The organism is Kitasatospora sp. NPDC002522 (assembly GCF_053595195.1).
On sequence record NZ_JBSFXE010000025.1, the window covers coordinates 1 to 55,983 of the forward strand.

A 55,983-nucleotide genomic window follows, 5' to 3' on the forward strand; every position below is an offset into this window, starting at 1 on the left:
TTCGGCATCGACGCCCGCCTCGTCCTCAACGCCACCGGCCCCTGGGTCGACCACCTGCGCCGCCTGGAGGACGCGGGCGCCGCCCCGTCGATCCGGCTGTCGAAGGGTGCGCACCTGGTGATGCGCCGTCAGGCTCCCTGGCGCGCGGCGCTGACCATCCCGATCGACAAGTACCGGGTCTCGTTCGCCATACCGTGGGAGGACCACGTCCTGCTCGGCACCACCGACGAGGAGTACACCGGCGACCCGCTGGACGTCCGCGCCACCGAGCCCGACATCGACCAGATCCTCGGCGAGGCCGGGCACGCGATCCGCGACGAGCACCTCAGGCGCGAGGACATCACCTACTCCTTCGCGGGCCTGCGGGTGCTGCCCGGCGGACCCGGCGACACCGCCGCCGCCAAGCGCGAGACCGTGGTCACCGAGGGCCGCGGCGGGATGCTCTCCGTCGCGGGCGGCAAGTGGACCACCTACCGGCACATCGGCCGCGTCGTGCTCGACAAGCTCAAGCACGCCCCCGGCGTCGGCCTGGCCGAGGACGTGTCGGCCTTCCCGGCGACCGTCCCGCTGCCGGGCATCGGCGCCCCGAACGCCGTCGCCCACCGCCTGATGATCGACCACGAGCCCGGCTCCCGGATGGACCCGCTGGTCGCCCGCCACCTCGCCTCCCACTACGGCACGCTCTCGTTCGAGATCGCCCGCCTGATCGCGGAGCGGCCCGAACTCGGCGAGCGGGTGCACCCGGACGGGCCGGACGTGTGGGCGCAGGTGGTGTACGCGGCGCAGCAGGAGTGGGCGTACACGGTGGACGACGTGTTGCGGCGGCGGACCACGCTGACGGTGCGTGGGCTGGACACCGCGGAGGTGCGCGAGCGCACGGGCGAGTTGCTGCGGCGCTGAGCGGCGGCGGGAACGCACGGCGACGCCCTCCGGTGAGAAGCGGGAATCCGGAGGGCGTCGCGGTTTGCGGGGTGACGTGCCGTCAGTCGGCTAGACGATCAGGCTGAGCGGCAGGATCAGGGCGATCGCGACCACCGAGATCACGGTCTCCATGGTCGACCAGGACTTCAGGGTCTGGCCGACGCTCATCCCGAAGTACTCCTTCACCAGCCAGAAGCCGGCGTCGTTGACGTGCGAGAAGAACAGCGAGCCGGCGCCGATCGCCAGGACCAGCAGCGCGGAGTGGGTGGAGGACATGTTCGCGGCCAGCGGGGCGACGATGCCCGCGGCGGTGATCGTGGCGACGGTGGCGGAGCCGGTGGCCAGGCGGATCAGGACGGCGATCAGCCAGCCGAGCAGCAGCGCGGAGACGTGCCACTTGCCGGACCACTCGCTGACCGCGTTGCCGACGCCGACGTCGATCAGGGTCTGCTTGAAGCCGCCGCCCGCGCCGACGATGAAGACGATGCCGGCGATCGGGGCGAGCGCGGAGCCGACGGTCTGGGAGATCCGCGCCTTGTCGAAGCCGGCCGCGCGGCCGAGGGTGACCATGCCGAGCAGGGTCGCGGCGAGCAGCGCGATCAGCGGGGAGCCGATGAAGTCGAAGATCCGCTGCGGCAGGGCCTTCGGGTCGTCGACCACCACGTCGGCGAGCGCCTTGCCGAGCATCAGCACGACGGGCAGCAGGATGGTGGCCAGCACCGCGCCGAAGCGCGGGGTCTTCTCGTGCTTGGTGGTCTCCACCGGGGCGGTGTCGGTGGGGATCTCCAGCGGGCCGACCCAGCGCTGGGCGACGCGGGAGAACAGCGGTCCGGCGATGATCAGGGTGGGGACGGCGACCAGCAGGCCGAGCGCCAGGGTGACGCCGAGGTCGGCCTTGAGCGCGTCGACCGCGACCAGCGGGCCGGGGTGCGGGGGGACCAGGCCGTGCAGCACGGAGAGGCCGGCCAGCGCGGGGATGCCGATCCGCATCAGCGGGACGTTGCCGCGGCGGGCAACCAGCAGCACGATCGGGATCAGCAGCACCACGCCGACCTCGAAGAACAGCGGCAGGCCCAGCACGGCCGCGATCAGCGCCATCGCCCACGGGAGCATCTTCGGGCCGGTCCGGGCCAGCACGGTGTCCGCGATGATGTTGGCGCCGCCGGAGTCGGCGAGCAGCTTGCCGAGCATCGCGCCGAGGCCGATCAGCAGGCCGACGCTGGCGACGGTCGCGCCGAAGCCGGTGGAGAAGCTGCTCAGCAGCTTGTCGAACGGGGCGCCGGCGACGGCGGCGAGCAGGCCCGAGCCGAGGGTCAGGGCCAGGAAGGGGTGCAGCTTCAGCTTGGTGATCAGCAGCACGATCGCGCCGATGCTCAGCAGCACCGCGACCAGCAGCTGTGTGTTGCTGGACGTGTGGGGGAGCGCCGGTGCGCCGGCGGCCAGCAGGGTGGGGGTCACGCGAGGTCTCCATTGACGGGCGCCACTGCCGCCCGGGGGAGGGCGGGAGCGGCGGGGTGACGATTAGTGGTGGAGCGCGGCGACGGCCTGGTCGACCAGGGTGTCGGGGTCGGCGCCGACGTCCAGCACGGCGCCGCGTTCGTCCGTCTGCAGCGGTTCGAGCACGGCGTACTGGGAGTCCAGCAGGGACGGCGGCATGAAGTGCCCGGTCCGGTGGGCGATGCGGTCGCCGACCAGGTCGTGGCTGCCGCTCAGGTGCAGGAAGAAGGCGTCGGGGCACTCCGCGCGCAGGATGTCGCGGTAGCTCCGCTTGAGGGCGGAGCAGGTCACCACTCCCCCGGTGCCCGCCCGGTTCCGCTCGCCCAGCCAGCTGCCGAGGGCTTGCAGCCACGGCGTGCGGTCCTGGTCGTCGAGCGGGATGCCGGCGCTCATCTTGGCGATGTTCGCCGCCGGGTGGAAGTCGTCGGCCTCGCCGTACGGGAGGCCGAGGCGATCGGCGAGCAGCTGGGCGACGGTGGTCTTCCCGACTCCGGAGACGCCCATCACCACGATGACGGGCGGCTGGTTCTCGGCGCTGAGAGCCATGGGTGGTGCTCCTGTTCTTGCCTGTTCCGTGCGCAACCTTGGCGCAAAGATATGACTTATTCAAGCGGCCGCAACATAATCGTCATACTTTTACCGCTCCGGCCGGTCAGACTGCCCCGCCGGGTGGGCCCGATAGGCTGGGCCGATGGAGATCCAGGGGCTCGCGGGGCGGTTGTTGGGGGAGCTCGGGCCGGCTATCGCCTCCGGGGAGCTGGCACCGGGCACGGTGCTGCGGGCGGAGGAGCTGGAGGAGCGGCACGGGGTCTCCCGGACGGTGGTCCGGGAGGCGGTGCGGATCCTGGAGTCGATGCGGATGGTCGCGCCGAAGCGGCGGGTGGGGATCACCGTGCAACCGCGCGCCGAGTGGGACGTCTTCGACCCGCTGGTGATCCGGTGGCGGCTGGCGGGGGCGGACCGGTCGGCGCAGCTGCGCTCGCTGGGGTCCCTACGGGTCGCGGTGGAGCCCGCGGCGGCCGCCCTGGCGGCCCGGCACGCGAGCGACGACGACCGGCGGGAGTTGAGCGCGCTGGCGGTGGAGTTGACGGTGACGGCCCGGGCGGCGGACCTCGAACGCTTCCTGGAGCACGACATCGCCTTCCACGCGACGGTGTTGCGGGCCTCCGGCAACGAGATGTTCGCGCACCTGAAGGACACCGTCGGCGCGGTGCTGACCGGCCGCACCGAGCACCGGCTGATGCCGCACCGGCCGCGCGAGTACGCGGTGCAGCTGCACCGCGAGGTCGCGGACGCGATCTGCGCGGGCCGCCCGGAGCTGGCCGAGCAGGCGATGCGGACGATCGTGGTGGGTGCGCTGGAGGAGTTGGACGCCACCCTGCCCCGGTAGCACCGCCCGGCCCCGGAGTTGATCGGCCGTCAGATCGACACGCCCGCTTTGCGCGGGATTCAGCGCAATGGCGGAATAGCCTCGCCCCGATCGGGCACGCTTGGGGAGCGTGCGAAGTACGCACGGGCGACGGGGGGTTGGCGATGGCCGGACGGCGGCGCGGTCGGCTGCCGGACGAGGTGCGGGCCGCAGCGGTGCGGGCCGGCCTGGCGTTCGCGTTCACGGTGGTGACGGTGATCGTGGCGGTACTCGCCTCGTGGTCCCACACCGGCCTGCTGACACCGGCGTTGACCGCCATGGGAGCCGGCGTGTTCGTGACCGCCTGGTGCCTGATCGACGTGGTGGTCTCCCGCCAGGTGGCGGCCTCCCGGCGCCGCGAGCCGAACTCGGCGGGCCCGCTGGACGGCAGCCGCGAGAAGCCGCGGAACGACCGCCCCTCGTCCTACCGCCGCGGTGCGGCGGCCTGACTGCTGTCTAGTTGGGGCTTGCTCCACCTTGGCGGTAGCGGCCCGGGGTGGTGCCGAAGGCGTGCCGGAAGGCCTCGATGAAGGCGCTCGGCGTGTGGAAGCCGCAGGCGGTCGCGGTGGCGGTGACGGAGCGGCCCTCGGCGAGCAGCACCAGGGCGTGCTGGAGCCGCAGTTGGGTGCGCCACTGCGGGAAGCTCAGGCCGAGGTCGCGGCGGAAGAGCCGGCTGAGGGTGCGTTCGGCGGCGCCGACGATGCGGCCGAGGTCGGCGAGCGAGCGGTCGTCCGCGGGGTCGGCGGTGAGCAGCGCGGCGAGGTCGCGCAGCCGGGGGTCGGTGGGCTGCGGGAGGCCGAGCGGGAGTTCGGGGGCGTGCGAGAGCTGGTCGAGCGCGGCCTGTTCGAGGGTGCGGGCGGGCCGTCCGGTGGGGGCGTCGGGGCCGGTGAGGTGGGCGATGATCTCGCGCAACAGCGGGGTGGCGGCGAGCACGGCCGGCGCGGTGAGCCGGAGCGGGTTGGTGGCGGCGGGGTAGATCAGGCAGCGCAACTCGCTGGGCCCGTGGGCCTGGTGGGTGTGCGGGACGCCGGCGGGGAGCCAGACGGCGCGGTGCGGCGGCACCACCCAGTCGCCGTGCGGGGTGCTGACCCGGAGCACGCCGAGCCCAGGGGTGATCAGCTGGTTGACGTCGTGCCAGTGCCAGTCGATGCGTTCGCGGTGCGAGAGCGGGTGCCGGCTGGGTCCGGTCTCCTGCCGCGGGGCGGCGTCCATCGGCGGCTCCCGGAAGCGTGGCGGGTTGGCGACAGGGATTGGCAGAGTATCGGAAGCCCGCACGGGGCGGCTGCCGCCAGGCTGGGCGCATGACGAGCGGGACGGGTACGACGAGTACGACGGGTACGACCGGTACGACTGGTAGGACGAACGCGGCTAACGGGACGGCCGGCGTGTGGCGGCGGATGCGGATGTGGGGCACGGCGCACGCCGTCGACGACCTGTACCAGGGCCTGGTGCCGGCGGTGGTGCCGTACTTCGTCCTGGAGCGCGGGTACGGGTACGTGGCGGCGGGCGGGTTGACGCTGGCGGCGACGCTGGGCAGTGCGGTGCCGCAGCCGCTGGTGGGCCTGGCCGTGGACCGGTGGCGGCTGCCGTGGCTGGCGGCGGCGGGGCTGGCGCTGGCCGGGGTCGGCGTGGGGCTGAGCGGGCTGGCGGACGGCTATCCGCTGGTGTGGGCGCTGGTGCTGCTCTCGGGGCTGGGCGTGGCGGCGTTCCACCCGGCGGCGGGACGCTCGGCGCGGGAGGCGGCGGGCGACAGCGCCGGGGCGATGAGCGTCTTCGCGGCGGGTGGCAGCGCCGGGTTCTTCCTGGCGCCGGTGCTGGCAACTCCGTTGCTGGCGGCGTGGGGCGTGCGGGCGACGGCGGTGTTCGTGCTGCCCGCGCTGGTGATGGCAGCGGTGCTGTTCCGGGCGCGGCACCGGACGCACGCGCAGGTCGGCGGCGGGGCGCGGCGGGCCGGGAAGGACCGCTGGGGGCCGTTCATGGTGCTGACGGGCGTGGAGATCGTCCGCTCGGTGGCGTTCTTCGGGGTGAGCACCTTCATCGAGCTGTACTGGCTGCGCCACCTGCACGCCTCGCACCTGCTGGCGGGCGCGGCGCTGACCAGCTTCCTGCTGGGCGGGGTGGCCGGGACGCTCGGCGGCGGGCGGCTGGCGGACCGGATCGGCATGGTGCGCACCGCGCAGTGGGGCACCGTGTTGGCCGCTCCGGCGCTGCTGTTGCTGCGGCTGACGCCCGGTCAGTGGGCACCGCTGCTGTTCGCGGCGCTGGCGGGGGCGATGCTGAACCTGCCGTTCGCGGTGCTGGTGAAGCTGGGCCAGGACTACCTGCCGAACCGTCCGGGCACCGCGGCCGGGGTGACGCTGGGGCTGGCGGTGAGCGTGGGCGGGCTGCTGGCTCCGCTGTTCGGCCTGGTCGCGCAGGCGCACGGCCCGCAGGGCGTGCTGGCGCTGCTGCCCGCGGTGCCGCTGCCGGGGGTGGCGCTGGGCGCGTTCATGGTCGAGCCGGTGCCGGAGCCGGACGTCGACCCGGTCGCGGCCTGACCGGCACGCGCCTGCGCGCCGCCGCCCGGAGGGACCGGACGGCGGCGCGCAGGTGACGGCGGGTCAGCGGCGCGGTTCGACCGCGAAGCCGTACTGGGCGGGCCACCGGCGCGGGACGTCGAGCTCGCGGGCGGCGTGCAGCGGCCAGTAAGGGTCGCGGAGCAGCTCACGGCCGAGCATGACGGCGTCGGCGCTGCCCTCGGTGATGATCCGCTCGGCCTGGGCGGGCTCGGTGATCAGGCCGACCGCGTTGACCGGCAGGCCGGCCTCGCGGCGGATCTGCTCGGCCAGCGGAACCTGGTAGCCGGGCTCGATGGTGATCTGGGCGTTCGGGACCAGGCCGCCGGAGGAGACGTCGATCAGGTCGATGCCGATGGCCTGCAGCTCCTTGGCCAGCAGCACCGCCTCGTCGACGGTCCAGCTGGGCTCCTCGGGCACCCAGTCGGTGGCCGAGACCCGGAAGAAGACCGGCAGGTCGGCGGGCCAGACGGCGCGCACGGCAGCGGCGACCTCGCGGGCGAAGCGGCTGCGACCGGCGAAGTCGCCGCCGTAGCCGTCGGTGCGGCGGTTGCTGAGCGGCGAGAGGAACTGGTGGATCAGGTAGCCGTGCGCACCGTGCACCTCGACGACCTGGAAGCCGGCCTCGGCTGCGCGGCGGGCCGCGGCGGCGAAGTCCTGCACCAGTTCGGCGATCTGGGCCTCGGTCAGCTCGGCGGGGACGGGGTAGTCGTCCTTGAACGGCACCGCGGAGGCGCTGACCACCGGCCAGCCACCCTCCTCGGCGGTCAGCGGACCGCCGGCCAGCAGCGGCTTGTTGGTGGCGGCCTTGCGCCCGGCGTGGGCGAGCTGGATCGCGGGGACGGAGCCGTGCGCGCTGATCAGCGCGGCGACCCGGGCCAGCTGCTCCTGCTGGCGGTCGTTCCACAGCCCGAGGTCCCACGGGGAGATCCGACCGTCGGGGCGGACGCCGGTGGCCTCGACCATCACCAGTCCGGCGCCGCCCGCGGCCCGGGAGCCCAGGTGGGCGAGGTGGAAGTCGGTGGCCGCGCCGGTGTCCGGGCCCTCGGGGAGCGCGGAGTACATGCACATCGGGCTCATCCACACCCGGTTGGGGATGGTCAGCGAGCGGAGGGTGATGGGCTCGAACAGGACGCTCACGGCAGCCCGTCCTTCCTGCGGTCCAGGGGCGGTTTCCAGTCGTACGATACGCGCCGTACTACGACGGCTGTCAAACTACGAGACCTTTCGTACAATGGCCCGGTGACCGCTGCCCACGAGGAGCCCCCCGGCCGACTGCCGGAGCCCGCCACCGACGAGCTCCGACTGGAGTGCGTGCTGCACGCACTGGCCGACCCGAGCCGGCTGCGGATCGTCGCCGAACTGGCCGATGCCGGCGGCACCGAGCTCAACTGCCTCGCCTTCGAGGTGCCGGTGACCAAGTCGACGCTCACCCACCACTTCCGGGTCCTGCGCGAGGCCGGCCTGATCCGGCAGTGCCGCCGCGGCACCTCCAAGATGAACTCGCTGCGAACCGCCGACCTGGCCACCCGCTTCCCCGGCCTCCTGGACTCCATCGTCACCGCCGCCCGCACCGACGCAGCCCACTAACCGCTCCGGACAGACCCGCGACACCGACCGCAGGCGGGGAACGCCGAAGGCAGGGAACCCGGGCACGGGACTCCGGTCGGGGGGAGCCCGAGCAGGGACGCCAAAGGCAGGGAACTCCGAAGGCGAAAGCCCGAGCCCGGAACGCCGAAGGCGGGGAACCCGAACGCCATAGGCGGAAGCCCGGGCGCCGAACGCCGAAGGCGGGAACCCGAGCACGGAACGCCGAAGGCGGAAGCCCGGGCACGAAACGCCGAAGGCGGAAGCCCGAGCACGGGACCCCGAAGGCGGGGAACCCGAAGGCACGGGACCCCGAAGGCGGGGAACCCGAAGGCACGGGACCCCGAAGGCGGGGAACCCGAAGGCACGGAACGCCGAAGGCACGGAACGCCGAAGGCACGGAACGCCGAAGGCAGGAACCCGAACGCCGAAGGCGGAAGCCCGAGCATGCGCCGAAGGCGGGAACCCGAGCGCGGAGTTCGCCATGCCTGGTCGCGGGGTCGCACGGGGCGGGCCAGGGGCCGGTCTGCGATCTTGTTGACGCGATCATGCCTGGTCACGCGGGCTTCATCCGCGTTGCGCCAGTGTTCATCCTGCGTGGCGATTTGGTCTATACCAATCAGGTAGCCTGGCGGTGACAGGTGTCAATGACTGGCCGTGGGGGGCCTTATGACTGTCAATCACCTTCCGTCACCACCATCCGACCAGGAGCTCTACTGGTACTTCGGACCACAGCGCCGCTGGGTCCCGCTGCTCTCCTCGCTCGCCTTCCTGTTCAGCGCGGGCACCATGTTCACCTTCTCGCTGCGCACGCCCGTCCTCTGGCCGTTCCTCGCCGTTCTCGGCGTCAACCTGGTCGCGCTCGCGCTGACCTGCCTGAACGGGCTGCGCCGTCGTCGCTTCACGCGGGCCGGCCACGAACTGCTGGCCGCCGCCTGGCGGCCCGCCGAACCGCCGTCCGTCGACCTCTACCTGCCGACCTGCGGCGAACCGCTGGACGTCCTCGCCAACGCCTACCGCGCGGTGGCCCGACTGGAGCACCCCGGCCGCCTGGACGTGTGGGTGCTCGACGACGGCGACCGGGCCGAAGTCGCCGAGCTGGCAGCCGAGTTCGGATATCACTACGTGGTCCGGCCGAACCGCGGCGAGTTCAAGAAGGCGGGCAACCTCAACCACGCGCTCACCCTGAGCCGCGCCGAGTACATCGCCATCCTGGACGCCGACTTCGCCCCGCGCGCCGACCTGCTCCGCCACCTGCTGCCGTACTTCGGCGACCCGCGGGTGGGCATCGTGCAGAGCCCGCAGTGCTTCGACACCGACGCCTCGATGGGTTGGGTGCAGCGCGCCGCGGGCGCCGCCCAGGAGTGGTTCTTCCGCTGGGTGCAGCCCTCCCGGGACGCCAGCGACGCGGCGATCTGCTGCGGCTCCAACGCCGTCTACCGGCGCGCCGCGATCGATGCCGCCGGTGGCTTCGCCCGGCTCGACCACAGCGAGGACATGTACACCGGCCTCGCCCTGCACCAGCGCGGCTGGACCACCCGGTACGTGCCGGTGCTGGTCGCCAAGGGCACCTCGCCGGAGTCCACCACCAGTTTCGTCAACCAGCAGTACCGCTGGGCGATGGGCAACCTGCACCTGATCGGCGACCGGCCCACCCGCCGCGCCATGACCTGGCGGATGCGCCGCTGCTTCGACGAGGGCATCGTCGGCTACCTGGCCGCCGCGGTGAACGTGCTCACCGCCCCGCTGCCGCCGCTGGTCATGCTGTTCGGCTTCCCCGGCGAGGTGCGCGCCTGGTACGTGCTGCCGATGCTCTCCCTGCTGTGGCTGTGGCACGTGCTGCTGCCCCGGGTCAGCCGCACCCGCTGGCGCTCCGAAGTGCTGCGCGCCAACGTGCTGATGAGCTTCGCCGCGGGCGCCGCGTTCTGGCACACCCTGCGCGGCCGCAGCGCCGCGTGGGTGCCGACCGGCGCCGCGAAGCCGGGCTCGTCCGGCGGAATGGCCCGGCGGGTGCTGCAGGTCTCGCTGCTCTGGACCACCGGCACGCTCGCCGCGACCGCGCTCGGCCTGGCCGTCGCCACCTCCCGGCACGGTTGGACCACCACCTGGGGGCTGGGCCTCTACCTCGCGGTGCAACTCCACCTCGGGCTGCCGCTGATCCGCGACCTGTACGCCGAACTGCGGCCCCGTGAAGCCGAGTTCGGCGAGTCGGGCAGCCGCCCGGCGATGCGGCCCCGGCGCTGGCCGGAGGCCCTCGCGGTGACCAGCACGCTCGCCCTGATCGCCGTTCTCGCCTCCGGCTGGGCGGCGCCGATGCTGCCCTGGCTGGGCTGAAAGGTCCACGAACCCGTGTCCACCAGCACCGCCCCGCTCACCGTCCTGGCGGCGCCACCCGCGCCCGCCAGGCCCGCGTTCCGACCCGACGTCGAGGGCCTGCGGGCCGTCGCCGTGCTCGCCGTCCTCGGCTTCCACGCCGCCGTCCCCGGGATGGCCGGCGGCTTCGTCGGCGTCGACGTCTTCTTCGTCATCTCCGGCTACCTGATCACCGGCCTGCTGCGCGGCGAGTCCCTCGCCACCGGACGGGTCCGGCTCGCCGAGTTCTACTCCCGCCGGGCCCGCCGGCTGCTGCCCTCGGCCGCCGTCCTGCTCGCCGTCGTCGCCGTCCTCGGCGCCCTGCTCACCGCCCCGCTGCGCCGCGCCGACCTGGAACGCGACGTGCTCGCCTCCGCGCTGTCGCTGGCCAACTGGCGGTTCATCAGCGAACAGACCGACTACCTGGCGGCCGGCCGCGACCCGAGCGCGCTGCTGCACTTCTGGTCGCTCGCCGTCGAGGAGCAGTTCTACCTGCTCTGGGCGCCGCTGCTGGCCCTCGCCGCCCGCTGGGCCTGGCGCCGACGCACCCTGTTCGCGCTGACCACGCTGTTCGCCGCCGCGTCCTTCTGGCTCTCCCTGCACTGGAGCGCCGGCGCCTACCTCTCCTCCCCGACCCGCGCCTGGCAGTTCGCCGCCGGTGCCCTGATCGCCCTGCTGCCGGTGCGCCGCCTGCCGCGGGCGGTACGGGAGTTGTGCGGCCTGGGCGGCATGGCGGCGGTGCTCGCCGGGGTGCTGCTCTTCGACTCCCGGACGCCGTACCCCGGTTGGGCGGCGCTGCTGCCGACCCTCGGCACCGCGGCCGTCCTGCTGGCCGGTGAACGGCACACCGTGGGACGGCTGTTGGCGCTGCGCGCGCCGCGGGCGATCGGACGGCTCTCCTACAACCTCTACCTGTGGCACTGGCCGGTGCTGGTGCTCGCCGAGGCCCGTTGGGGCACCCTCGACTGGCCGGTGAAGGTCGCGCTCACCGCCGCCGCCGCGCTGCCCGCACTGGCCGCCCTGCACTGGCTGGAGCAGCCGCTGCGCAGCAGCCGGGTGCTCGGTGAAATCCCGCGCCGCGGACTGTCGTTGGGGCTCACCGCGGTCATCCTCCCGGTGCTGCTGGCCCTGGTGGTCGGCAGTGGCACCATTCGGGCGCTCGGCCCCGCCACTCCCCCGGACCCGGCCGGCCTGCCGCCCGGCGCGCGCGACGGCCGCAGCCTGCTGCTCGCTCCGCCGCCCGCGAGCGCCCCGACGGTGCCCAACCCGGTGCAGGCCCGGCAGGACTTCCCGCCGGACGGCGCCTGCGAGGTCGCCCCGGAGGCGGTCACCAGCCCGCCGTGCCGCTTCGGCGCCGGCGAGGACCGGATCGTGCTGCTCGGCGACTCGCACGCCGGCCAGTGGTTCTCCCCGCTGCTCGGGGTCGCCGCCCAGCACCGATTGGCACTGGAGGAGCTGGTCAAGCAGGGCTGCCCGCTGCCGCAACTCACCGTCACCAACCCGCAGTTGGGCCGCACCTACCACGAGTGCGACAGCTGGCGGACGGCCGCGCTGGCCCGGCTGAAGGACGGCCCGAAGCCGAAGCTGATCGTCGTCTCCTCGCTCAACCGGTACACCGGCGACCGCGAGGCGCTGCTCCGCGGCTGGCAGCAGACCCTGACCCCGCTGCGGGAGCTGGGCGTCCCGATCGTCTACCTGAAGGACACGCCGATCCCCGGGCGGGACGTGCCCGCCTGCGTCTCCGGCCACCCCGACGCGCCGTCCGCCTGCGAGTTCCCGCGGGCCGACGCCCTGTGGACGGACCCGGTGGCGGACGAGGTCGCCGCCGGCCGGCTCCCCGGGGTGCGGGTGCTGGACGTCAACCCGGTGCTCTGCCCCGGCGCGGGCCGCAGCTGCCCGGCGGTGCTGGAGCACGTCCTGCTGTACCGCGACGACTCGCACCTGACCAACACGGCGGCCGTCGTGCTCGCCCCGCGACTCGACCAACTCCTGGCCGAGGACGGGGTGTTCGGCAGCGGGTGGACGACGCTGCTGCACGACGAGTTCGACGGCCCGGCGGGCTCCCGGCCCGACCCCGCGCTGTGGCAGTACGACCTGGGCACCTGCTACCCGGGCTGCCCCGCCGCGCAGTGGGGCACCGGCGAGGTCGAGACGATGACCGACTCGACCGCCAACGTCCGCCTGGACGGCCGGGGTTCGCTGGAGATCGTGCCGACGCGGGGCCCCGACGGCCGGTGGGCGTCGGGGCGGATCGAGACCCGGCGTGCGGACCTGGCGGCGCCGGCGGGCGGGGTGCTGCGGATCGAGGCCTCGCTCGCGCTCCCGGCCGTGTCCGGGCCCGCGGCCGGCGGCTACTGGCCGGCGTTCTGGGCGCTGGGCGGCAAGCTCCGCGACGGGTACACCGGTTGGCCGGGCGTCGGCGAGCTGGATGTCCTGGAGTCGGTCGGCGGGCACGGCGGCTTCGGCACCCTGCACTGCGGCACCACCCCGGGCGGCCCCTGCCGGGAGCCGAACGGCCTCGGCTCCGGCGAGCAGCCGTGCGCCGACTGCTGGGGCGCGTTCCACACCTACACGGTGGAGGTGGACCGCTCGGTCACCCCCGAGACGGTGCGCTGGCTGGTGGACGGCCGCGAGTACCACGAGGTCACCTCCGCACAGGTGGACCCCGCCGCCTGGGACCAGGCCGTGCACCACGGCATGTTCCTGATCCTCAACCTGGCGGTGGGCGGCAACCTGCCCACCGCGTACGGCAGTCCGCTCAGCCCGGCCACCGAACCGGGCCACCCGCTGCGGGTCGCCTCGGTGACCGTCTCGACCCGGAACTGACGCTCCGTCAGAGACGCCCTCGGGGGCGCTGGGGGAACCTCCCCTGGCGCCCCTATCAGGCTTCTTCGGGCTTGCGGAACATCCGGGTCGCGGTGATCTCGCCGTGGATGGTGGGGCCGTCCGGGTCCTGGGGGGTGGGGAGGCCGGGGCGGAGGTGCTCCTCGACGGAGATGTACTTGAGGCCGGCCCGCAGGTCGGCGTCGTTGCGCAGGCGGATGACCAGCGGGAACTCGGCGAGCGCGGTGGTGTCGAACAGGCCGGTGGTGTAGATGAGTTGGACGCCGAGCGCGTCGGCGACGGCGCGCTGGAGCTCCAGCAGGTAGGTGGCGTTGGCGCGGCCGATCGGGTTGTCGAGGAAGAGCGTGCCGGCGTGCCGGAGCTGGGACTGGCCGCGGTCGTTGGCGCGCAGCGCGGCCATCGTGCAGTAGAGGGCGATGGCGGCGGTGAGCAGCTGCCCGCCGGAGAACACGTCGGACATCTGGCCGACGCTCACCCGCTCCGCCCGCAGCACCGCGTCCGGCTTGAGGATCTCCACCGAGACGCCCTTGGGGCCGATCGCGGCGGCGACGCCGCGCAGCAGCAGTGACATGCCGTCACGGCGCAGGTCGGAGTTCTTCTTGACGGCGGCTCGGGTGGCCTCGTCGATGACCTCGCCGAGGCGTTCGACCAGGACGGCGTGGTCGGGGTCGTCGAAGCGGATCCGCAGGAACTCCTGGCCGGACCACTCGCCGAGGCCCTCGGGGAGCCGGGAGAGCCGCTGGGCGGCGCGCAGCGTGGCGAGGGCCGACTCGACCAGGCCGCGCAGCCGGTCGACGATCGAGCTGCGGTTGCGCTCCAGCTGGGCCAGCTCGTCGGTGAGGACGCGCAGCCGGGGGGCGAACGCGGCGGCCCAGGCGGCGGCGTGGTCGGGCAGGGCGGCGGCGGGCAGTTCGCGGATCTGCTGCCGGGCGGGGGTGCGGACGGCCTCGTAGCGGGCCGCGTTGGCGTGCCGGACCAGGGCGTCGGAGGCGTCCCGGACGGCGAGTTCGGCGCCGGTGAGTTCGGTGGCGGCGCCGCGCATGGCGCGCCGGGTGTCGGCGACGGCGGAGCGGGCCGCGGCCAGGCCGCCGAGGTAGGCGTCGGCGGCCTGGTCGTGCTCCTCGCCGGCGTCGCGGAGCGAGTCGCGCAGCTGCCCGGCGAGTTCCTCGAAGTCGGCGGCGGCGGCCTGCGCCTGCTCCAGCGCCCGCTGGAGTTCGGCGTGCTCGGTGCGGGCGTGGTCGACGCGTTCGCGCCGCTCGGCGAGCAGCGCGGTGGCGGTGCGCAGCAGGGCCTGGGCGTGCTCGGGGTCGGCGGGGAGCAGGTCCTCGGGGAGTTCGGTGTGGGCGTCGCCATTGACGGGGGCGGAGCGCTCGGCGTCACCACGCAGGCGGCCGACCTCCTCGGAGGCGGCGCCGGACCGGGCCTCGATCAGCGTGACGAGTTCCTCGGCGCGGGCGGCGGCGGCCTGCCGGGCGGGGCCGTCGGCGCCGTCGGGGCTGACCAGGAGTTCCTCGGCGCGGGCCTTGACCTTGTTGCTGAGCCGGTCCAACTCGGCTGCGGCGGCGGATTCGTCGCCTTCGGCGCGGGCCTGCTCGGCACGCAGGTCGGCGCCGACGCCGACCTTCTCGTACAGCTGGGCGGCGGCCCGGTAGGCCTCGCGCAGCGCGGGCAGCGAGGAGGCGGGGGCGTCCGCCGGGGTGTCCGCGAGGTCGGCGGCGTCGACGGCGGCGATCTCGGCGCGTTCTCCGCGCAGGGTGCGGCCGGTGCGGCGGGCGTCGTCGGCGGCGCGCTGGGCGGCGCGGCGGTCCTCGTCGCAGGTGCGGGCTCGTTCGGCGCAGACGGCCTGGCGGCGTTCGCACTCGGCCGCGTCGTCGGCGAGTTCGCGCTGCCGGCGGGTCCAGTTGGCGCGCTCGCGCAGCCGGAAGGCGAGGCCGGCCAGGGCGTCGGCGCGGCGGCGGGTGCGCTGGGCGGTCTCCCGGCACTCCTCGTGGCGGGCGGCGGCGGCGGCGTGTTCGGCCTCGGCCTCGGTGTGGTCGGCGCGCAGGGTGGCGAGTTCGGCGGCGGCGACCGCGGCGTGCTCGGCGGCCGCGGCGGCGGCTTCGGCGAGGTCGCCGAGGGTGCCGGGCGGGCTGCTCGCGTGCCAGGAGGCGAGCCGGGCGGCCAGCGCGCGGTCGCCGCCGAGGCGGGCGGCGAGTTCGCGGATGTGCTCCTCGCGGGCGGTGGCGCGGGCGCGCAGCTCGCGGCGCTCGTCGTCCGCGGCGATCTCGTTGTGCATGGCCGGGTTCGGCGGCACCAGGAAGAAGCCCGGCTCGCCCTCGATGGGGGCGATCAGCGCGGCGGAGGTGCCGACCGCCACGGTGGAGCGGGGCAGTAGCGCGGCCGCGGCGAGGGCCTCGCGGGCCCGGTCGAGCGAGGCGGGGTCGGTGACCACGACGCCGTCGACGAGTTCGGGCCGGGCCGCGAGGATGGCGTCGTGGTCGGCGGGGTCGACGGACTGGGCGAGGTAGCGCCAGCCGGGCAGCGCCGGGATGCCGTGCTCGCCGAGGTACTCGACGGTGGCGAGGACGTCCGGACCGGGCGGCAGCAGGCCGCCGTCGCCGAGCGCGGCGAGGATCCGGGAGTCGTCGGCGGCGGCGGTGCGCAGGTCGAACAGGGTGCGCTCGGCGGTCGCCACCGACTGGTCCAGCAGCTCGCGCAGGTCCTCGGCGCTGGCGTCGAGTTGACGGGGCGTCAGGAATCCCTCGGTCTCCTCGCCGCCGTCCTGGTACGGGCTCAGCGCGAGGAGTTCGGCGAGCCGGTCCTCGGCGGCGAGCTGCGCGGCGGTGCGGTGTTCGGCGGCCAGCGCGCGCTCGGCGGCGGCGCGGGCGTCGGTGGCGCGGGCGGCGGCGAGTTCGGCGCGGGCCTCGGCGGCACCGGCCTCGCGGACCCGGACGGCGGTCTGCTCGGCGGCGGTGCGGGCCTGCTCCAGCTCCTCGGTGGCGGCGCGTTCGGCGTCGGCGGCGTGCAGCGCGGCGCGGGCCGGGTCGGGTTCGGCGCCGGAGTCGTCGATCCAGCCGGCCTCGACCGCGGCGGCGGTCTCCTGCTCGACCTCGGCGAGCCGCTGGCGCAGGTGCTCGGCCTCGGAGCGGGCCTTCTGCGCGGCGGTGGCGGCGGCGGTCGCCTCGGCCTGCGCGGCGGCCCCGTCCTCCTGCAACTCCCCTGCGCGCAGCTCCTCCTGGTCGGCGCGGGCCTCGGCGGACGCGGCGGCGGCCTCCAGCGCGCGGGCCAGCGCCCCGGCGGCCTGGGCGCGGGCGGCGAGCGCGGGCGCGGCGTCGAGTTCGGCTTCCCGGATGGCGGCGGCGACCCGGGCCGCGCGGTCGGCGGCGGCCCGGTGCCGCAGCACCGCCTCGGCGGCCTGCCAGGCGGCGAACTGGGCGCGGGCGTCGGTGAGTTCGCGGCGCAGCCGGGCTGCGTCGGCGGTCGCCGCCTCCAGCCCGAGGGTGGCGTGCCGGTAGCTGAGCTCGGAGACGATCAGGGAGTGCCGGGTGCGGTCGGTCTCGGCGGCGGTGACGGCGCCCGCCGCGGCGGCCACCTCGACGGCCAGGTCGTGCGCCCGGTCGCGTTCGACGGTGGAGCGGGCGCTGAGCGACCAGGCGAGCTTGCGGGTGCGGCGTTCGGCGGCGCGGTGGCCCTCGCGGACGGTCTCCCGGGCGGCGGTGGCGTCGACGATCCGCTGCAGCAGGTCGACCGAGCCGGCGGTGAAGTCCCGTTCGGCGGTGAGTTCGGCGCGCCGGCCGAGCTTGGCGGCGAAGCCGTGCACCAGGTCGGCGAGACCGTCGGTGTCCCGGGTGTCGGTGACGGCGCGCAGCAGCAGGTCGGTGAAGTCGGCGTCGTTGCGGACCGCGAACAGGCCCGCCGCCTCGCCCTCGTCCGCGTTCATCTCCCGCTGGTAGCGGAAGAGTTCGGGGTCGAGGCCGAGAGCGCCGAGGTGCTCGTTCCAGCGGTCGTGGATCTCCTCGAAGGTGACGTCGAGGTACGGGTACGCCTTGGCGGCCTCGGTGAGCGAGTCGCGGAAGCCCTTCATGGTGCGGCGCCGGCCGCGGGCCTGCTGGTCACCGGCCAGGCTGATCCGTTCGGCGACCGGCAGCGAGTCCAGGGTGAGGCCGGGGCCGGGCCGGAAGGAGTACCAGAGCTCGGCGAACTTCCGCGGGTCGGACGAGACCTGGCGGCCGCGCCACTCGCTGACCTTGCCGACCACGATCAGCTCGCCGGTGACGGTGTGCTGCCACTCCAGGGCGACGTGCCCGCAGTCGTCGGCGAGCAGGAACTTGCGCAGCACGCCGGACGAGGCGCCGCCCAGGGTGTTGCGGTGGCCGGGCAGCATCACCGAGAAGATCAGCTTCAGCAGCACCGACTTGCCGCCGCCGTTCTCCAGGAACAGCACGCCGGCCGGCGCGGGCCGCCGCTGCGGGCCCTCCGGCTCCTCGCCGAACAGCCCGATCTGCTGGGGCTGCGGCTGCGCCACCGGCTCGCCGACCCCGCGCAGGTCGAGCACCGTGTCGGCGTAGCGGGCGCCCGCCGGCCCGATCGAGTACAGGCGGACCCGGTTCAGCTCGTACATGTGCGGCGGTTCTCCTGGAGCGGTCTCAGCTGGGGTGACAGGGGGGTCAGAGCGCGTGGAACGGGAGGCCGGCGTCGGCCACCAGCTCCTCGCTCTCGTCGGGCGGCAGCAGCGAGGCGCTGCCGTCGCTGACCGGGACGACGCCCAGGTCCAGCAGCTCCGCCATCGCGGCGCCGCCCGCCAGGTCGCGGACCTGCAACTGGTAACGGGCGGTGGTGCGGTAGGTGCCGCCGGCGTCGTCGGAGGTCTTCTGCAGGAACCCGGACTCCACCAGGAAGGACACCGCCTTGGAGACTATGCCGGTGGTGGAGCCGGCCAGCCGGCGCGCGTCCTTGGTCGCGCCGGTCGCCGAGCGGCGCGACCACACCCGCCAGGCGGCCTCCAGCCCGGGCGCGTCGCTGGCCGGGTCGGTGTTGCTGCCCTGCTCCTCGGCCCGCTCCTCCAGCCGCCGGCAGGCCTGCCGGACGAACGCGTCGACGCCGTTGACGGTGACCCGGCCGAGGTAGCCGTCGTCGGCGAGGTCCTCCGGGCGGGGGAAGGCCAGCGCGGCCACCGCGAGGTGGGCCAGGCCGTGCAGGAAGCGGTCCGCGGACTCGGAGGCGGCGCGCCGCGAGTAGTCGCCCATCCGGACGGCGAACAGCGAGTCCTCGGCGGCCGCGACGGCCATGCCGGCCCGCGGCGACACCTCCAGCACCACCAGGCCCATGCCGGTGGCCACCGCGTCCGCGAGCCGCCCGAACGACGGGTCCTCCCGGTAGCGGCGGACCAGCTCCGCGTACTCCGCGTCCCGGGCCGGCAGCAGCTTCGCCTGCAGCCCGAAGGAGACCAGCCGGGCGGCCTCGGCGACGTCCGCCGGGCTGAGCGCCGCCGACGCGGCGGGCGACTCGGTCTCCTGCGGCGCCCACGCCTCGCTGCTGGTGGTCATGACGGGGCTCCTTCGGTGCGGGTGGTACGAGGGGTGCCTGCGGCACGGGAGGTACGGGCGGCTCGGACACCGGACGTGGGGGTACGGAGGCGGCCGGGCGGGTGAGGGGTCGTCGCGGTGCGACGGGGTGACGGGGCGTCAGGGCGGGTGCGCCGAAGGCGGTGGGGCGACGGGGCCTCAGGGCAGGTGCGCCGGCGGTGGCGGGCTGACGTGGCCTCAGGGCAGGTGCGCCGGCGGTGGCGGGCTGACGTGACATCAGGGCGGGTGCGCCGGAGGCGGTGGCGGTGGCGGGTCACACCGCGTCCTTGCGGTCGGCGGCCATGCCGGCGGCGTCCAGCTGGGCGCTGCCGACGATCAGGTCGGCGCCGCCGAAGCCCGGGTCGTCGAGGCGGGTGCCGTCGTCGACCGCGAAGAGCAGGCGCTGCTCGCCCTGGCGGTAGGCGGTGCCGACCGGGGGGCTGGCCGCGTGGACGGCCAGCAGGGCGACCAGGTAGGCGAGTTCCTCGCCGTCCTCGCCCTGGTCGGCGCCCCGCTTGCGGGCGTCGGCGAGCAGGCCGGAGAGCCGGCGGGGGGCGTCGGCGGGCAGGTCGAGCAGGTCGAGGGCGCTCTCCAGCTGGGCCTCGGAGAAGCGGCTGTCGTCAGGGGTGGCGACCAGGTCGGGCTCGGGCAGTTCGGCGCCCAGGTGCTCGCGCTCCACCGGCGGCGTGAGCAGCAGGTCGACCAGGTCGGCGACCCGGACGGACACCGGGGTGCGCAGTCCGGTGCCGCGGGCGAAGAACGCGTCGGTGGGCCGGGTCGCGTCGGCGAGCGGCAGGGTGAGGACCGGGGCGAGGAGTTGACCGTAGAGGTCGATGCCGGTGCGCGCGGTGGGTGCGGAAAACGCTTGCCGGTCCTGCTCGGCGCGGAACAGCGGACCGGCCTCCAGCAGCCTGGTCTGCAGCTGCGTGTGCCGGCGGATGCAGTCCTTGACGATGTCGACCAGTTCGGCGGCGCGCCGCTTGTGCTCGGCGTCCACGCTCTCGTCGCGGGCCTTGCGGATGTTGGTGAGGATCGCGTTCTCGTGCCGGTAGCGGTCGGCGATGTGGTCGAGCGCCTCGTCGATCAGGTCCGGGACGGTCTCCATCCAGTCCACCGCGCGGACGTTGCGGCGGGTCGCCTCCAGCGCGCGGCGCAGCGTCTCGGCGTACTGGACGGTGCGGTACCGGGCCTGCTCGGCGGCGAGTTGGGCGTCGGCGAGGCGGCCGCGGCGGATCAGCACCTCGAGCTTGACCTCCGCCGCGATCTGCGCCGAGGTGACGTCGGTGTCGAGGGCGCCGACCAGGACGTTGACCGCCTCGTCGGTGGTGCGCAGGTAGACCCCGCCGTCCTGGCCGGGGACCTCCTCGATCAGCTTGAAGTCGTAGTCGCGGCGGGTGTACTCGCCGTCCGGCCCGAAGGTGCCGTAGACGGCGCGGAAGCCGCGGTCCACGCTGCCGACGTTGATCAGCGACTCCAGCACCCAGCGGGCCACCCGCTCGTGCTCCGCGCCCGTCCGCCGCGGGTTCTGGGCGGCGATCCGGGGCAGCAGCCGGCCCAGCACTATGTCGCGGTCGGCCCCCGTGTCGAAGTCCATGTTGAGCGTGACCAGGTCGATCGCGGCCAGACCGATCTCCGCCATCGTGTACGAGGCGTACTCACCGGCCAGGTTGACCTTCCGGCTGTCCAGGTCGTGCAGCGGAGCGGTGCAGGCCAGCGCCTTGAGCCGACGGGCTAGTCCCTCGTCGGCGGCCGGGCCGGGGGCGGGCCGGGTGGGCTGGTCTGCGATGGCGGTCACGGTGGACAAGATTAGAGGTTTCCGCGGACAGGTCCGAAACGCCCCCTTTCGGGGGAGCTGTCCAGCGCTATTGAACGTGTTCAAATTCAGGTCTAGAGTCCTTGCGTGACACCGAGTGCCATTCCGGCACCGGCATCGAGGGGGGAGTTCCACCTTGTCCCGCACTGCCGCCGTCCTGACCGGTCCCACGGACGCCGCCGCCACCGCGCCCGTCACCGAGACCGCCCTGACCCGCCGCCGCATCCGCCGCTGGCTCTGGCTCTTCATCGCCTGCCTGGTACTGGCCGGACTGACCGCCTTCCCGCTCCGGACCGAGACCGGCCTGCTCCGCTCCCTCACCCACCACCTCGGCCTGGCCGAGGCGCTCCCCGCCCTCGGCTCCTGGGTCGACCGGGTCCAGGCCGGCGTCGCCGACGGCTACGGCCGCCACCCCTTCCTCGCCTACGGCACCGACTGGCTGGCCTTCGCCCACCTGGTGATCGCGCTCGCGTTCTGGGGCCCGCTCAAGGACCCGGTCCGCAACGTCTGGGTGATCCGCTGGGCGATGATCGCCTGCGGCGCGGTCATCCCGCTCGCCCTGGTCTGCGGACCGCTCCGCGGCATCCCGCTCTTCTGGCAATTCATCGACATGTCGTTCGGCGTCCTGGGTGTCATCCCGCTCCTGGTGGTCCACCGCCTGATCCGCCGCCTCGAATGGCAGCAGGCCCTCACCGCCCACCACGACTTCGCCCGGGTCGTCCCCTCCTCCTGACCACCGGGGCACGGGGCCGGACCGTCCCGGGAAGCCGGTCACGCCACGTCGACGGCGGTCAGGCGCAGGTCGCCCTCCCAGGCGTCGCATCGGACGGTGCCGGTGGCGAAGGTGAGTTCGAGAGCGATGCGGCCGGTCCACGGGTCGTGTTCCGCCCGGGCGGCCAGGACGGGTCGGCCCAGGTGCGGGGTGAACGGGGTCTCGACGGGTGCGGGCCGGACGTCCAGACGGCCCCACTCACCCAGGTCCACGTCCTGGTGGGGCTGCTCGTCCCTGACGATCAGACACCAGTCACTGCCGGTCGCGACGAAGGTGCACCCACCGCGGTCGTCGCGCAGCCAGACCACCACGGGGTCGGCCGCGCGCTCGCCCTCGTAGCTGTACCAGGACGCCACCACGCCCGTCAGTCGACGGCCGACCAGCACGGCGGGGTCCAGGCCCGGGCCGTGCAGCGGACAGGAGTGCGGGGCAGCGGGGTTCACGGGACGGACGGTAGCCCGGCGGCCGGTCGGTCCACCAACGAACGGGCCCCGCACCGGCCGACGGAGGCGGCTACCACTGCATCCGGACGTCCTCCGCCCACCCCAGCAGGCCGTCGACGGCGACGGTCGCGCCGTCGTCGGGGCGGATGGTGCCGCGGTAGTGGCCGAAGCACTGGTCGGTGCGGTTGGCGATCAGGCCGGCTTCGGTGCGGGTGTGGCGGTGGTGGAAGGGGGTGAAGGTGAGGTCGACCTGGTCGGAGTCGGGGGTGCGGATCCGCCAGGGGGAGAGAGGGGCGGCCAGGTCGTACTGCCAGGTGAGTTCGGTGCCGAGCTTGCTGAGGCGGCCGTCGACGCAGAGGGCGTTCTCGGTGGCCCCGGTGCCGACGGTCCACCGGCCGCCGAACTGGAGGCCGACCGTGCGGCCGTCGGTGCGGCCGGAGGCGGCGCCCCAGTTCCAGGAGACCGCGCGGGGCCAGCGGCCGCGGCCGTGGTCGAGGACGCCCCACGCGTCGGCGTCGAAGGCGTACCTGCGGTCGCCGAGGCGGACGGTGCCGGTGGCGGGGCGCGCGGTGTGCTTGGAGGTGTACTGGAAGCGGCGCTCGTCCCAGGGCACGACCACGCTCAGCGTCTCGTGGCCGGCGGGGAGCGCGACCAGCAGGTCGACCTCCAGCGGACGCCGGTCGGCGGTCAGCGCACGGGCCCGCAGCCGTGTGCCGCCGGGTTCCTGACGGATCGACACCCGCACCCGACGGCGGCTCGGACGCTCCGGCCCCACGACGAGGTCACCGCCGTACGGGCCCCCGGAGCCGGCGATGCCCTCCGGCAGGGCGGTGGCGCCGAACGGCAGCCCCGGGGCGAGGGCGGTGCGTTCGTGGTCCTCGTGGACGCCGCGCTCGTCCCAGGCCAGGAAGTAGACGGTGTCCAGGGTGAGGAAGTCCAGGTCGCTGACGGTGAGCGCGATCAGGTGGGTGGGCGTGGTGACGCACCAGTACTCCCACCGCTTGGTGCGTCCCCAACCGCGCAGGTTGCCGCGGTGCAGTGGGGTGCGCGACCAGCCGACCGCCGCCGGGTCGAGCCGCCCGTCCGGTCGGCACAGCTCGACGGGTGCGGTGATCTCACGCTCACGGGTCGCCATCCGCGCACCCTACTGCCGTGACCGGCGCACCAGCCATGGTGCGCAGCGGACCGAGCCGCCCGCGCCTGCCGAGGGAACGGACGACTCGTCAGCGCACCGGCGGCTACTTGGCGGCGGCGACCGCGTCCGGGGTGCCGTCCGCGGGGGCGGCCTGGCCGGGGACGACGGCGCGGCGGATGCCGGGGATGGCGAGAGTGACCAGGGCGGCGGCCACGGCCGCGCCGGCGCCGATCAGGAAGGCGGTGCGGAAACCGGTTTCCGACGGCAGCGTGTGGGTGCCGAACCTGGTGGTCATGTGGGCCAGCACGACGCCGATGACCGCGGAGGAGCTGGAGGTGCCGATGGAACGCATCAGCGCGTTCAGGCCGTTGGCGGCGGCGGTCTCGGAGGCCGGCACCGCGCCCATGATCAGGGCGGGCATGGCGGCGTAGGCGAAGGCGATGCCGCCGCTGATCACGCAGGAGAAGACCAGCACGCCCCAGGCGTGGCCCATCAGGGCGAGCGCCGAGAGGTAGCCGGCGGTGATCACCACGGCGCCGACCAGCAGCGAGACCTTGGGGCCACGGGCCGCGGAGAGCTTGGCGGAGAACGGCGACAGCAGCATCATCACCAGGCCGGCGGGGGCCATCCAGAGGCCGGCGGCGACCATCGACTGGCCGAGGCCGTAGCCGGTGGCGGTCGGCATTTGCAGCAGCTGCGGGGAGACCAGGCTCATCGCGTACATCGCGAAGCCGATCACCACGGAGGCCAGGTTGGTCATCAGCACCTGGCGGCGGGCGGTGGTGCGCAGGTCGACCAACGGCTGCTCGGTGCGCAGCTCCCACCAGCCCCAGACCGGCAGCACCACGGCGGCCGCGGCGAACATGCCGAGGGTGGAGCCGGACGCCCAGCCCCAGTCGCCGCCCTTGGAGACGGCGAGCAGCAGCGCGACCAGGCCGATGGTGAGCGCGACGGTGCCGACCAGGTCGAAGCGGCCGCCGGAGCGGACCGGGGACTCCGGGACCAGCAGCACCACGGCGGCGGCGACCACCAGGCCGAGTGCGGCGGAGATCCAGAACAGCGCGTGCCAGCTGGCGTGTTGGGCGATCACGGCGGACAGCGGCAGGCCGAAGGCGCCGCCGATGCCGAGCGAGGAGCTCATTAGCGCCATCGAGGAGCCGAGCTTCTGTGGCGGCAGTTCGTCGCGCATGATGCTGATGCCGAGCGGGATGACGCCGGCGCCGACGCCCTGCAGCGCGCGGCCGATCACCATCGGGGCGAGCGAGTTGCTGAAGCCGCAGACCAGCGAGCCCACGACGAGCAGGGCGAGGCTGATCAGCAGCACCCGGCGCTTGCCGTACATGTCGCCGAGCCGGCCGAGCACCGGGGTGGCGACCGCGCCGGCCAGGAGCGTCGCAGTGATCGCCCAGGAGGCGTTGGCGGCGTCGGTGTGCAGCAGGTTCGGCAGGTCGGGGATCAGCGGGACCACCAGGGTCTGCATCAGCGAGACCACGATTCCCGCCCCGGCGAGCACTCCGACGACGGGGCCGGTGCGTGCCTGACTCATGGGGTCTTCCCATTCTCTAGATATGCATGATGCACATAATGTGTACCATACATATCGACCCCTCGCGGGATATGCTGCCGAAAATCCACGCACCGGACGGAGGAGTATGCGCCCCGACAAGGAACTGGCCCTGATCGAGCGGGAGATGATGCTGCTCAACCGCCACCAGGTGCTCGCCACCGCCCGTACCGCCGCCCCGGACAGCCTGGAGCGCAGCGCCTACACCCTGCTCAGCCGGATCGAGACCGAGGGCCCGCTGACCATCGGCCAACTCGCCGAGGCGTTCGGCCTGGACACCTCCACCGTCAACCGGCAGACCGCCGCGATGCTGCGCGCCGGACTGGTCGACCGGATCCCCGACCCGGACGGCGGGCTGGCCCGCAAGCTGCAGATCACCGAGGAGGGCCTGCGCCGGCTGCACCAGGACCGGGAGTGGTCCATCGAGGGCCTGGCCAGGGTGGTCGCGGACTGGACGCCCGCCGAACTCGCCTCCTTCGCCGAGGTGCTGGAGCGCTTCAACCGCGACATCGAACACCTCCAGGGCCGCCCCTGGCCGCGGGTCTGACCACCCGTCACGCACTGAACCGCCGTCAATTCCCGCCCCCCGCCGCTCCCCCGCAGGCGACTGCGCCGAGCGGGTGGCAGCGGCCGCGACCGGCCGGGTAAAACCTGGCAGCGGGCCGCCCCGCGCCGCACCCGCCGAAACGATCAGGCCCTACGATCACCCCCAGGAGCGGCGCCCAGGCAAGCCGGGCGAGTCGGAAGGCGGACCAGGCGTGGCCGAAGCGGTGATCGATCTCAATGCGGACCTCGGCGAGGGCTTCGGACGCTGGAGCCTGACCGACGACGAGGCACTGCTGTCCGTGGTCACCAGCGCCAACGTCGCCTGCGGCTTCCACGCCGGCGACCCGTCCACCATGCGTCGGGTGTGCTCGCTGGCCGCCGAGCGCGGCGTGCGGATCGGCGCCCAGGTCTCCTACCGCGACCTCGCCGGGTTCGGCCGCCGCGCCATGGACGTCCCGCCGGAGGAACTCGCCGACGAGATCGCCTACCAGATCGGCGCGCTCCAGGTCTTCGCCCGCGCCGCCGGGTCCCGGGTCTCCTACGTCAAGCCGCACGGCGCGCTCTACAACCGTGTGGTGACCGACAACGAGCAGGCCGAGGCGGTGGTCTCCGGGGTGCTGCGGGCCGGCGCGGTCTGCGACGGCCCGCTCCCGCTGCTCGGCCTGCCCGGCTCCCGGCTCCTCGCGGTCGCCGAGGGCGTCGGACTGCCCGTCGTCACCGAGGCGTTCGCCGACCGCGCCTACACCTGGACCGGCACCCTGGTCCCCCGCCGCGAGCCGGACGCCGTCCTGCACGACCCCGAGGCGGTGATCGCCCGCGCGGTCGGCATCGCCCGCGACGCCACCGTGACCGCGATCGGCGGCGAGCGCATCACCGTCCAGGCCCGCTCGCTCTGTGTCCACGGCGACACCCCCGGCGCCGCCCAACTCGCCTGGCGCGTACGCGGGGCACTCGCCTCGGCGGGCGTCCGTGTCGAGGCCTTCACCTGACGGTCGCCCAGCGCCGGGAATTCGTGGCGGAGTTCGTCGGGAAATTCGTGGAGAAAGTTGCTCCGCGCAGCCCCGGAGACGGCGCTTGCGCGGCCCCGACGGGGGCGTGGCGGCTGCCCGGGGCGGGCCCGGGACCGCGGCGGCGGACCCCCTCCGAAGTGGCCCGCCAGAGCGCGCCCAGGGCTTCGCTACACCACCTCTGACCTGGCGTTTTCCTCGATTTCGCCTAGGGCGGGGAGCTCAGCCGGACTCCTGTGGAGGGGACACGCGTGAGCGAGTACGACGCCAGTCGGATCGTGGTGCTGGAGGGCCTGGACGCGGTGCGGAAGCGCCCGGGGATGTACATCGGATCGACCACCGAACGGGGCCTGCACAACCTGGTGGTCGAGGTGGTCGAGCGGGCGGTCGACGCGGTGCTCGACGGGCGGGCCCGGGCGGTCGAGGTGACGCTGCTGCCGGACGGCGGCTTCCAGGTCGACCACGACGGGGACGCCGATGAAGGGACGGACCTGGAAGTCGAGTTGACCGTGCTGCAGGGCGGCTCGAGGGCCGAGCACCGCACCAGGCTCGCCGCTCTCCACGGAGTGGGCCTGGCCGTCGTGAACGCGCTCTCCAGCCGCCTGATCGCAGTGGAGCGGCGGGACGGCCGCTGCCGGCGGCGGGAGTACGTGCGCGGCGTCCCGGTCGGCCCGCACACCGACGAGGGGGCCGCGGACGGCTCCGGCACGAGCCTCACCTGCTGGCCGGACGCCGCCGTCTTCGAAACGGTGGAGGTCTCGTACCCGAGGCTGGTGGAGCGCCTGCGCGAACTGGCCTTCCTCTACCCCGGCCTGGACCTCACCCTGACCGACCGCCGCTCGGCCGAGGCGCGCAACGAGCGGCTGCACTTCCCGGGCGGGGTACGGGACTTCGTCGCCCAGCTGGGTGGCCGCTCCGCAGAGATCGTCGCCGTCGAGCGGGAGGACTCCCGGATGGCGGGCCGCCTGGAGGTCGCGTTCGGCTGGTCCGGGGCACCGGAGGAGCGGATCCGAACCTTCGTCAACGGCCGCCCCACGGACGAGGGTTCACACCTGGAGGGCTTCCGGGACGGGTTGGCCACCGGGCTGGCCACCGTCTCGGACTCGGCCGTTGCCGAGCGGGCGGGCCTCACCGCGGTGGTGTCGGTGAAGCTGGACCGCCCCGAGTTCGAGGGCTGCACGCGCCGCCGTCTCGGTAACGCCGCGGTCCGCGAGTGCGTCGCCGAGGCCGTCGAGGAGCGGCTTCGCGGGTGGCAGGCGGAACGCGTGGACCGTGGCTGACCTGTAGTCAGAGCACGGCCTCCCGCTCCCCCGCCCCGAGGTGGCGCACCGTCACCCGCGCGCAGTGCGGGGCGAGCAGGGCGCGGAGTTCCTCGGCCGCCGCGTCGAGGTGGTGGCCGTCGCGGGTGGCGTGCAGGGTCTCCAGCACGAAGACCACCCGGGTGGAGTGCTCGGTGACCCGGGTGCGGTGGGCGTCGCGATGGTTCCAGTGCCGGGTCAGGACGCCGTCCGCGTCGGCGTAGACGACCTCGCCGGGCTTGGGCCGCTCGACGGCGTCCGGCTCCCCGAGCGGGGTGAACTCCTCGCTCCCGTCGGCGTACCGGATCACCACGTCCCCCTCGACGGCGTCGAGGTCGAAAGCGCCGGCGGGCAGCCCGTGGCGGACGGAGACCGCGTTGTACGAGTCCACGGCGGGGTTGATCCGGGGCAGCGCGCCCTGCTTGGCGAGGCGGCGGCCGAGCGCGTCCACACTCGGGCGGATCCGGCGGGGGTTGGTGCCGAAGCCTCGGTAGGCGGCGTGCCACGCGTCGATCCGCGGGTCGCTCTCGTCGGCGGGCCGCCACGAGCCCTCGGCGAGCTGACGCTCCAACAGGTCGAGCGCGGCGGCGGTCCGCGGCCAGGGTTCGGTGCCACGGATGCCTTCGGCGACGACCAGGGCGATCAGGGTGTTCGGGAAGGCGTCGGCGACGGCGGCGTCGAGGCGGAGGAGGGGCATGGCGGGCGGGGCTCCGTTCAGTGCGGGCTCGGCCGGGCGGGGTCGGCAGGGCGCGGCGGGGGCGGGGTCGGGTCGGCAGGTGGAGGAGGCCGGACGGGTGCGGGAGGCCGGACGGGTGGGGTCAGGCCAGGGCGAGCAGGCTGACCGCGACGGCGGCGGCGCCGAGGCCGGCGAGTTGGCCGCGGTGGATCCGTTCGGCCAGGACGGCGCGGGCCAGCAGCACGGTGCCGGCCGGGTAGAGCGCGGTGATCACGGCGACCACGGTGAGGTCGCCGCTGTGTGCGGCGAGCAGGAAGAGCACGCTGGCGGCGGAGTCCAGCACCCCGGCCGCGACGGACAACGCGTACGCGGGGCGCTCGGGTCCGAGGCGACGGCGCAGCAGCACGGCGGCGACGACGGTGACCGCGGAGGTGACGGTCCGTCCGACGATCAGCGGGGCGATGCCGCTGCCCGTCGGGGCCTGGTGCAGGCAGACCAGTTGCACGGCGATGGCGGCGCCCGCACCGAATGCCAGCAGCAGCGCGGTACGGGTGACCCGGGCCCGGCCGTCGCCGGCGCCGCCCGCGCTCACCAGCACCACCGCGAGCAGCGCCAGCGGCAGGCCCAACAGACCGGCGGCGCCCAGGTGTTCGCCCTGCAGCAGCCCGACGGTGACCGGCAGCACGGCGGAGACCAGGGCGGTCACCGGGGAGAGCACGTTCATCGGCCCGATCGCCAGCGTCCGGTACAGCAGCGCGAACGCCCCCGCCGAGGCCAGCCCGGAAGCCGCACCCCAGCCGACCGCCCCCGCACCGAACGAGGCGCCGAGCAACGGCCAGACGGCGAGCTCCACCGCGAGGCTGGCCGGCGCGGCGACCAGCACCGTACGCAGCACGTGGGCCCGACGGGAGCCTAGACCGCCGAGGAAGTCGGCGCAGCCGTACGCGAGCGAGCTGCCTAGCGCCAGCAGCAGAGCGATCATGAGAGCTTCCCGAGGGTCGAGCGGACGACCGGAACGGTACATCAGGATGTACCGCACAGACCAACAGAATGCTCGACGGATGTGTTCCCGACCCGGATGTGTTCCCGACCCGGATGTGTTCCCGGCACCGGTGGGGGTCAGTGCAGGGGGACGATGTCCGGGGCGCCGAGCCTTGCGGCGTCGGCGGTGGCGTCGTCGGGCTGGCGTTGGGCCTCGAGTTCGGCTTCGACGCGCTTGCGGTAGTGCTCGATCTCGTGGGCGATCTGCTCGTCGTCCCAGCCGAGCGGGGTGGCCATCAGGCGGGCGACGGGGTCGGCGGCGGCGAGGCCGCGGTCCCAGGACTCGATGGAGGCGCGGGTGCGCCGGGTGAGCACGTCGTCGAGGTGGCGGGCGCCCTCGTGGGTGACGGCGTAGACGGCTTCGGCGAGCAGGTAGTCGTCGGAGCCGGGCAGCGGTTCGGCGAGCGCGGGGTCGGCGGCGACCAGGTCGAGCACCTCGCCGATCAGCGAGCCGTAGCGCTGCAGGAAGTGCTCGATCCGGGCGACGTGCAGTCCGGACTCGGCGGCCAGCGACTCGCGGCGGTTCCACAGCGCCCGGTAGCCCTCGGCGCCGAGCAGCGGGATGTCGTGGGTGACGGACGGTCCGGGGCGGTGGCCGTCGCGGACCCGGACCGCCTCGTCGACCGCGTCCTTGGCCATCACCCGGTAGGTGGTGTACTTGCCGCCGGCGATCACCACCAGGCCGGGGACGGGGTGGCCGACGAGGTGCTCCCGGGAGAGCTTGCTGGTGTCGGCGGCGTCCCCGGCGAGCAGCGGGCGCAGGCCGGCGTAGACGCCCTCGACGTCGTCCCGGGAGAGGGGGGTGGCGAGCACCGCGTTGACGTGGTCGAGCAGGTAGTCGATGTCGCGGGAGCTGACCGCCGGGTGGTTCTTGTCCAGGTCCCAGGCGGTGTCGGTGGTGCCGATCAGCCAGTGCCGGCCCCACGGGATGACGAACAGCACCGACTTCTCGGTGCGCAGGATCAGCCCGGAGCGGGCGTTCACCCGGTCCCGCGGCACCAGGATGTGCACGCCCTTGGACGCCCGGACGTGGAACTGGCCGCGGGTGCCGGCCAGCGCCTGGGTGTCGTCGGTCCACACCCCGGTGGCGTTGATCACCTGCTTGGCGTGCACCCGGTACTCGCGGCCGCTCTCCAGGTCCACCACCAGCGCCCCGGTGACCCGCTCGCCCTGCCGCAGGAACCCGGCGACCTTGGCCCGGTTGGCGACCTGCGCCCCGTACGCGGCAGCGGTGCGCACCACGGTGAGGGTGTGCCGGGCGTCGTCCACCTGCGCGTCGTAGTACTTCACCGCGCCGACCAGCGCGTCCCGGCGCAGCGCCGGAACCTCGTGCAGAGCCTGACGGCGGGTCAGGTGGCGGTGGAGCGGCAGGCCGCGGGAGGTGCCGGAGGTGAGGCCCATGGTGTCGTACAGCAGCACGCCCGCGCCCACGTACGGGCGCTCGACGAAGCGGCGGGTCAGCGGGTAGAGGAACGGGACGGGGCGGACCAGGTGCGGAGCGAGCCGTTGGATCAGCAGGCCGCGTTCCTGCAGGGCCTCCCGGACCAGCCGGAAGTCCAGCATCTCCAGGTAGCGCAGGCCGCCGTGGATCAGCTTGCTGGAGCGGCTGGAGGTGCCGCTCGCCCAGTCCCGGCTCTCCACCAGACCCACCGTCAGGCCGCGGGTCACCGCGTCCAGCGCGCAACCCGCGCCGACCACGCCGCCGCCGACCACCAGCACGTCCAGCTCCCGCCCGGAGCCGAGCGCGTCGAGCGCGTCCTGACGGGCCTGCGGGGAGAGGGCGACTGGCTGCACGGCGGCGCTCCGGTGGTGAGGGTGTATCGCGGCGGCTGCTGCCAGTCGATGGCGGCGACGGATGATCGGCAACCGCTGGCGGAGTGTCAACCGCCGTACGGGCGGCCGCAGCCGGCCCCGGAGCCGCCCGGACGGGTGCGGAGACCGTCTGCCGGGTGCGTGCGGAAACCGCTTGCCGCACAGGTACGGAAAACCGCTTGCCCGATGGCTGCGGAAACCGCTTGCCACGCGCATGCGGAAACCGTTTGCCGGACGCGTGCGCGGGGTGTTCTGCTCGATCCATGGACGACTTCTCCCCCGGCCTCCGGCTGTGCACCGAGCGCCTGGTTCTGCGCCGCTTCACCCCCGCCGACCTGCCCGCCGTCACCGCGCTGTGCGGCGATCCGGCGGTGATGCGGTACCTGGAGGACGGCCGTCCCATGCCCGCGGACCAGGTCGCCGCGCAGGTCCTGCCCGCCGTCCTGCGCGAGTACGGGGAGCTGCCGGCCGGGCTGGGTTGTTGGGCGGCCGAGCACGACGGGCGGTTCCTCGGCTGGCTGGCCCTGCGCCCGGCGCACTCGCTCGGCCTGGACACCGGCCCGAACGGTGGGCTGGAACTCGGCTACCGGCTGCTGCCCGCCGCCTGGGGCCACGGCTACGCCACCGAGGGCGCCCGCGCGCTGGTCGCCGCCGCCTTCGACGAGCTGGCCGCCGAGCAGGTGGTCGCCACCACCATGGCGGTGAACACCTCCTCCCGCCGGGTGCTGGAACGCGCCGGGCTGCGCCACGTCGACACCTTCTTCGCCGACTGGCCGGACCCGATCCCCGGCACCGAGCACGGCGACGTGGTGTACCGCCTGACCCGCGCCGAGCGGGCCTAGCAAGGGCGTGTCTCGTCGGACCGCTTCGGACCGGCGGGCGCCTCGCCAGCGCCATGGCGGCCGGGGCCGGGGCCGGGGCAACTGACGAGACGCGTTCGAGGAGCGTGCCCCGGCGCCGACCGCCCGGCACCATCCGAAGCACCCGCCCCGGCCGCCTGCCGTCGGCCCGTCAGGAGTCCAGCAGCGCCAGGACCTTGGCCCAGCCGTCCACCTGGGCGGCCTCGTTGCCCGCGTCGGTACCGCCGAGGGCAAGGACCTGGCGCTGGATGGTGGTCACCGTGGTGGGCGAGGGCAGGTATGGGTAGGTGCCCACCGAGTGGCCGGCGGCCGGGTAGACGACGACCTGCCGGAGGGGTGCGGCGGGGCTGGGCGCGCCGAGCTGCCTGGCCCATCGCTCGGAGGGCCACAGTTGGTCGTCCGCCCCGGCGAGAGCCAGCAGCGGGCCGCCGATCCGGTCGGTCGGGATGGGTCCGGCGGGCACCGGCGCACCGCCCAGGGTCCACGCGACCCCGCCCCCCAGCCCGGGGTTGACCTGCGCGGACGGCGCGTACACCACCACGCGGTGTACCAGGTCCGGCCGGTTCTGGGCGGTCAGCAGGGCGAGTTCGCTGCCTCGCGAGTAGCCGATCACGGCGAGCTTGGACGGGTCGGTGCCCGGCAGGGCGGCGAGCAGGCCGGCCGCAGCGGCCGCGTACTCGACCGGGACGTCCTGCAGCGTCGGGGGCAGGCCGGACAGGCCGAAGTAGGCGAGCGCGAGCGCCGGGTGGCCGTGCGCGGCGAGCAGCTCGGCCGTGGGCCCGAGGCCGATCCCGCCCTCGGAGCCGCCCAGCAGGAGCACCGGGGCCTTCGGCGCGGACCCGGCGGGCGGCAGGTAGAGCCGGCCGATCATCTTGTCGGCCGCCATGGTCAACTGCCGGACGGTGACGCCGTCGCCCACCCAGGACCGGATCACCGTCCGGTCGGCGACCGCCCGGTCGGCCACCCGCACGGTGATCCGGATCCGGCTGGTGTCAGTCGAGCCGACGTGGCCGGGCTGGAACAGGCCGGCGGCCCCGTCGACCTTCATCGACCAGAACAGGCCCATCCCGTCCGCCTGGTGGTACGTCCCCCCGGTGGGCACCGCGCGGTCGAGGTCGACGTCGCCGGCACCGTCCGCACGGAAGTCGGCGGTCGACCTCCAGCGGTTGCCCCCGTAGTCGTCCGCCTCGGCGGTGAGGGTCACCGGCTGGTCGGCTTTCAGCCCGGTCACCCGCAGGTGCACCCGTTGGTCGGCGAGCGCGGTGGTGTTGTCCGCGGTGGCGTTGTCGACGGTGAGCACCACCTGGTGCGCGGTCCCGTCCGAGGTACAGGCCGCCGAGGCCGCGAGCAGCAGTGCCGCCAGGCCCGCCCCCGCGGCACGACGAATCGTTCCGATCATGCTTCCCCCCTGGTCCGCCCGCATTCTGCTCCTCCCCCGGCCGCCGCTCAAGGGCCGCCCGAAGGGTGAACTCCCGTACGGCGCGAAGACCTTCGCACCTGCTGCGAGCCTCCGGGTGACCTGCCGCGAACGCGGGGACACCTTGACCCTTTATCATCTGGCAGACCGGTCGGCGCCCCCGAGGACCCCGGGCCACCCCACGAACGAACAGGAAAGACGCGATGCGCAGCCAGCGAGCCATATCCGCGGCGGGTGCCCGGTGATCAACTGGATCCACGGGGCCGTCCTCGGCCTGGTGCAGGGCCTCACCGAGTTCCTGCCGGTCTCCTCCAGCGCGCACCTGCGGGTGTTCTCCGCCCTGATGGGCTGGGACGACCCGGGCGCGGCGTTCACGGCGGTGACCCAGCTGGGGACCGAGTCCGCGGTGCTGATCTACTTCCGCCGCGACATCGGCGCGATCATCAAGGCGTGGACGCTGTCGCTGTTCCGCAAGGAGTGGCGGGGCGACCCGAACGCCAAGCTCGGCTGGTACGTGATCGTCGGCACCCTGCCGATCGGCATCCTCGGCAAGCTGTTCCAGGACACCATCGAGACCACCCTGCGCGACCTGCGCCTGATCGGCACCACGCTGATCGTCTTCGGTCTGATCCTCGCCGTCGCCGACCGCTCGCGCGCGGTCCGCAACGCCCGCCAGATCAGCTCGCTGACCTTCCCGCACGCCCTGATCTACGGCGCCGCGCAGTCGCTGGCACTGATCCCCGGCGTCTCCCGCTCGGGCGGCACCATCAGCGCCGGCCTGTTCCTCGGCTACAGCCGCGAGGCCGCCGCCCGGTACTCCTTCCTGCTCGCCATCCCGGCCGTCCTGGCCTCCGGCGGCCTGGAGCTCCTCAAGATCGGCGAGGGCCCGGCCCCCGCCTGGGGCCCGACCATCCTGGCCACCCTGATCGCCTTCGTGGTCGGCTACGCCGCGATCGCCTGGTTCCTGAAGTACATCTCGCACAACAGCTTCATGCCGTTCGTGATCTACCGCGTCCTGCTCGGCCTGACCATCATCGGCCTGGTCACCGCGGGCGTCCTCGCCCCGGACGCGGGCGCGGTGCACTAGCGCGACGCGAACGCCTCGGCGAAGGGGACGGGTACCGGCAGCGGCCGGGGCCCGTCCCCTTCGTCGTGGCTGGAGGCAAGGCGGGCTGCGACACACCGGCCGCCGGGATGATTGTCAGCCGATCCGCGGTCCGATTGGATCGGTTGCCATGACACTCGCTTGGAAGCTGGTCATCGACAGCGCGAACGCCCCGGCCATCGCCGAGTTCTGGGCCGCCGCCCTCGGCTACCGGGTCGAGGACCCCACCGCCCTGATCGACTCCCTGCTCGCCGCCGGCCGCCTGCCCGCCGAGTCGGTCACCGAGCACGGCGGCCGCAAGCTGTTCCGCGGCTACTCCGCCGTCCGCCACCCCGACGACCCGTTCGACCCGGCGAGCGACATCGGCAAGGGCCGCCGGATCCTCTTCCAGGACGTCCCCGAGTCCAAGACGGGCAAGAACCGCCTCCACATCGACGTGCACTCCGGCGAGGAGGGCCTCGACGCCCTGGTCGCCCGCCTCGAATCCCTCGGCGCCACCCGCGTCCAGGAACACGACCAGGGCCCGGTCGGCCACTGGTGGGTGATGCGCGACCCCGAGGGCAACGAGTTCTGCGCCGCCTGACGCACCGTCAACCTGGTCCGCCTCCACGGCGCGGGGCCTTGGGGCTACGAGTACCAGACCAGCAGCCCGTGCCGGTACCGCGCGGTGCGGGTGAGGTACGCCAGCAGTTCGCCGTAGTGGGCGCCGACGTAGTCGAGGGCGTACGGGTCGGACCACAGGCCGGTCGGGTAGACCTCGGCGGCGGCCAGGTCGGCGGGGGTGACGTCGGCGGCCAGGTCGGCGAACCGGACGTCGGCCAACTGCCCGGCTGCGGCGGCGACCTGATCGGAAGTCAGAGTCCGGGGCGGGCCGTAGCCCCAGTCCTCGTCCCCGGGCAGCGGGCGGTCGCCGTGCACGATCTCGGACGGGAGACCGCGCAGGGCGAGCAGGTGGGCGAGGGCGGCCCAGGACTTCTCGGTGTCGTGGAAGCGTCGCTCGGACGGCGAACGGCGCGGCTCGTCGACGGCCTGCTCGCGCATGAACTCCCGGGCCCAACCGGGTTCCCGGAGGGCGCGGTCGAGGTCGGCGGCCTTGAGCCGGAAGTAGCTGCCAATCACGCTCACGGGCCCGCATCCTGGCACGGCCCGCCGACGGCGGCCGTCCCCGGCCGCCGTCCGCCTGCGGCGGCTACCGCGCGGGGCGGCGGGAGCGGCGTACGGCCAGCACGATCAGCGCGGCGAGGACGGCGACGCCGGCCAGGGCGCCGAGCACGATCGCGGTGGTGTTGCCGCCGTTGCCGTCATCCGCCTTGGCGGCGGGGGACGGTGACGGCGGGTTGGACGGGGCGGTGACGGACGGCGCGGCCGAGGCGGAGGCCGACCCGGACGCGGACGCCGACGGCGAGGCGGAGGCCGCGGGCGAGGCGGACGCCGGGGCCAGCGGGGTGGCGCCGGCCGCCGCGGGGCGGAGGGCCAGCACCGGGGCCGGGTGCTCGGGCTTGGTGTCGCCCTGCGGGAGTTCGATCCACCGGTCGGTGTGCCCGTCCGAGTAGTCGACCAGGGTCTTGAACGCGACGCTCTGCGCGTTCGGCAGCTGGCGGACCTTGACGCTGTAGTCGGCGCTCGCCCCGGGCGCGAGGGCCGGGCCGGCCACCGCGTAGCCGTCCGCGGTGACCGCGAGCGTCCAGCCGGTGGGCGCCTTGACCAGGGTGACGTCGGAGGGCGCGATGCCCGCGGGCAGCGCGACCTTGACGTCGGTGATCCCCGCGGACGAGGACTCCCCCTCGGCGGAGAAGCTCACCTGGGCGTCCACCGCCAGCGCCTGCGCGGTGGTCGACTCCACCTCGACGTGCGCGGCGGCGGTGCCGGCCGCCCCGAGGGCGAGCCCTACGGCGAGGACCGGCGGGAGGGCACGACGGAGCACACGGGATCGCTGCATGAGCGGAACCCTACCGTTCACGGGCCGTCAGGCGGCCGCGTACGGCGGCATGCACCTCGGCCTCCTCGGCCGGGTCGGCGGCGAGTCGGCGCAGTCGCTCCAGCACCCGGGCGTCGCCCGTGGTGGTGACGTGGGTGGCGGCGAGCTCGCGGGTGGACTCCTCGCAGTCCCACAGGCATTCGACGGCGGGGCCCTGCCCGAAGTACGGGTCGGTGGCGGCCAGCGCGTGGGCCGCTCGGCCCCGCAGCTCGGAGGAGACCGTCTCGCCGTAGACGTGCCGCAGGGCGGAGACGGCGGTGTGGGCGCGCAGCCGGCCCGCGCCGTCGACCAGGCTGGCGAGTCCGGCGCCCTCGACGCCGCGCAGCGAGATCCAGTGGTGCAGGGCGGCGACCACCAGCGGGGAGTCGCAGGGGTCGCCGGCGTCGGCGAGCAGGCGGACCGCGGCCTCGCCGAGGGCGCTGTCGGCGCCGCCGGTGGCGGGGTCGGCCCAGCGGCGGGCGTGCGCGAGGGCCTCCGGACCGCGCATCCGGCCGAGCAGTTCCAGTGCGGCGTCGACGACCCGGTGGTCGACGTCGGTGGCGGCCGTCTCGATCAGTCCGGCGGCGGCCGGGTCGCGTTGCTCGACGAGGTGGCGCAGGGCGGCCGAGCGGGCGCCGACCGGTCCTTCGGCGGCGGCCCGGTGCAGCAGCGGTCCGTCCTCGGGGCGGACCACGGCGGTCAGACAGCGGGCGGCCGCGGCGGCCCGCCGGGCGATGGCGGCCGGTTCCGGGCTCTCGCCCTGGTCGGCCCAGGCGAGCACGTCGGCCGTGGACCAGCCGGGGGTGACGCCGGGGCGGTTCATCTGCCGCTGCCACAGGTCGAAGGGTGACTGCTCACTCGCGGCGGCCACTCTGGGGTGGTGGGCGGCCCACAGCCGCCAGGGCTTCGGCTCGTACGCGGAGCGGATCGCGGCGCGCAGCTCGGCGTCGCCCTCGGCGGTGGCCGGGAAGCGGCCGAGCACGGCGGGGGCGAGCGCGAGCAGGGCGTCGTCGCCGTCGCGCAGGGCGAGCTCGTCGAGGGCCCAGGCCCAGTTGGTTCCGGTGGCGGTGTAGCCGCGCAGCAGGTCGAGGGCGTCCCGGCGGCCGTACCCGGCGAGGTGGCCGAGCACGGAGAGGGCGAGGCCGGTGCGGGCCTCGTCGGGGTCGGTGGCGTCCTCGATCGAGTGGAGGTGGAGCTCGAGGCCGGTGAGGGGGGCCTCCAGCTCCATGTAGAGCCGCGCGTAGTACAAGGAGCGGTTCTCGACCTGCCAGTCGGCGCGGGGGTCGTTGGTCACGCAGGTCTCGACGGCGGCGATCGCCTCGTCGCGGTCTGCGGCCAACGCATGCAGCTGCCCGTCTCCGCGGCCTCTCTGCAGGAGGCCGAGGAGGCTGGCGCTGGGCGCTATCACTGGCTCGAACATGAGGTCAGCATCCGTTGCGGCGGTCGTCGTGGCAACGGGATTTCCGTCGCCGGGGTCGGTTGGCACAGCTCAGGCGCCCGGGCGCCGGAATCACCGAAGGTTACCGCCTGGGGCCACGATCCGCACACAGGGCGACGGAAATGACCGGTCGGCCCCCGCCAGGCCCGGCCCGTCCGTATCGGATCGAACCACTCCGCAACGGCCCGGACCGGCCGGATTTCACGAATCTGACATCGGCCGAAATCGTGCGTGATGTCGGTTACGGCCCGCGGACCCGGGTAGACGGTGCCGGGTGGGGCGTGCCGTGGGAGCGGGGTGCGTCAGACCGGTCCGGGCCGGCCGGGCAGCGAGGAGTGGATCTGCTCACGGAGTTCGGCGACGGCCGGCAGGCCCTGGTAGCGGCCGGAGAGCCGGTACATCTCGCGCAGCCGGTCCCAGGTGCGCTTGGAGGAGGTGTCGTTGATGGAGGCCAGCGCCAGTTTGGCCTGGACCTGCGCCTCGTCGGGTTCGCCGGAGATCCAGTAGATCGAGGCGAGGGTGATCCGGTCGAGCAGGGCCGAGCGCTCCCGGCCGGTCTTCTGCCGCAGCCGGATGGCGAGTTGGGCGTGCCGGGTGGCGAGCGGCACCGCGCCCGGGTCGTGCTCGGCGAGGGTGCGGTAGACCAGCGCCTGCATGCCGTGCAGCTCGGCCTCGTTGAACAGCTGCATCCAGCTCGGGGTGGGCTCCTGGGTGTCCTGGACGAACAGTTCCTCGGCCTCGCCGAGCACCCGGCGGGTGGCCTCGGCCCGGCCGACCGAGGCCTGCGCCCAGGCTTCGACGGTGCGCAGCATGGCCTGGGTGCGGGGCAGGGCGCCGTGTTCGGGGCCGGCGCTGGCGCGGGCGAGCTGCATCAGTTCGAGGGCGTCGTCGGCGCGGCCGAGGTGGAGCATCTGGCGGGCCGCGCGGGAGATCGCCTCGCCGGCCCGGGGACGGTCGTCGGCCTCGCGGGCGGCCTGCGCGGCGATCACGAAGTAGCGCTGGGCGGTGGGTTCCAGGCCGACGTCGTGGGACATCCAGCCGGCCAGCACCGCGAGGTTGGCGGCGACCGTCCACAGTCTGCGTTCCAGGGCGGGCGGGTGGCCGTGGGTGAGGAGCCCGCCGACCTCGTTGAGTTGGCCGACCACGGCCTTGCGCTGCAGGCCGCCGCCGCGGGAGGCGTCCCAGGCGCGGAACACCTCGACCGAGCGTTCGAGCGCGGTCACCTCGTCGTTGCCGACCGGGCCGGCCTCGTACACGTCGATCACCGGGCGGGGGCCGCCCTGGGTGATCACCTGGCGGGGGCCGGGGCGGCCGACGGCTTCGGCGACGGAGCCGCCGGTCAGCCAGTCGTGCAGGTTGTCGGCGATCACGGCGCCGGCGGCGACGGCTGCGGAGCCGCCGACCAGTCCACGTCTGTTCAGCATGAGGTCCATTCCCGTGAACTCGGTGAGGACCGCGGCCGTCCGATCCGGTGCCCAGGGGTCGGTCGGCGGAGTAGCCGTGCTGCTGCCGGACCTGGTGGGCCGGTGTCGTTCGAGACCTAGGTCCTCGGTGGTGACGACACGGCCGAGCCGCTCGGTGAACACGGCGGCCAGCACCCTCGGCACCGGGTCGCGCGGGATCTCGCCCTGCTCGATCCAGCGCCGGACCCGGGAGGTGTCGGTGGACAGCTGCTGCTCGCCCAGTGCCGCACCCCGCCGGTTGACCAACCGGGCCAGCTCGCCCTTCGACCATCCGGTCAGGGCGAAGTGGTCGGCCAGTCTGGTGTTCGGCCCCTTGCTCAACTGAAGCCCCCAGGTTCCTCGGCTGATTCGACACTAATGGCTCTGTCACATGCCAAGCGACCATTCGCCATGGTTCGCCAGGGTCCGCTACGTGGTGTGCCAGTGCCGACCGGGTGTCAGGTAGGAATGCGCCACCCCGACTTCGCGTCGGATCCGTCCACGACCGGCCCGGACCTCGACCCGACGGCCCGTCAGCGGACGGTCCGGGCCGAGCGGAACGGGGGGTGGCGCGACCGGGTGGCGCGGGGGCGCCGGGCACGGCACGACAGTCGGAGCGGGACGCATTCCCCAGGGTGCGAACGGCTCCGCCGAACCGCTCCGCGCCCGGCGCTCGCGCCCCACCCGGCGGCCCGACCCCCAGCATCCGGGCCCCACGCAGCCACGCCGCCGGCCAGGAAGGACCCTCACCCACCCATGTACTCCACAGCCAGCACCGGTACCCGCCCGTCGAACCCGCTCGGGGCCGACGCCGCCGGACGCCATTCCAGCCAGTCCCGTACCGGCCTGCGCCCGCCGACCGCGGGCTCCGGCCGGCCCGCCCCGCGCGCCGCCGAGCTCCGCGACCCGCGCGGGCGCACCACTCTGGTCACCCGCGCGGTGCCGGAGCAGGCGGGGCGCATCGGACGCCCCGCGCCGGCGCGCGGCGTCGACTCCTTCGTCGACCGGGTCGACCCGGCGGCGCTGCAGACCCCCGCGGTCCGGGCGGTGCTCGCCAACGTGGCGCGGATATGCCCCGCCTTCCTGCCGCGCCAGGTGCTGCGCGAGGGAAGTCGGCACATCCTGATCGCCGGCACCATCGGCCGCGCGCCGGTGGTCGCCAAGTGCCTGGCCCCCGGTGCGCTGCGCGGCCCGCAGGCGGAGCAGCTGGTGGAGCGCTTCCACCACGAGGTGGCGGTGTACCGGGCGTTCGTGCGGCACCGTCCGCCGGTGCGGCTGCCCCGGCTGGTGGCGGCCGACCACGACCGCTGCGTGCTGGTGCTGGAGCGGGTGCCGGGCCGTCCGGCCTCCCGCGAGCGGCACCCGGTGAACGCGCCGACCCCCGGCGAGGTGCGGGCGGTGCTCGGCGCGGTGCGCACCCTGAACCTGTGGCGCCCGCCGACGGACGTCTTCGGCAAGCCGCTGGACTACCAGTTGGAGGTCGCCCGGTTCCACTCGGTCGGCCTGCTCACCGACCGGGACGCCGGCGACCTGCGCGGCCTGATGCACGGCCTCGCCTCGGTGCCGTGGCAGCTGTGCCACGGCGACGCGCTGCTCGGCAACATGCTGCTGGCGCCGTCCGGCCCGGTGCTGCTGGACTGGGAGCAGGCCGGCTGGTACCTGCCGGGCTACGACCTGGCGGTGCTGTGGAGCGTGCTGTCCGGGGACACCGCGGCGCGCCGGCAGATCAGCCAACTCGCCCAGTCCGGCGGCACCCTGGCCCGGGACGCGTTCCTGGTGAACCTGGTGCTGGTGCTGATGCGGGAGATCCGGCTGCACGACGTCCCGGGAGCGGGCGAGGAGCAGCGGATCATGATCCGCCGGCTGTACGACGACGCGGCGCTGGCCCGCCGCGCGGTGCGGGCGGCGGTCGGCACCCGCTGATCCGGGCCCGGCACGGGGCCCGTTGACGGCGGGTCAGGCCTCCGGCAGCGATCCGCCGAGGGCGTCCAGCACGGCGTCCTCGGCCGGCAGGTGGGCCTGCAGGCTGAGCGCGTCGCGCAGGTGGCGCTCCAGCGGGTGGCGCCGGCTGAGCCCGGCGTTGCCGGTCAGCGTGAGGGCCCGCTGGACGGTGTCGCCGACGGTGCGGGCGACCAGTAGTTGGGCGGCGGCGACGCGTTCGGCGGGGGCCGGACCGTCGTCCACCCGGGCGGCCAGGCCGTGCACGAGTTCCTCGGCGCCGATCAGTCGGGCGTGGAGTTCGCCGAGCGGGCGGCGGTGCCCGGCGGCGGGCAGTCGTCCGGCGGCCCAGTCGAGGGCGGCCCGGCCGGTGCCCAGCAGGACGGCGCAGAGCGCGAGCAGCCGCCAGCACCGGGCGGTGCGGGCGGCCTCGTCGTCCGCGCGGCCGGGGGCGGCGAGCCGCAACGCTGCGTCGGAGCCGACCTGGACGTCGGCGAACAGCACGTCGTGGCCGGCCGCGGCGCGCAGTCCGAGCTGGTCGGCGGCGGGGTCGATCTCCAGCCCGGGGCTGTCCCCGCGGACCAGGAACACCCCGGTGCGGTAGGGCTGTTCGGCGGTGCGGGCCTCCACCGCGAGCCAGGCCAGCGCCTCCGCGCCGGGGCAGTGCGCGGCCCGGCCGGCGAGCCGCCAGGCGGTGCCCTCCCAGCGGGCGGTGACGGCGGGCGGGCGGCCGGGTTCGGCGCGCAGCGTGCCGACCAGCGCGGGCCCGCGCCGGGACTCGGTGAGCAGCCGCCGGTAGAGCGCGGCGGGCCAGGGCGCGGTCCTGGCCTGTTCGGCGTGGTGCAGCAGGGTGAGGGCGGTGAGCAGCGCGACCGAGGCGTCGCCGCGGCCGAGCCGGGCGAGCACCGCGACGGTGTCGGCGAGCGAGGCCCCGGGCCCGGCGTAGCGCTGACCGACCGTCAGGGTGAGCAGTCCGGCCTCGTGCACCGCCTCCAAGCCCTGGTACGGGAAGGTGCCGTCGCGGTCGTGCTCCTCGGCGCGGGCGGCGAGCAGGTCGACCACCCGGGGCAGCCGGCCGAGCGCCTCGGCGAGCGGGTCGCGGGCTTCGACCGCCGGGTGCGGAACGGTCGGCTGGTCGGCGGGACGCTGGGCGGTGGGACGCGGCATGGCGGGCTGGCCTCCGGTCGGAGCGGCGGGGTGGTCCGGGCGTGGGTGCTCAGAACCCCGGACAGGCCGCGCCGGCGGTACGCCGCAGGTCCACGTGCAGGCGACGGGTCAGCAGCGGCCGGGTCATCTCGCCTAGCCCTGCTGGAACATCTCCGCCGGAAGCGGCTTGAGAAGCTGGTAGAGGTCGTCCGAAATCGGTCGGTCCCAGGACGCGATGGTGACCTGGACGTCGTCGCTGCGGCCGAACTGGGAGCAGTAGAGCCGCTCCTCGCTTACTTTGACCTTGCGGACGATCAGCAGGTCGTCGCCGAGCATCACCGGGAAGTCCTCGGCGGAGACGAACTCCACCGGCTCGTCGTTCTCCAGGGCCGCGAGCAGCTGGCGCACCTCGAAGGGCACCTCGTCCTCGGTCTCGCGCGCGGGCGATCCCTGCGGCAGGTTGCCGATCAGCATCGCCGGGCCGCGGCCGCCGAGCAGGTCGTAGCGCAGGAAGATGCCCTGGCAGGAGCCGTCGGAGCCGGTCATCATCATGGCCCCGAACAGTCCGGGCCAGTCGCCCGGGTCCATCGCGAGCACGTCGAAGTCCGGGCCGGCGGGCGGGCCGGAGCGTCGGCGGAGAAATGACATGGAACCATCGTACGTGCCTGTCGGGCACGGCCCGGCGGGCGGGTCCGCGATCAGGCCGAGATCTACGCTCAGGGACCAATGTTGACTCTGAGCAACCGTCCGGGCTACGTTCGGTTCAGCACGACGGCCGCTCCGGGGCGAGATCCACAGGGAGCGGTCTGTCGCAGCGTGCGTTGCGCGTATTCCCTCACCGCGCACACGGTCGTGCGAACTCCGAGCTCCACATGCTGCTTCAATGGTTGTTCGACGGTTCCGGGAGCCTGCCGATGACTACCAGCAGAGCCTAGAGCGGTCCACGCACCATCCACATCCACATAACCCAAAGACCAGGTTCGCGGGGGCCCGTGCCGTCGCGTTCGCGAACCTTGCCCGGATCACCGCCGCGTGGGGGCGTGCGGAATCCGGGTTCCGACCCGGGCGAGGAGTAGCTCTCCCCGTCAGGGTCACTGCTCCCATGGCGACGGCTGCCGCACCCTGTGCGGCGAAGGGCGGGAGGGCTCGTCGTCGGCGCCGATGACGGGCAGCACAGCGGGCGCCGTGCCGATACCGCGTGGGGGCGGTCGGCACGGCGTCTGCCTGCTCATACTGTGCTGTCACCCTTGTCGAACAGTCAACAAGTTTCGGCCCATCAGAATTCATTTGTGACCTCGGTGCATGCCCTGGTGCATGCCGTGCCGTCACCTGCGGTTCAGCGGGCGGCCGCCGGGTCTGCGGAGGTCCCGCCGCCGAGGTTGGCCGGATCCGGCCGTCAGACCGGGTCGAACTCGCCGTCCCGCGCACCGAGGACGAACGCCCGCCACTCGGCCGGGGTGAAGATCAGCGCCGGGCCCTGCGGGTCGGTGCCGTCCCGCATCGCGATGTAGCCCTCGACGAAGGCGATCTGCACGCCGTCGGCGGCTCCGCCGGCCGACTGCCACTCGGCTCCGGTCACGTCCAGCTCGATCTTGCGCCGCTCCGCCGCCCCGGCGGTCCCGATGGTCTCGGCCGTCATCGCCGCTGCTCCTCCCGATCGTCCAGCCCCGTTCGAACGCCAGCCTAGCCACGGGTCGGCACGGGATCGGCGGATCCGGCGCGGTGTGCCCCGGGGGTGGCGCAGATGCGGCGATCGGGCCCGGCCGGGCGGGGCGCTGTGCTATTGCGGCGCCCGGTGCGGGGCGGTTACCGCACCTCGGGGGGCCGGTGGGCGAGGATGGGTGACGAGTACTCAGCCTCGCCGCCTCGCCGCAGGGAGCAGCCGATGGGCCAGCCGGACCGGAGCCGCGCCGACGTCATCCCGATCAGCACCGCGCCGTCCGCGCCGGCGTCCGCCCCGTCGGCCGGGACGGCGGTGGCGCCGGTGCCCGCGGTGCCGCGGCCGTCCCGGCCGGCCGGGCACGGGCGGGTGGGGGTGCTGCTGGTGTCGCACAGCCACGAACTGGCCGACGCGGTCCGGTCGGTGGCGCTGGCGGTGGCGGATTCGGACAATCCCGCGCCGGTGGCGGCCGCGGGCGGGGCGATCGCGGACGGGCTCGGCACCTCGGCGGTGCTGGTCGCGGCGGCAGCCCGGCGGGTGGACCAGGGCCACGGGGTGGCGGTGCTGTGCGACCTGGACGGCGCGGTGCAGACGGTGCTGGCGCTGCTCGACCGGGCGGACGAGCACGGCCTGCCCTTCCCGGTGCGCTTCGCCGACGCGCCGTTCGTCGAGGGCGCGGTGGCCGCCGTGGTGACCGCCACCGCCGGCGGCGACCTCGCGGCGGTGCTCGACGCGGCGGAGGAGACCCGCCGTCAGCCGAAGCGCTAGTACGGCTCGGCGGTCGGTGCGGGAGATGTGGCCGATGGGATGGTTTGGGCCCGAATCGCCATCTTTCCCCCGCATCCGGGCCGGTGCGGCCGCTATTGTCGGGCCAGTCGACCGGTGGGGGGAGCCCCCGGGCGCGGACTGAGGGGTGGCGGCGGAGATGCGAGTGGTGGTGACCGGCGGAGCCGGTTTCATCGGGGCCAACCTGGCACGGGAGTTGACGGCCCGTCCGGAGGTGTCCGAGGTGCGGGTGGTGGACGACCTGTCCACCGGCCGCAAGTCCAACCTGACGGGGGTGGACGTCACGTTCTTCGAGGGCAGCATCCTCGATCCGGCGCTGCTGGACGCCGCGTTCACGGGCGCCGACGCGGTGGTCCACCTGGCCGCGCTGCCCTCGGTGCCGCGCTCGGTGGCGGCACCGCTCGCCAGCCACCACGCCAACGCCACCGGCACCCTGGAGGTGCTGGAGGCCGCCCGCCGGGCCGGCGACCTGTACGTGGCCGCCGCCTCCTCGTCCTCGGTGTACGGCGCCAACCGGGAGCTGCCCAAGCGCGAGACCATGCGCACCGCCCCGATGAGCCCGTACGCGGTCTCCAAGCTCGCCACCGAGGCGTACCTCGGCGCCTACCACCACTGCTACGGCCTGGGCGTGCTGCCGCTGCGCTTCTTCAACGTGTTCGGCCCGCTGCAGCCCGCGGGCCACGCCTACGCGGCGGTCGTCCCGGCGTTCCTGGACGCCGCGCTGGCCGGCCGGCCGGTGACGGTGCACGGGGACGGCGGGCAGAGCCGGGACTTCACCTACGTCGGCACGGTCACCCAGGTGCTGGCCGAGGCGGTGCTGCGCCGGGTGGTCAGCGCCGATCCGGTGAACCTGGCCTTCGGCACCCGCACCACGCTGCTGGAGCTGATCGGCCGGCTCGGCGAGGTGCTCGGCGAGCCGGTCGCCGCCGAGCACGTCGACCCCCGCCCGGGTGACGTCCGCGACTCGCAGGCCGACAACTCCCGCCTGCGCGAGCTGTTCCCGGACATCACCCCGGTCCCGCTCACCGAGGGCCTGCAGCGCACCGCCGCCTGGTTCCGGACGCTCTGACGCATCGTCGGCGCAGTGCGCCGGGGCGGGCGCATCCGCGTGCCCCGGCGCACTTGCCGATGCCTCGTCAGGTCGCCGGTACCTCGGTCAGTTCGAAGTGCGCCGCGTCGTTTCCGGCCAGGGCCAGGCGGATCCGCTCGCGGATGCTGTCCTCCAGGTCGGGCAGCGCGTCCTGGGCGAACCAGCCGACCTCCAGCGACTCGTCGTCGTTGACCCGGGCCTCGCCCGCCAGCGGCCGGCAGCGGAAGGTCAGTTCGAGGTACTGCGCCTGGTCGCCGTTGGGGTAGCTGAGCATCCGCGAGACCGTCACCGAGGTGAGTGCCTCGGGCCGCACGGTCACGCCGGTCTCCTCCAGGCACTCGCGCACCACGGCGTCGGCGGGCTGCTCGCCGGGGTCGATGATCCCGCTGATCACCGACCAGCGGCCGTTGTCGGCCCGCCGTCCGAGCAGCACCCGGCCGTCGTCGTCGACCACCACGGCCAGCACCCCGGACAGCCACAGCGGCCGCTGCCCGACCACCTGGCGCAGTTCCGCCAGAAACGCAGGAATTCCCATGGCCCCGACCCTATGTCCTGCCGGGAGCTGCGGGGTTACGGCCGGGGGCGGGCCGGGGAGCCGACCACCACCGCCCCGGGGGCGACGTCGCGGGTGACCACGGCCGCGGCGCCGACGAACGCGGCCCGGCCGATGGTGCGGCCCTGCAGGACGACGGCGGCCGAGCCGACGGTGGTGTCGTCCTCCAGGACGACCGCGCCGGAGACGTTGGCGCCGGGGTAGACGGTGACCCGCTCGCCGAGGCGGGAGTCGTGGCCGACGGTGGCGTTGTAGTGGACCTGGCTGTGCCGGCCCAGGGTGACGTCGCTGGAGACGTACGCCCCGCCCATCACCAGGCAGCCGGCGGCGAGTTCGGTCTCCGGCGCGACGATCGCGCGTGGGTGGACCAGCGTGGCGGCCGTGCCGCCGCGGCCGTCGAGCAGTTCGGCGAGGCGGGCCCGGACGGCGGGGTCGGCGATGCCGATCAGGTACCGCGCGCCGGACGGCAGGTCGGCGGGGGCGCGGACCGGCAGGCCGCGGACCGCTCCCCCGGCCAACCGGTCGTCGAGGAACCCGGCGACCTCGACGCCCGCCGCGATCGCGGTGTCCAGGGCCTCCCGGCCGACGCCGCCGGCTCCGGCGATCCACAGCATGCTCCGCACTCCTCGCTCCGTGGGCGCGGCCGCCCGGCGGGTGTCAGGTCGTCAGGTCGTCACAGCGTCAGTCGTGATGGCGACAGCGCCGATGATGGTGCATCGGCGCCGCCGGACACGGCCCGGCACCCCGCCCGGACGGACGGGGTGCCGGTGAGGGGCTCGCTCAGCCCCGCAGTTCCTCCGCCGCCAGGCGCGGCGCGGTGGCCGTCGCCTGACGGGGCAGCACGATCCGCTGCTGGGCGGCGGGTTCGGGCGTCGCGGGGATCGGGAAGCCGGGGTTGACGCCGCCGGCGGCGGTGATGCCGGTGGGGCGCAGCAGCATGCCCGCGGTGAGGACCAGGATGCGCAGGTCGAGCAGCAGGCCGCGGTGGTCGATGTACCAGAGGTCGAGTTCGATGCGTTCGGGCCAGGTGATGGAGTTGCGGCCGCGGACCTGGGCCCAGCCGGTGAGGCCGGGTCGGATGGCGAGGCGGCCGCGCTGGCGGGGCGAGTAGTGGACGACCTGTTCGGGCAGGGTGGGGCGGGGTCCGATGACGGCCATGTCGCCGCGGACGACGTTCCACAGCTGCGGGAGTTCGTCGAGGCTGGTCTTGCGGAGCAGGGCGCCGAGGCGGGTGATCCGCGGGGCGTCCGGTTCGTCGGGGTGGCGCCTGTCCCGCATGGTGCGGAACTTCAGGATCTGGAACTCGCGGCCGTGGCGGCCGGAGCGGGTCTGACGGAAGATCACCGGTCCGCCCATGGTGGCGCGGATCAGGAGGGCGATCACCAGGCCGAGCGGGACGGCGATGATCCCGGCCAGTGCGGCGACCGCGAGGTCCCCCCCTCGCTTCATTGTTCCCCCAACTGGGTTGGTGCGTTGTGGTGTTGTCTGTGGGCACGCGCCGCTGCAAGGCGCGTGGACGCGCTGCTCAGTCAGTGACCCAGGCGAGGCCGCGGGACTTGGCGACGGCGGCGTAGGTCTCCAGCGAGATCCGGGCGACGGAGCGCTGGTCGAACTCCTCCAGGGCGCGGCGGCGGGCCGCCGCACCCAGGCGTATCCGCAGGTCGGGCTCGGTGAGGAGCCGGGCCAGTTCGCGGGTGAGGGCGTCGGCGTCGGCGGCGGGGGCGAGCAGCAGGTGCTCGTCGTGGTCGCCGATCTCGCGGCAGCCCCGGATGTCGCTCAGCAGCATGGGCAGGCCGCTGGCGGCGGCCTCCATGCCGGAGCGGGAGAAGCCCTCGCGGTAGGAGGGGAGGACGAAGACGTCGAGTGCGGCGTAGACGGCGGGCATGTCGTCGCGGCTGCCGAGGAACTCGAGGCCCTGTTCGGCGGCGCGCAGGGCGTCGGGCTTGTCGGGGTCGTCGGGGCCGATCCACACGAAGCGGGCCTTGCCGGCCAGCGCGCGGGCGGCCTCGGCGTACTCCCGGATGCCCTTCTCGGCGACTCGTCGGCCCACCCCGCCGACCAGCAACTCGTCCTCGCCGACGCCGAGTTCGGCCCGCAGCCGGGCACGCAGCGCGTCCCGCTCGGGGCCGGGCGCGGGGAACCGGTCGAGGTTGACGCCGTTGCCGACCACCCGGGAGCGCCGGGCCGGCACGAACCACCGGGACAGGGTCTGCCGGTCCTCGGCGTTCTGGTACAGCTCGGCGTGCGAGAAGCGGGCCGCGAAGGCCTCGGCGCCGAGCACCAGCAGCCGCTTGGCGAGCGGGTCGTGGGCCTGCGCCCAGAGTCCGTGGCAGGTGTTGACCACCACGGGGACGCGGGCCAGGCGGCCGAGCACCCGGCCGAGCACCCCGGTCTTCGGGTTGTGGGTGTGCAGCACGTCCGGGTTCAGCTCCCGCAGCACGGCGAGCAGTTCGCGGGCGGCGGCGAGGTCGGCGGCGGGCTGCCAGGCCCGGGTGAGCGAGGGCAGCGCGCGGTGCCGGACACCGATCCGCTCGATCCGCTCCAGGTACGGGCCGGGGGCGCTGATGCCGTAGGTCTCGAACCCGGACTCGACGTCGACGGTGAGTTCGGTGGCCAGCAGCAGGTGCAGCGACATGTCGACGGTGGTGAGGTGGGCGACCCGCAGCGGCCGGCCGCCCTCGCCGCGCAGTCTCAGCGGGAGCCGGTCAGGCACGGGCGCCCACCGCCTTCGCGGTGGCGACGATCCGGGCGTAGGCGCGCTCGGGGACCAGCCGGCCGTACAGCTTGGCGCGGAAGAAGTCGATCGGGTCGGTGCGGCGGACCGGGACGCGGTGGAAGCGCACCGGGTCGAAGCCGGGCAGGTTGCGCCCGACCTGGCCGGTGGCGGCGGTGCGGAACCGGGCGCGCAGCGCGGCGTCCAGGTGCGGGACGGGCGTGCCCCAGGTGTAGGCGAAGTGCCGCGGCCGGGTGCCGAGGTGCTCCTCGACGTCGTCGCCGCAGGCGTCGAGTTCGGCGGTGGTGAGTCGTTCGGGGCGGGCGTGGCTGCGGGTGTGGTTGGCGACGGTGCACAGCCCGGAGTCCGCCATCTCGCGCAGCTGCTCCCAGCTGAGGCCGGGTGCGACGGGACCCTTGGCGGTGGAGCCTTCCCAGGCCATCGGTCCGCCGACGTGGCCGCTGGCGAGGTAGACGGTGAACGGCAGGGCGCGTTCCTTCAGCAGCGGCCAGGCGTGGTGGTAGACGTCCTCGAAGCCGTCGTCGAAGGTGAGGACGGTGCTCGGGGTGCGCAGGCCGGCCGCCAACCGGTCGGTGGCCTCGTCCAGGGAGACCACCCGGCCCGGCGGGAGCTGGGCCAGCAGGTCCGCCTGGGCGGTGAAGTCGGCGGTGGCCAGGTCGAGTTCGTCGGCGGTGCCGCCGCCGATCCGGTGGTAGATGAGGACGGTGGCGCCCTCGCCCGGGACCTTCCCCGCGGCGCGGGCCAGCTGTTGCTTGACCTTCGCCCTGATGCCGCCGGCTGCAACGGCGGTGGTACTCATGGCTCCCCCTCGCGGTGCCCCCCGGCACCCGCACACGGAACGCCCGCCCCGGTGGGCGGCGCGACTCACAGTAGGGGGAACTGTGGTGCTACGGCCGTGGAAACGTGAAAGAAGTGCGAAGGTAGGCCGAAAATCAGCCGGTCCGACCGGTCCTGTCCGTTTGGTGGACGTTTCCCGGCAACCCGCCGGAGATCACGGAGTGGCGCCGCCGCCCGGGCGGAGCAGGCCCACCGCGAGCCGGGCCAGCAGCAGCACGCCGGCCGACAGGCACCCGGCCACCGCCATCACCCAGGCCGGGCCGTCGGTCTCCGGGACCAGCACCGCGACCACGATGCCCAGCGCCAGGCACCCGGCGGCCACCAGCGCGAGCAGCGCCTGGTGACGGCGCAGCCCGCAGCCGCTCCACAGGCCGGACCGGCGGGTAGCGGTTCGGTCACCTCGGGTGTCTGCCATGCCATCCACGGTAACCCGCCACCCGGGGCCGGGCCACACCCCCAAAGTGAGGGTTCGAGCACGCACCGACACGGTTCCCGAATGCCCGCGAAAACTCGCCGTCCGGCGTACAACCATCCCGGGGCGTCGGAGGTCTCCACTACATTGAGCGATCCAGGAGCCGTCCGACGAGCGGGGTTGGGAGTCCCCGCCGCGGGCTAGATCACTCGGGAGCGGAGCCGCCGCGCCCGGGGTCGGAGGCCGGGCTCCGCCTGCCGACGGTACCGCCACGCCGCTCGTCGGCGACCGAGGGGGGAACCGTGTCGTACGCCACCACTGCCGCTGCCGTCTGCGCCCCGCCCCATCCCCTGGCCATCCCCGCGTCCGCCGCCGTCCCGCGCGAACCGCGCGACCGGGGCAGCTGGCTGCGCTACTCGCCCGCACAGCCGCTGTTCCGGGCCCGCGCCGCCCAGCGGCTCGCCGTCCTCGCGTACCACGGCGTCACCGACGCCGGCTCGTTCCGCGCCCAGCTCGACCGCCTGCGCCGGCTCGCCACCCCCGTCTCCCTCACCGACGTGGAACGCGCCCTCGCCGACGGGCGTCCGCTGCCGCCGCGCTCCGTCCTGGTCACCTTCGACGACACCGACCGCACCGTGCTGCGGCACGCCCTGCCCGAGCTGGTCGCCCGCCGGATCCCCGCCGCCGCCTTCGTGATCGCCGAGCTGATCGGCACCGAGCAGCCGTTCTGGTGGCACGAGGCCGCGTTCCTGGCCCGCAACGGCGGCCGCGCCCGGCTGGTGCCCACCGGCGCCGACCCGGCCCGGGTGCTCGCCCTGCTCAAGGCGATGCCCGACCCCGACCGCCGGCGCAGCCTCCACGAACTGCGGGTCTCCGCCACCCGCCGGGCGCCCGCCCAGGACCAGCTGCGCCCGGAGGACCTGCGGACCCTGCGCGACGCGGACGTCGCGATCGGCAACCACACCCTCGGGCACCCGTCGCTGCGCCGCTGCGACGAGGCCACCGTGCACGCCGAGATCACCGGCGCGCACGGCGCGCTGACCCGCTGGCTGGGCGAGCCCCCGTCGGCGTTCGCCTACCCCGACGGCGGCTACGACGAGCGCGCCGACTCCGTCCTGCGCCAGCTCGGCTACCGGCTGGGCTTCCTGTCCGACCACCGGCTCGGCCCGCGGCTGCCCGCGCACCCGCTGCGGATCAGCCGCCTGCAGGTCGACTCGTCGACCAGCACCCGCCGGTTCGACACGATCCTCTCCGGCCTCGAACCCGCCGTCCAGCGACTGCTCGGCGCGTACGCCTGAGCGGTCTCCGAGGAGGTCTCCGGCCGCCCAGGCGGTGACGACCGCCGGGTGGATCCGGTCGGAGAGCCGACCGCCGCTCGGGTGGAACACCACCGTGACCGGCGCGAACCCGGCGGCCCTGGTACCCGCGTCGGGCCAGCGGCGCGCCGATCGCGAAGGTGGTGCCGCCGACGCCGAGCAGGAACCCGACCGCCGGCAGCGCGCCGTAACGGTCCGTCAGCGCGCCGAGCGGGACCCGGATGACATGTGCAGGGTCCTGTCGAAGTCGTCGGCCGGCGGCGCGATCAGGTTCCGCGCCCGGAAGGTCAGGGTGAAGCCGGCGGGCGGGGCGTCAGCGGGCCGCGGTGGCCAGCAGCTGCGCGGTGTGGGCGGGCAGCTCGACCGCGGCCAGGCCGCCGACCAGGTCGCCGACCGGCAGCTGGCCCTCGAACATCAGCCTGCCGCCGGAGAGCAGCAGCGCCGGGACGGGCGTGTCGAGTTCCGCCCGGTCCAGGGCGGCGGCCAGGGTGCACAGCGCCTCCCCCTGGGCCCGGACCCGTTCGCGCAGCGCCGCCCCGCCGCCGGTCCGGGCGATGACCCGGTCGATGGTCCAGGTGTCCAGCGCGGCGCGGTTGTCGTACCCGGCGGGGGCGCCCGCCGCGACGGTGGCCACCGCGGCGAGGGTGCCGGAGGTCACCAGGGCGACGTGCGCCAGGACCTGTTCGGCGGTCCACTCGCCGGGCGGCAGCGGGGCGGGCGGTGCGTCGGCGATCTCCTCGGCACCGGTGAGCAGGTCCCGGTACGCCTGGCGGAGCGGGGCGGGGTCGAACATCGCGCGGGTCTCCTCGGGCTCGGTCGGAAGCGGTACGGGTGAGCGGCGGTGCGGCGTGCGGTTCGGCGATTCAGCGGTTCGGCGGTTCAGCGGTTCGGCGGTTCAGCGGTTCAGCGGTGGCGCGGTTCAGCCGTGGCGCGGGGACATCTCCCACGGCGCCTGCGGGAGCGTCTCGCCGGTCTCCAGCAGCGACTTGAGGTTGGCCAGGACGGCCGGCCAGCCGTGCGAGATCGCGTCCAGGGCGGTGCGGTCGCGCAGCTTCTCGTGGGTGACGGTCAGGCGGACGATCTCCTCGTGCGGCTCGACCAGGAAGGTCACGGTCGCCGCGTCCTCGGTGCCCGCCAGGTCGGGCCGGTCCTCGAAGGTGATCACCAGTCGGGTCGGCGGTTCGGCGGCGAGCACCCGGCCGGTGACGTCCGACTGGCCGGAGCCGTCCAGGCGGCGGTGCTCCCAGGTGGAGCCGGGCTGCCAGTCCGAGACGTTGGCGTGGCCCCAGTAACGGGCCGTCAGGTCGGCATCGGTGAGGGCCCGCCACACCTGCTCCGGGGTGGCCCGGATGTACGTGACGTACACGTAGGTCGGGACGGTCTCCGCTGCGCTGTCCATGGCGTACTCCTCGGCCTGTCGTTTGATGGCGCCGAGCACGTCCAGCCGGGGCCGGTCGAAGTCGGCGATCCAGCGCTGCTCGATCTCGTGGATCGGCGCCGGATTGAGGTAGTGCAGGCGCTCCCGCCCCCGGCGGACCACGGTGACCAGGTTCGCGGCGACCAGCAGGTCGACGTGCTGCGTCACCGACTGGCGGGCCATCGCCAGCTGCGTGCACAACTCGCGCAGCGTCTGGCCGTTCTGCCGGCGCAGCCGGTCCAGGAGCAGCCGGCGGGTGGGGTCGGCGAGGGCTTTGAACGCCGCGTCCAGGTCGGTGGGAGTGGGGTCGGGGCTCACTCCTCGATTATGCAGGTGTTTGCCTGCCTATCGCAACGCACGAGGTCAGGGACCCCGGACCGCGGTGGCGGGGTCTCACACCGTGGCGGGGAGTCTCAGACGGTGGCGGCGGTGAGCAGGTGGCCCTGCGGGTAGTGCAGGGCGGCGGGCTGGAGGGTGGCGGGGCGGCCGGTGTGCAGGACGGTGAGGCTGCCGGTGCCAGGCGCGGCGTCGGGGCCGAGGCGGCGCAGGGCCTGGGCGGCGACCGCGTCGGCGGAGCCGTGCAGGCGGGCCGGGCCGGCCAGCGCGGCGGCGATCCGCTCGTCGACGAGTTCGTAGTGGGTGCAGCCGAGGACGACGTCCGTGGTGTGCGCGGGGGTGCGGGCGGCGGCGGAGGCGACGGCGGCGGCGATCGCCTGCTCGTCGGCGTGCTCGACCGCCTCGGCGAGACCGGGGCAGGCGACCTCGTGGACCTCGGCGGCGCCGCCGAACTCGGCGATCAGGCCGCGCTGGTACGGGCTGCCGGTGGTGCCCGGGGTGGCCCAGATGGCGACGGTGCCGCCGAGCGCCGCGGCGGGCTTGATCGCCGGGACGGTGCCGATCACCGGCAGGTCCGGTTCGAACTCCTCGCGCAGCCGGGCGAGCGCGTGCACCGAGGCGGTGTTGCACGCGACCACCAGCGCCTCGGGCCGGTGGGCGAGGGCCGCGCGGGCGCAGGCCAGGGCGTGCTCGGTGATGTCCTCGGGGGTCCGCGGTCCCCACGGCATGCCGTCGGGGTCGCAGGAGACGATCAGGTCCGCGTCCGGCCGCATGCGGCGCAGCGCGGCGGCGGCGGCGAGCAGTCCGATTCCGGAGTCCACGAGGGCGATCTTCACGAGCAACGACTCTACCTCCCCCGCCTCGCGCCGCCCGGTCCGGACGCCGGCCGCCGAGGGGTGGGAAGGGTTGAGCCGACACCCGGGCCGCGTTGCGGTGCGGGCCCGGCGCGGTGGGGCAGACTGCCGGGGTGACGGTGCTCTGGTGGGTGTCGGTGGTGTCGCTGGCGGCCTGGGTGTGGCTGGCGATCGGGCAGGGCGGGTTCTGGCGGACGGACGTGCGGCTGCCGCGGACCGGCGGGGAGCCCGAGCGGTGGCCGTCCGTGGTGGCGGTGGTGCCGGCCCGGGACGAGGCCGAGGTGCTGCCGGAGAGCCTGCCGAGCCTGCTGGCGCAGGAGTATCCGGGCCCGGCCCGGGTGGTGCTGGTGGACGATCACAGTGCGGACGGGACGGGCGGGTTGGCGGCGGCGCTGGCCGGTGGCGGCGGCCTGCCGCTGACGGTGACCACTCCCCCGGAGCTGCCGGCCGGCTGGACGGGGAAGCTCTGGGCGCTGCGGCACGGGGTCGCGCTGGCGGGCGACGCGGAGTGGCTGCTGCTGACGGACGCGGACATCGCGCACCGGCCCGGGTCGCTGCGGGCGCTGGTCGCGGCGGGCGAGGCGAACGGCCTGGACCTGGTGTCGCAGATGGCCCGGCTGCGGGTGGCGTCCGGCTGGGAGCGGCTGATCGTGCCGGCCTTCGTGTACTTCTTCGCGCAGCTCTACCCGTTCCGCTGGAGCAATCGGCCCGGGGCGCGGACCGCGGCGGCGGCGGGCGGCTGCTCGCTGGTGCGGCGGACGGCGCTGGAGCGGGCGGGCGGGGTGGCGGCGATCCGCGGGGCGGTGATCGACGACGTGTCGCTGGCCCGCGCGGTGAAGCGGACCGGCGGCCGGACCTGGCTGGGCCTGGCCGAGCGGGTCGACTCGGTGCGCCCGTACCCGGGTCTGGCGCCGCTGTGGCGGATGGTGTCGCGCAGCGCGTACGCGCAGCTCAAGCACTCGCCGCTGCTGCTGGCGGGCACGGTGCTGGGGCTGGCCCTGGTCTACCTGGTGCCGCCGGTGGCCGCCGTGGCGGGGCTGCTGACCGGGTCGTGGGGGACGGCGGCGGCGGGCCTCGCGGCGTGGGCGCTGATGGCGGGCACCTACCTGCCGATGCTGCGCTACTACGGCCAGGCTCCGGTGGCGGCCCTCGCGCTGCCGTTCACCGCGCTGCTGTACCTGCTGATGACGGTGGACTCGGCGGTGCAGCACTGGCGCGGCCGCGGCGCGGCGTGGAAGGGCCGGACGTACCCGCGCCCGCAGCAGAACTGACGATCTGTCGACAATCCGGGGTGAAATCCGCCCGCGGGCGGGCATGATCGGGCAATGGAACGTCAGGAGATCTCACGGATCGCGCACCGCGACCACCCCGTGGCGGCGCCGCTCTCGGACGAGTCGGTGGCCCGGTTGCTGGCGCGGGTGCTGCGGGACCGGCCGGCCGGGCGGGTGGTGGACCTCGGGTGCGGGGAGGGCGCGTGGCTGCTGCGGGCGCTGGCCGCTCACCCGGAGCTGCGGGCCGTCGGGGTGGACCTCGACGCGGGGGCGCTGACCGCGGCGCGGTCGGCGGCGGAGCGGCTCGGGGTGGTGCGGCGGCTCGGCCTGCACCACCTGGACGCCGGCGCGTTCACCGACCGGGAGCCGTTCGACGCGGTGTTCTGCGTGGGCGCCGCGTACGCCTTCGGCGGGCTGGCGCCCGCGCTGGCGCACATCGGCGGACTGCTCGCGCCGGGCGGCGTGGCGCTGGTCGGGGAGGCGTACTGGGAGGGCGAGCCGGACGCCCGGGCGCGGGAGTGGTTCGGCGAGGGGATCGCCGACCTGCCGGAGACGGTCGCGCGGGTGACCGCGGCGGGCTGGCTGCCGGTCGCGGGGCAC

At 74.6% G+C, this 55,983-nt stretch carries 51 protein-coding genes (1 of these 51 only partly in view); 20 read left to right on the top strand and 31 right to left on the bottom strand.

Annotation, left to right across the window (positions count from 1 at the left end):
• Positions 1-900, top strand: a 900-nt coding sequence (locus ACWD4U_RS21415) for an FAD-dependent oxidoreductase (protein ID WP_363459192.1), incomplete at its 5' end; no start/stop codon positions are given.
• A 90-nt stretch (positions 901-990) separates the two neighbouring features.
• On the opposite strand, the gene ACWD4U_RS21420 is transcribed toward ACWD4U_RS21415, so the two are convergent.
• Together ACWD4U_RS21420 and ACWD4U_RS21425 are read right to left on the bottom strand one after the other, a co-directional pair.
• On the bottom strand, positions 991-2,379 hold the full coding sequence (locus ACWD4U_RS21420) for a GntT/GntP/DsdX family permease (RefSeq protein ID WP_363459194.1): 1,389 nt from the start codon (positions 2,377-2,379) through the stop codon (positions 991-993).
• A 63-nt stretch (positions 2,380-2,442) separates the two neighbouring features.
• Entirely contained in the window at positions 2,443-2,964 is a 522-nt protein-coding gene (locus tag ACWD4U_RS21425) for a gluconokinase (RefSeq protein ID WP_363459195.1), read from the bottom strand.
• 145 nt (positions 2,965-3,109) lie between these two features.
• Here ACWD4U_RS21425 and ACWD4U_RS21430 point away from each other — a divergent pair, with 145 nt between their 5' ends.
• On the top strand, positions 3,110-3,808 hold the full coding sequence (locus ACWD4U_RS21430) for a FadR/GntR family transcriptional regulator (RefSeq protein ID WP_363459197.1): 699 nt from the start codon (positions 3,110-3,112) through the stop codon (positions 3,806-3,808).
• 143 nt (positions 3,809-3,951) lie between these two features.
• The gene (locus ACWD4U_RS21435) at positions 3,952-4,275 is read left to right on the top strand and encodes a hypothetical protein (RefSeq protein ID WP_363459199.1); all 324 of its coding nucleotides are present in this window, start codon (positions 3,952-3,954) and stop codon (positions 4,273-4,275) included.
• 7 nt (positions 4,276-4,282) lie between these two features.
• On the opposite strand, the gene ACWD4U_RS21440 is transcribed toward ACWD4U_RS21435, so the two are convergent.
• Entirely contained in the window at positions 4,283-5,038 is a 756-nt protein-coding gene (locus ACWD4U_RS21440; protein WP_363459201.1) for a helix-turn-helix transcriptional regulator, read from the bottom strand.
• A gap of 191 nt (positions 5,039-5,229) precedes the next feature.
• Between ACWD4U_RS21440 and ACWD4U_RS21445 the strand changes: the two genes are divergently transcribed.
• On the top strand, positions 5,230-6,363 hold the full coding sequence (locus ACWD4U_RS21445) for an MFS transporter (protein ID WP_363459203.1): 1,134 nt from the start codon (positions 5,230-5,232) through the stop codon (positions 6,361-6,363).
• A gap of 63 nt (positions 6,364-6,426) precedes the next feature.
• Here the strand turns inward: ACWD4U_RS21445 and ACWD4U_RS21450 are convergent, their stop codons facing one another.
• Complete coding sequence (locus tag ACWD4U_RS21450; protein WP_363459205.1) at positions 6,427-7,521, bottom strand: NADH:flavin oxidoreductase/NADH oxidase; 1,095 nt, start codon at positions 7,519-7,521, stop codon at positions 6,427-6,429.
• A 102-nt stretch (positions 7,522-7,623) separates the two neighbouring features.
• On the opposite strand from ACWD4U_RS21450, the gene ACWD4U_RS21455 reads away from it, so the two are divergent.
• The 3 genes from ACWD4U_RS21455 (at position 7,624) to ACWD4U_RS21465 (ending at position 13,146) form a co-directional block, all read left to right on the top strand.
• Positions 7,624-7,971, top strand: coding sequence for an ArsR/SmtB family transcription factor (locus ACWD4U_RS21455; protein ID WP_363459207.1), 348 nt, complete (start codon positions 7,624-7,626; stop codon positions 7,969-7,971).
• Between the two features lie 666 nt (positions 7,972-8,637).
• Positions 8,638-10,302, top strand: coding sequence for a glycosyltransferase family 2 protein (locus tag ACWD4U_RS21460; RefSeq protein ID WP_363459209.1), 1,665 nt, complete (start codon positions 8,638-8,640; stop codon positions 10,300-10,302).
• Positions 10,303-10,317: 15 nt separating this feature from the next.
• Positions 10,318-13,146, top strand: a complete 2,829-nt coding sequence (locus tag ACWD4U_RS21465) for an SGNH hydrolase domain-containing protein (RefSeq protein WP_363459210.1) — start codon at positions 10,318-10,320, stop codon at positions 13,144-13,146.
• 55 nt (positions 13,147-13,201) lie between these two features.
• Here the strand turns inward: ACWD4U_RS21465 and ACWD4U_RS21470 are convergent, their stop codons facing one another.
• From ACWD4U_RS21470 to ACWD4U_RS21480, 3 genes are all read right to left on the bottom strand, one after another.
• A complete protein-coding gene (locus tag ACWD4U_RS21470; protein ID WP_363459212.1) occupies positions 13,202-17,764 on the bottom strand; it encodes a hypothetical protein in 4,563 nt (1,520 codons plus the stop codon).
• A 46-nt stretch (positions 17,765-17,810) separates the two neighbouring features.
• Positions 17,811-18,689: a hypothetical protein gene (locus ACWD4U_RS21475; RefSeq protein ID WP_363459213.1), complete on the bottom strand. Its 879-nt coding sequence runs from the start codon at positions 18,687-18,689 to the stop codon at positions 17,811-17,813.
• A 292-nt stretch (positions 18,690-18,981) separates the two neighbouring features.
• Entirely contained in the window at positions 18,982-20,502 is a 1,521-nt protein-coding gene (locus ACWD4U_RS21480; protein ID WP_363459215.1) for a hypothetical protein, read from the bottom strand.
• Between the two features lie 154 nt (positions 20,503-20,656).
• On the opposite strand from ACWD4U_RS21480, the gene ACWD4U_RS21485 reads away from it, so the two are divergent.
• A complete protein-coding gene (locus ACWD4U_RS21485; RefSeq protein WP_363459217.1) occupies positions 20,657-21,253 on the top strand; it encodes a hypothetical protein in 597 nt (198 codons plus the stop codon).
• 38 nt (positions 21,254-21,291) lie between these two features.
• Here the strand turns inward: ACWD4U_RS21485 and ACWD4U_RS21490 are convergent, their stop codons facing one another.
• The 3 genes from ACWD4U_RS21490 to ACWD4U_RS21500 all read right to left on the bottom strand — a co-directional run bounded on the left by ACWD4U_RS21490 (position 21,292) and on the right by ACWD4U_RS21500 (position 24,416).
• The gene (locus ACWD4U_RS21490) at positions 21,292-21,735 is read right to left on the bottom strand and encodes a hypothetical protein (protein ID WP_363459219.1); all 444 of its coding nucleotides are present in this window, start codon (positions 21,733-21,735) and stop codon (positions 21,292-21,294) included.
• A gap of 70 nt (positions 21,736-21,805) precedes the next feature.
• Complete coding sequence (locus ACWD4U_RS21495) at positions 21,806-22,870, bottom strand: DUF2804 domain-containing protein (RefSeq protein WP_363459220.1); 1,065 nt, start codon at positions 22,868-22,870, stop codon at positions 21,806-21,808.
• Positions 22,871-22,973: 103 nt separating this feature from the next.
• Entirely contained in the window at positions 22,974-24,416 is a 1,443-nt protein-coding gene (locus tag ACWD4U_RS21500; protein ID WP_363459222.1) for an MFS transporter, read from the bottom strand.
• A 106-nt stretch (positions 24,417-24,522) separates the two neighbouring features.
• Between ACWD4U_RS21500 and ACWD4U_RS21505 the strand changes: the two genes are divergently transcribed.
• The 3 genes from ACWD4U_RS21505 (at position 24,523) to ACWD4U_RS21515 (ending at position 27,267) form a co-directional block, all read left to right on the top strand.
• Entirely contained in the window at positions 24,523-24,981 is a 459-nt protein-coding gene (locus ACWD4U_RS21505) for a MarR family winged helix-turn-helix transcriptional regulator (protein ID WP_363459223.1), read from the top strand.
• Between the two features lie 211 nt (positions 24,982-25,192).
• A complete protein-coding gene (locus ACWD4U_RS21510; protein ID WP_363459225.1) occupies positions 25,193-25,969 on the top strand; it encodes a LamB/YcsF family protein in 777 nt (258 codons plus the stop codon).
• A gap of 269 nt (positions 25,970-26,238) precedes the next feature.
• Positions 26,239-27,267 carry a DNA gyrase subunit B gene (locus tag ACWD4U_RS21515; RefSeq protein WP_363459227.1) on the top strand — a complete coding sequence of 343 codons (1,029 nt, stop codon included), beginning with the start codon at positions 26,239-26,241 and terminating at the stop codon, positions 27,265-27,267.
• A 7-nt stretch (positions 27,268-27,274) separates the two neighbouring features.
• Here ACWD4U_RS21515 and ACWD4U_RS21520 read toward each other — a convergent pair whose 3' ends face one another.
• The 3 genes from ACWD4U_RS21520 to ACWD4U_RS21530 form a co-directional block, all read right to left on the bottom strand.
• Positions 27,275-27,982, bottom strand: coding sequence for a B3/B4 domain-containing protein (locus ACWD4U_RS21520; protein WP_363459229.1), 708 nt, complete (start codon positions 27,980-27,982; stop codon positions 27,275-27,277).
• A 121-nt stretch (positions 27,983-28,103) separates the two neighbouring features.
• On the bottom strand, positions 28,104-28,943 hold the full coding sequence (locus ACWD4U_RS21525; RefSeq protein ID WP_363459231.1) for an EamA family transporter: 840 nt from the start codon (positions 28,941-28,943) through the stop codon (positions 28,104-28,106).
• A 137-nt stretch (positions 28,944-29,080) separates the two neighbouring features.
• Positions 29,081-30,796: a glycerol-3-phosphate dehydrogenase/oxidase gene (locus tag ACWD4U_RS21530; protein ID WP_363459233.1), complete on the bottom strand. Its 1,716-nt coding sequence runs from the start codon at positions 30,794-30,796 to the stop codon at positions 29,081-29,083.
• Positions 30,797-31,077: 281 nt separating this feature from the next.
• Here ACWD4U_RS21530 and ACWD4U_RS21535 point away from each other — a divergent pair, with 281 nt between their 5' ends.
• Positions 31,078-31,656, top strand: a complete 579-nt coding sequence (locus ACWD4U_RS21535; protein WP_363459235.1) for a GNAT family N-acetyltransferase — start codon at positions 31,078-31,080, stop codon at positions 31,654-31,656.
• 169 nt (positions 31,657-31,825) lie between these two features.
• Here the strand turns inward: ACWD4U_RS21535 and ACWD4U_RS21540 are convergent, their stop codons facing one another.
• Positions 31,826-33,073, bottom strand: coding sequence for an acyl-CoA thioesterase/bile acid-CoA:amino acid N-acyltransferase family protein (locus ACWD4U_RS21540; protein ID WP_363459237.1), 1,248 nt, complete (start codon positions 33,071-33,073; stop codon positions 31,826-31,828).
• A gap of 262 nt (positions 33,074-33,335) precedes the next feature.
• Here ACWD4U_RS21540 and ACWD4U_RS21545 point away from each other — a divergent pair, with 262 nt between their 5' ends.
• Positions 33,336-34,178 (top strand): undecaprenyl-diphosphate phosphatase, encoded by an 843-nt coding sequence (locus tag ACWD4U_RS21545; RefSeq protein WP_363459284.1) that lies wholly within the window; start codon positions 33,336-33,338, stop codon positions 34,176-34,178.
• A 148-nt stretch (positions 34,179-34,326) separates the two neighbouring features.
• A complete protein-coding gene (locus ACWD4U_RS21550; protein WP_363459239.1) occupies positions 34,327-34,779 on the top strand; it encodes a VOC family protein in 453 nt (150 codons plus the stop codon).
• Between the two features lie 44 nt (positions 34,780-34,823).
• Here ACWD4U_RS21550 and ACWD4U_RS21555 read toward each other — a convergent pair whose 3' ends face one another.
• The 4 genes from ACWD4U_RS21555 to ACWD4U_RS21570 form a co-directional block, all read right to left on the bottom strand.
• On the bottom strand, positions 34,824-35,321 hold the full coding sequence (locus ACWD4U_RS21555) for a YfbM family protein (RefSeq protein WP_363459241.1): 498 nt from the start codon (positions 35,319-35,321) through the stop codon (positions 34,824-34,826).
• A gap of 64 nt (positions 35,322-35,385) precedes the next feature.
• Positions 35,386-36,135 carry a DUF1775 domain-containing protein gene (locus ACWD4U_RS21560; protein ID WP_363459243.1) on the bottom strand — a complete coding sequence of 250 codons (750 nt, stop codon included), beginning with the start codon at positions 36,133-36,135 and terminating at the stop codon, positions 35,386-35,388.
• A gap of 10 nt (positions 36,136-36,145) precedes the next feature.
• Entirely contained in the window at positions 36,146-37,573 is a 1,428-nt protein-coding gene (locus ACWD4U_RS21565; protein ID WP_363459244.1) for a HEAT repeat domain-containing protein, read from the bottom strand.
• Between the two features lie 320 nt (positions 37,574-37,893).
• Positions 37,894-39,375 carry a DNA-binding protein NsdB gene (locus tag ACWD4U_RS21570; protein WP_363459246.1) on the bottom strand — a complete coding sequence of 494 codons (1,482 nt, stop codon included), beginning with the start codon at positions 39,373-39,375 and terminating at the stop codon, positions 37,894-37,896.
• Positions 39,376-39,789: 414 nt separating this feature from the next.
• On the opposite strand from ACWD4U_RS21570, the gene ACWD4U_RS21575 reads away from it, so the two are divergent.
• Entirely contained in the window at positions 39,790-40,956 is a 1,167-nt protein-coding gene (locus tag ACWD4U_RS21575; RefSeq protein ID WP_363459248.1) for an aminoglycoside phosphotransferase family protein, read from the top strand.
• A gap of 33 nt (positions 40,957-40,989) precedes the next feature.
• Here the strand turns inward: ACWD4U_RS21575 and ACWD4U_RS21580 are convergent, their stop codons facing one another.
• The 4 genes from ACWD4U_RS21580 to ACWD4U_RS21595 all read right to left on the bottom strand — a co-directional run bounded on the left by ACWD4U_RS21580 (position 40,990) and on the right by ACWD4U_RS21595 (position 43,756).
• Positions 40,990-42,138 carry an acyl-CoA dehydrogenase family protein gene (locus ACWD4U_RS21580; RefSeq protein WP_363459250.1) on the bottom strand — a complete coding sequence of 383 codons (1,149 nt, stop codon included), beginning with the start codon at positions 42,136-42,138 and terminating at the stop codon, positions 40,990-40,992.
• A 49-nt stretch (positions 42,139-42,187) separates the two neighbouring features.
• The gene (locus tag ACWD4U_RS21585; RefSeq protein ID WP_363459285.1) at positions 42,188-42,265 is read right to left on the bottom strand and encodes a putative leader peptide; all 78 of its coding nucleotides are present in this window, start codon (positions 42,263-42,265) and stop codon (positions 42,188-42,190) included.
• Positions 42,266-42,270: 5 nt separating this feature from the next.
• Positions 42,271-42,765, bottom strand: a complete 495-nt coding sequence (locus tag ACWD4U_RS21590) for a hypothetical protein (protein ID WP_363459252.1) — start codon at positions 42,763-42,765, stop codon at positions 42,271-42,273.
• Positions 42,766-43,513: 748 nt separating this feature from the next.
• Positions 43,514-43,756 carry a DUF397 domain-containing protein gene (locus ACWD4U_RS21595; RefSeq protein WP_363459253.1) on the bottom strand — a complete coding sequence of 81 codons (243 nt, stop codon included), beginning with the start codon at positions 43,754-43,756 and terminating at the stop codon, positions 43,514-43,516.
• 246 nt (positions 43,757-44,002) lie between these two features.
• Here ACWD4U_RS21595 and ACWD4U_RS21600 point away from each other — a divergent pair, with 246 nt between their 5' ends.
• Positions 44,003-44,545: a PTS sugar transporter subunit IIA domain-containing protein gene (locus ACWD4U_RS21600; RefSeq protein WP_363459255.1), complete on the top strand. Its 543-nt coding sequence runs from the start codon at positions 44,003-44,005 to the stop codon at positions 44,543-44,545.
• A 157-nt stretch (positions 44,546-44,702) separates the two neighbouring features.
• Positions 44,703-45,632 (top strand): NAD-dependent epimerase/dehydratase family protein, encoded by a 930-nt coding sequence (locus ACWD4U_RS21605; RefSeq protein ID WP_363459256.1) that lies wholly within the window; start codon positions 44,703-44,705, stop codon positions 45,630-45,632.
• 67 nt (positions 45,633-45,699) lie between these two features.
• On the opposite strand, the gene ACWD4U_RS21610 is transcribed toward ACWD4U_RS21605, so the two are convergent.
• From ACWD4U_RS21610 to ACWD4U_RS21635, 6 genes are all read right to left on the bottom strand, one after another.
• Positions 45,700-46,188 (bottom strand): NUDIX hydrolase, encoded by a 489-nt coding sequence (locus ACWD4U_RS21610; protein WP_363459258.1) that lies wholly within the window; start codon positions 46,186-46,188, stop codon positions 45,700-45,702.
• A gap of 35 nt (positions 46,189-46,223) precedes the next feature.
• Positions 46,224-46,820, bottom strand: a complete 597-nt coding sequence (locus tag ACWD4U_RS21615) for a NeuD/PglB/VioB family sugar acetyltransferase (protein ID WP_363459260.1) — start codon at positions 46,818-46,820, stop codon at positions 46,224-46,226.
• Positions 46,821-46,986: 166 nt separating this feature from the next.
• Complete coding sequence (locus tag ACWD4U_RS21620) at positions 46,987-47,655, bottom strand: sugar transferase (RefSeq protein WP_363459262.1); 669 nt, start codon at positions 47,653-47,655, stop codon at positions 46,987-46,989.
• A gap of 76 nt (positions 47,656-47,731) precedes the next feature.
• The gene (locus ACWD4U_RS21625) at positions 47,732-48,919 is read right to left on the bottom strand and encodes a glycosyltransferase (RefSeq protein ID WP_363459264.1); all 1,188 of its coding nucleotides are present in this window, start codon (positions 48,917-48,919) and stop codon (positions 47,732-47,734) included.
• Complete coding sequence (locus tag ACWD4U_RS21630) at positions 48,912-49,739, bottom strand: polysaccharide deacetylase family protein (RefSeq protein ID WP_363459266.1); 828 nt, start codon at positions 49,737-49,739, stop codon at positions 48,912-48,914. Before ACWD4U_RS21630 ends, ACWD4U_RS21625 begins: the two co-directional genes overlap by 8 nt.
• A 192-nt stretch (positions 49,740-49,931) precedes the next feature.
• Positions 49,932-50,192, bottom strand: a complete 261-nt coding sequence (locus ACWD4U_RS21635) for a hypothetical protein (RefSeq protein ID WP_363459268.1) — start codon at positions 50,190-50,192, stop codon at positions 49,932-49,934.
• Between the two features lie 299 nt (positions 50,193-50,491).
• Here ACWD4U_RS21635 and ACWD4U_RS21640 point away from each other — a divergent pair, with 299 nt between their 5' ends.
• Positions 50,492-51,487: a polysaccharide deacetylase family protein gene (locus ACWD4U_RS21640; protein ID WP_363459270.1), complete on the top strand. Its 996-nt coding sequence runs from the start codon at positions 50,492-50,494 to the stop codon at positions 51,485-51,487.
• A gap of 331 nt (positions 51,488-51,818) precedes the next feature.
• Here the strand turns inward: ACWD4U_RS21640 and ACWD4U_RS21645 are convergent, their stop codons facing one another.
• The 3 genes from ACWD4U_RS21645 to ACWD4U_RS21655 all read right to left on the bottom strand — a co-directional run bounded on the left by ACWD4U_RS21645 (position 51,819) and on the right by ACWD4U_RS21655 (position 54,094).
• Positions 51,819-52,298 carry a DinB family protein gene (locus ACWD4U_RS21645; protein ID WP_363459271.1) on the bottom strand — a complete coding sequence of 160 codons (480 nt, stop codon included), beginning with the start codon at positions 52,296-52,298 and terminating at the stop codon, positions 51,819-51,821.
• Between the two features lie 126 nt (positions 52,299-52,424).
• Entirely contained in the window at positions 52,425-53,213 is a 789-nt protein-coding gene (locus tag ACWD4U_RS21650) for an ArsR/SmtB family transcription factor (protein WP_363459287.1), read from the bottom strand.
• Positions 53,214-53,335: 122 nt separating this feature from the next.
• Positions 53,336-54,094, bottom strand: a complete 759-nt coding sequence (locus tag ACWD4U_RS21655; protein ID WP_363459273.1) for a glutamate racemase — start codon at positions 54,092-54,094, stop codon at positions 53,336-53,338.
• Between the two features lie 131 nt (positions 54,095-54,225).
• Between ACWD4U_RS21655 and ACWD4U_RS21660 the strand changes: the two genes are divergently transcribed.
• Positions 54,226-55,383: a glycosyltransferase gene (locus ACWD4U_RS21660; RefSeq protein WP_363459275.1), complete on the top strand. Its 1,158-nt coding sequence runs from the start codon at positions 54,226-54,228 to the stop codon at positions 55,381-55,383.
• A gap of 54 nt (positions 55,384-55,437) precedes the next feature.
• Positions 55,438-55,983, top strand: the 5' portion of a protein-coding gene (locus ACWD4U_RS21665; protein WP_363459276.1) for an SAM-dependent methyltransferase. 216 nt of this gene lie beyond the right edge of the window; the window shows 546 of its 762 coding nt (coding positions 1-546); the start codon lies at positions 55,438-55,440; its stop codon lies beyond the right edge, outside the window.

Excerpts from the sequence above, each read along its gene's own strand:
- ACWD4U_RS21630 (WP_363459266.1), bottom strand. The coding sequence starts at position 49,739 with ATGAGTACCACCGCCGTTGCAGCCGGCGGCATCAGGGCGAAGGTCAAG.
- ACWD4U_RS21445 (WP_363459203.1), top strand. The coding sequence starts at position 5,230 with ATGTGGGGCACGGCGCACGCCGTCGACGACCTGTACCAGGGCCTGGTG.
- ACWD4U_RS21470 (WP_363459212.1), bottom strand. The coding sequence starts at position 17,764 with ATGTACGAGCTGAACCGGGTCCGCCTGTACTCGATCGGGCCGGCGGGC.
- ACWD4U_RS21635 (WP_363459268.1), bottom strand. The coding sequence starts at position 50,192 with ATGGCAGACACCCGAGGTGACCGAACCGCTACCCGCCGGTCCGGCCTG.
- ACWD4U_RS21460 (WP_363459209.1), top strand. The coding sequence starts at position 8,638 with ATGACTGTCAATCACCTTCCGTCACCACCATCCGACCAGGAGCTCTAC.
- ACWD4U_RS21580 (WP_363459250.1), bottom strand. The coding sequence starts at position 42,138 with ATGCCGCGTCCCACCGCCCAGCGTCCCGCCGACCAGCCGACCGTTCCG.
- ACWD4U_RS21600 (WP_363459255.1), top strand. The coding sequence starts at position 44,003 with ATGGGCCAGCCGGACCGGAGCCGCGCCGACGTCATCCCGATCAGCACC.
- ACWD4U_RS21645 (WP_363459271.1), bottom strand. The coding sequence starts at position 52,298 with ATGTTCGACCCCGCCCCGCTCCGCCAGGCGTACCGGGACCTGCTCACC.
- ACWD4U_RS21520 (WP_363459229.1), bottom strand. The coding sequence starts at position 27,982 with ATGCCCCTCCTCCGCCTCGACGCCGCCGTCGCCGACGCCTTCCCGAAC.
- ACWD4U_RS21540 (WP_363459237.1), bottom strand. The coding sequence starts at position 33,073 with ATGATCGGAACGATTCGTCGTGCCGCGGGGGCGGGCCTGGCGGCACTG.
- ACWD4U_RS21435 (WP_363459199.1), top strand. The coding sequence starts at position 3,952 with ATGGCCGGACGGCGGCGCGGTCGGCTGCCGGACGAGGTGCGGGCCGCA.
- ACWD4U_RS21505 (WP_363459223.1), top strand. The coding sequence starts at position 24,523 with ATGCGCCCCGACAAGGAACTGGCCCTGATCGAGCGGGAGATGATGCTG.
- ACWD4U_RS21535 (WP_363459235.1), top strand. The coding sequence starts at position 31,078 with ATGGACGACTTCTCCCCCGGCCTCCGGCTGTGCACCGAGCGCCTGGTT.
- ACWD4U_RS21440 (WP_363459201.1), bottom strand. The coding sequence starts at position 5,038 with ATGGACGCCGCCCCGCGGCAGGAGACCGGACCCAGCCGGCACCCGCTC.
- ACWD4U_RS21500 (WP_363459222.1), bottom strand. The coding sequence starts at position 24,416 with ATGAGTCAGGCACGCACCGGCCCCGTCGTCGGAGTGCTCGCCGGGGCG.
- ACWD4U_RS21425 (WP_363459195.1), bottom strand. The coding sequence starts at position 2,964 with ATGGCTCTCAGCGCCGAGAACCAGCCGCCCGTCATCGTGGTGATGGGC.
- ACWD4U_RS21430 (WP_363459197.1), top strand. The coding sequence starts at position 3,110 with ATGGAGATCCAGGGGCTCGCGGGGCGGTTGTTGGGGGAGCTCGGGCCG.
- ACWD4U_RS21585 (WP_363459285.1), bottom strand. The coding sequence starts at position 42,265 with ATGACCCGGCCGCTGCTGACCCGTCGCCTGCACGTGGACCTGCGGCGT.
- ACWD4U_RS21550 (WP_363459239.1), top strand. The coding sequence starts at position 34,327 with ATGACACTCGCTTGGAAGCTGGTCATCGACAGCGCGAACGCCCCGGCC.
- ACWD4U_RS21605 (WP_363459256.1), top strand. The coding sequence starts at position 44,703 with ATGCGAGTGGTGGTGACCGGCGGAGCCGGTTTCATCGGGGCCAACCTG.
- ACWD4U_RS21615 (WP_363459260.1), bottom strand. The coding sequence starts at position 46,820 with ATGCTGTGGATCGCCGGAGCCGGCGGCGTCGGCCGGGAGGCCCTGGAC.
- ACWD4U_RS21475 (WP_363459213.1), bottom strand. The coding sequence starts at position 18,689 with ATGACCACCAGCAGCGAGGCGTGGGCGCCGCAGGAGACCGAGTCGCCC.
- ACWD4U_RS21565 (WP_363459244.1), bottom strand. The coding sequence starts at position 37,573 with ATGTTCGAGCCAGTGATAGCGCCCAGCGCCAGCCTCCTCGGCCTCCTG.
- ACWD4U_RS21495 (WP_363459220.1), bottom strand. The coding sequence starts at position 22,870 with ATGGCGACCCGTGAGCGTGAGATCACCGCACCCGTCGAGCTGTGCCGA.
- ACWD4U_RS21595 (WP_363459253.1), bottom strand. The coding sequence starts at position 43,756 with ATGACGGCCGAGACCATCGGGACCGCCGGGGCGGCGGAGCGGCGCAAG.
- ACWD4U_RS21525 (WP_363459231.1), bottom strand. The coding sequence starts at position 28,943 with ATGATCGCTCTGCTGCTGGCGCTAGGCAGCTCGCTCGCGTACGGCTGC.
- ACWD4U_RS21575 (WP_363459248.1), top strand. The coding sequence starts at position 39,790 with ATGTACTCCACAGCCAGCACCGGTACCCGCCCGTCGAACCCGCTCGGG.
- ACWD4U_RS21620 (WP_363459262.1), bottom strand. The coding sequence starts at position 47,655 with ATGAAGCGAGGGGGGGACCTCGCGGTCGCCGCACTGGCCGGGATCATC.
- ACWD4U_RS21610 (WP_363459258.1), bottom strand. The coding sequence starts at position 46,188 with ATGGGAATTCCTGCGTTTCTGGCGGAACTGCGCCAGGTGGTCGGGCAG.
- ACWD4U_RS21560 (WP_363459243.1), bottom strand. The coding sequence starts at position 36,135 with ATGCAGCGATCCCGTGTGCTCCGTCGTGCCCTCCCGCCGGTCCTCGCC.
- ACWD4U_RS21590 (WP_363459252.1), bottom strand. The coding sequence starts at position 42,765 with ATGTCATTTCTCCGCCGACGCTCCGGCCCGCCCGCCGGCCCGGACTTC.